53 protein-coding genes, 1 other RNA gene and 1 pseudogene (2 of these 55 only partly in view) are annotated in these 56596 nt (G+C 65.7%); 16 read left to right on the top strand and 39 right to left on the bottom strand.

Annotation, left to right across the window (positions count from 1 at the left end; genetic code table 11):
- On the top strand, positions 1–342 hold the end of the coding sequence (locus tag AC3B6A_RS05545; protein WP_488401292.1) for an SDR family oxidoreductase. The gene continues 417 nt to the left of window position 1, outside the view; only the last 342 of its 759 coding nucleotides appear in the window; its start codon lies off the left edge, out of view; it ends in the stop codon at positions 340–342.
- Positions 343–512: 170 nt separating this feature from the next.
- Here the strand turns inward: AC3B6A_RS05545 and AC3B6A_RS05540 are convergent, their stop codons facing one another.
- Positions 513–1514 carry a DUF481 domain-containing protein gene (locus AC3B6A_RS05540; protein WP_488401291.1) on the bottom strand — a complete coding sequence of 334 codons (1002 nt, stop codon included), beginning with the start codon at positions 1512–1514 and terminating at the stop codon, positions 513–515.
- A 193-nt stretch (positions 1515–1707) separates the two neighbouring features.
- On the opposite strand from AC3B6A_RS05540, the gene AC3B6A_RS05535 reads away from it, so the two are divergent.
- Positions 1708–2082: an MGMT family protein gene (locus AC3B6A_RS05535; RefSeq protein WP_488401290.1), complete on the top strand. Its 375-nt coding sequence runs from the start codon at positions 1708–1710 to the stop codon at positions 2080–2082.
- Between the two features lie 41 nt (positions 2083–2123).
- Positions 2124–3929: an AmpG family muropeptide MFS transporter gene (locus AC3B6A_RS05530; RefSeq protein ID WP_488401289.1), complete on the top strand. Its 1806-nt coding sequence runs from the start codon at positions 2124–2126 to the stop codon at positions 3927–3929.
- Between the two features lie 54 nt (positions 3930–3983).
- Here the strand turns inward: AC3B6A_RS05530 and AC3B6A_RS05525 are convergent, their stop codons facing one another.
- Both AC3B6A_RS05525 and AC3B6A_RS05520 read right to left on the bottom strand, forming a co-directional pair.
- Complete coding sequence (locus AC3B6A_RS05525) at positions 3984–4826, bottom strand: mechanosensitive ion channel family protein (RefSeq protein ID WP_488401288.1); 843 nt, start codon at positions 4824–4826, stop codon at positions 3984–3986.
- A 152-nt stretch (positions 4827–4978) separates the two neighbouring features.
- A complete protein-coding gene (locus tag AC3B6A_RS05520; protein WP_488401287.1) occupies positions 4979–5458 on the bottom strand; it encodes a YajQ family cyclic di-GMP-binding protein in 480 nt (159 codons plus the stop codon).
- A 77-nt stretch (positions 5459–5535) separates the two neighbouring features.
- Between AC3B6A_RS05520 and AC3B6A_RS05515 the strand changes: the two are divergent.
- The 4 genes and pseudogenes from AC3B6A_RS05515 to AC3B6A_RS05500 all read left to right on the top strand — a co-directional run bounded on the left by AC3B6A_RS05515 (position 5536) and on the right by AC3B6A_RS05500 (position 10241).
- Positions 5536–6604 (top strand): annotated as a pseudogene (locus tag AC3B6A_RS05515) (response regulator).
- A 39-nt stretch (positions 6605–6643) separates the two neighbouring features.
- Complete coding sequence (locus tag AC3B6A_RS05510) at positions 6644–7555, top strand: putative 2-dehydropantoate 2-reductase (RefSeq protein ID WP_488401286.1); 912 nt, start codon at positions 6644–6646, stop codon at positions 7553–7555.
- 58 nt (positions 7556–7613) lie between these two features.
- Positions 7614–9665, top strand: a complete 2052-nt coding sequence (locus tag AC3B6A_RS05505; protein ID WP_488403523.1) for a sensor histidine kinase — start codon at positions 7614–7616, stop codon at positions 9663–9665.
- Positions 9666–9668: 3 nt separating this feature from the next.
- Entirely contained in the window at positions 9669–10241 is a 573-nt protein-coding gene (locus tag AC3B6A_RS05500; RefSeq protein ID WP_488401285.1) for a cob(I)yrinic acid a,c-diamide adenosyltransferase, read from the top strand.
- A 404-nt stretch (positions 10242–10645) separates the two neighbouring features.
- On the opposite strand, the gene AC3B6A_RS05495 is transcribed toward AC3B6A_RS05500, so the two are convergent.
- From AC3B6A_RS05495 to secA, 4 genes are all read right to left on the bottom strand, one after another.
- On the bottom strand, positions 10646–11596 hold the full coding sequence (locus tag AC3B6A_RS05495; RefSeq protein WP_488401284.1) for a Nudix family hydrolase: 951 nt from the start codon (positions 11594–11596) through the stop codon (positions 10646–10648).
- Positions 11597–11667: 71 nt separating this feature from the next.
- Entirely contained in the window at positions 11668–12297 is a 630-nt protein-coding gene (locus AC3B6A_RS05490) for a glutathione S-transferase family protein (RefSeq protein WP_488401283.1), read from the bottom strand.
- Positions 12298–12444: 147 nt separating this feature from the next.
- Positions 12445–13662 (bottom strand): bifunctional glutamate N-acetyltransferase/amino-acid acetyltransferase ArgJ, encoded by a 1218-nt coding sequence (argJ, locus tag AC3B6A_RS05485; protein WP_488401282.1) that lies wholly within the window; start codon positions 13660–13662, stop codon positions 12445–12447.
- Positions 13663–13755: 93 nt separating this feature from the next.
- On the bottom strand, positions 13756–16512 hold the full coding sequence (gene secA, locus AC3B6A_RS05480) for a preprotein translocase subunit SecA (protein WP_488401281.1): 2757 nt from the start codon (positions 16510–16512) through the stop codon (positions 13756–13758).
- Positions 16513–16802: 290 nt separating this feature from the next.
- Between secA and AC3B6A_RS05475 the strand changes: the two genes are divergently transcribed.
- Positions 16803–17258: a DUF721 domain-containing protein gene (locus AC3B6A_RS05475; RefSeq protein ID WP_488401280.1), complete on the top strand. Its 456-nt coding sequence runs from the start codon at positions 16803–16805 to the stop codon at positions 17256–17258.
- A 69-nt stretch (positions 17259–17327) separates the two neighbouring features.
- Here AC3B6A_RS05475 and lpxC read toward each other — a convergent pair whose 3' ends face one another.
- The 18 genes from lpxC to rsmI form a co-directional block, all read right to left on the bottom strand.
- A complete protein-coding gene (gene lpxC / locus AC3B6A_RS05470) occupies positions 17328–18239 on the bottom strand; it encodes a UDP-3-O-acyl-N-acetylglucosamine deacetylase (protein ID WP_488401279.1) in 912 nt (303 codons plus the stop codon).
- Between the two features lie 112 nt (positions 18240–18351).
- Positions 18352–19536, bottom strand: a complete 1185-nt coding sequence (gene ftsZ / locus AC3B6A_RS05465; protein ID WP_488401278.1) for a cell division protein FtsZ — start codon at positions 19534–19536, stop codon at positions 18352–18354.
- Between the two features lie 53 nt (positions 19537–19589).
- The gene (ftsA, locus tag AC3B6A_RS05460) at positions 19590–20837 is read right to left on the bottom strand and encodes a cell division protein FtsA (RefSeq protein ID WP_488401277.1); all 1248 of its coding nucleotides are present in this window, start codon (positions 20835–20837) and stop codon (positions 19590–19592) included.
- A 21-nt stretch (positions 20838–20858) separates the two neighbouring features.
- Positions 20859–21722 carry a cell division protein FtsQ/DivIB gene (locus AC3B6A_RS05455; RefSeq protein ID WP_488401276.1) on the bottom strand — a complete coding sequence of 288 codons (864 nt, stop codon included), beginning with the start codon at positions 21720–21722 and terminating at the stop codon, positions 20859–20861.
- Positions 21723–21725: 3 nt separating this feature from the next.
- Positions 21726–22673 (bottom strand): D-alanine--D-alanine ligase, encoded by a 948-nt coding sequence (locus AC3B6A_RS05450; protein WP_488401275.1) that lies wholly within the window; start codon positions 22671–22673, stop codon positions 21726–21728.
- Positions 22670–24127, bottom strand: a complete 1458-nt coding sequence (gene murC, locus AC3B6A_RS05445; protein WP_488401274.1) for a UDP-N-acetylmuramate--L-alanine ligase — start codon at positions 24125–24127, stop codon at positions 22670–22672. The genes AC3B6A_RS05450 and murC overlap by 4 nt, the downstream gene beginning before the upstream one ends.
- A complete protein-coding gene (gene murG, locus AC3B6A_RS05440) occupies positions 24120–25193 on the bottom strand; it encodes an undecaprenyldiphospho-muramoylpentapeptide beta-N-acetylglucosaminyltransferase (RefSeq protein WP_488401273.1) in 1074 nt (357 codons plus the stop codon). Before murG ends, murC begins: the two co-directional genes overlap by 8 nt.
- Entirely contained in the window at positions 25183–26382 is a 1200-nt protein-coding gene (ftsW, locus tag AC3B6A_RS05435; RefSeq protein WP_488401272.1) for a putative lipid II flippase FtsW, read from the bottom strand. Before ftsW ends, murG begins: the two co-directional genes overlap by 11 nt.
- Entirely contained in the window at positions 26382–27728 is a 1347-nt protein-coding gene (murD, locus tag AC3B6A_RS05430) for a UDP-N-acetylmuramoyl-L-alanine--D-glutamate ligase (protein WP_488401271.1), read from the bottom strand. Before murD ends, ftsW begins: the two co-directional genes overlap by 1 nt.
- Before the next feature lie 13 nt (positions 27729–27741).
- The gene (gene mraY / locus AC3B6A_RS05425; protein WP_488401270.1) at positions 27742–28824 is read right to left on the bottom strand and encodes a phospho-N-acetylmuramoyl-pentapeptide-transferase; all 1083 of its coding nucleotides are present in this window, start codon (positions 28822–28824) and stop codon (positions 27742–27744) included.
- Positions 28825–30189 (bottom strand): UDP-N-acetylmuramoyl-tripeptide--D-alanyl-D-alanine ligase, encoded by a 1365-nt coding sequence (locus tag AC3B6A_RS05420; protein ID WP_488401269.1) that lies wholly within the window; start codon positions 30187–30189, stop codon positions 28825–28827.
- Positions 30182–31645, bottom strand: a complete 1464-nt coding sequence (locus tag AC3B6A_RS05415; protein WP_488401268.1) for a UDP-N-acetylmuramoyl-L-alanyl-D-glutamate--2,6-diaminopimelate ligase — start codon at positions 31643–31645, stop codon at positions 30182–30184. Before AC3B6A_RS05415 ends, AC3B6A_RS05420 begins: the two co-directional genes overlap by 8 nt.
- A complete protein-coding gene (locus AC3B6A_RS05410; RefSeq protein ID WP_488401267.1) occupies positions 31645–33393 on the bottom strand; it encodes a peptidoglycan D,D-transpeptidase FtsI family protein in 1749 nt (582 codons plus the stop codon). The genes AC3B6A_RS05415 and AC3B6A_RS05410 overlap by 1 nt, the downstream gene beginning before the upstream one ends.
- On the bottom strand, positions 33390–33683 hold the full coding sequence (gene ftsL, locus AC3B6A_RS05405; RefSeq protein WP_488401266.1) for a cell division protein FtsL: 294 nt from the start codon (positions 33681–33683) through the stop codon (positions 33390–33392). The genes AC3B6A_RS05410 and ftsL overlap by 4 nt, the downstream gene beginning before the upstream one ends.
- Positions 33680–34621, bottom strand: coding sequence for a 16S rRNA (cytosine(1402)-N(4))-methyltransferase RsmH (rsmH, locus tag AC3B6A_RS05400; RefSeq protein WP_488401265.1), 942 nt, complete (start codon positions 34619–34621; stop codon positions 33680–33682). Before rsmH ends, ftsL begins: the two co-directional genes overlap by 4 nt.
- A gap of 8 nt (positions 34622–34629) precedes the next feature.
- Entirely contained in the window at positions 34630–35085 is a 456-nt protein-coding gene (gene mraZ / locus AC3B6A_RS05395; protein WP_371233446.1) for a division/cell wall cluster transcriptional repressor MraZ, read from the bottom strand.
- Between the two features lie 308 nt (positions 35086–35393).
- Positions 35394–35750: RNase P RNA component class A (rnpB, locus tag AC3B6A_RS05390), an RNA gene on the bottom strand.
- A gap of 40 nt (positions 35751–35790) precedes the next feature.
- A complete protein-coding gene (gene rsmI, locus AC3B6A_RS05385; protein ID WP_488401264.1) occupies positions 35791–36639 on the bottom strand; it encodes a 16S rRNA (cytidine(1402)-2'-O)-methyltransferase in 849 nt (282 codons plus the stop codon).
- 127 nt (positions 36640–36766) lie between these two features.
- On the opposite strand from rsmI, the gene AC3B6A_RS05380 reads away from it, so the two are divergent.
- From AC3B6A_RS05380 to AC3B6A_RS05365, 4 genes are read left to right on the top strand one after another with little or no spacing between them, the layout of a single operon-like run.
- Positions 36767–38581, top strand: coding sequence for a penicillin-binding protein activator (locus AC3B6A_RS05380; RefSeq protein WP_488401263.1), 1815 nt, complete (start codon positions 36767–36769; stop codon positions 38579–38581).
- Positions 38581–38955, top strand: coding sequence for a YraN family protein (locus AC3B6A_RS05375; protein WP_488403521.1), 375 nt, complete (start codon positions 38581–38583; stop codon positions 38953–38955). The genes AC3B6A_RS05380 and AC3B6A_RS05375 overlap by 1 nt, the downstream gene beginning before the upstream one ends.
- 28 nt (positions 38956–38983) lie before the next feature.
- The gene (locus AC3B6A_RS05370) at positions 38984–39577 is read left to right on the top strand and encodes a phosphoheptose isomerase (protein ID WP_017518113.1); all 594 of its coding nucleotides are present in this window, start codon (positions 38984–38986) and stop codon (positions 39575–39577) included.
- On the top strand, positions 39574–40152 hold the full coding sequence (locus tag AC3B6A_RS05365) for a BON domain-containing protein (RefSeq protein ID WP_488401262.1): 579 nt from the start codon (positions 39574–39576) through the stop codon (positions 40150–40152). The genes AC3B6A_RS05370 and AC3B6A_RS05365 overlap by 4 nt, the downstream gene beginning before the upstream one ends.
- 49 nt (positions 40153–40201) lie before the next feature.
- On the opposite strand, the gene AC3B6A_RS05360 is transcribed toward AC3B6A_RS05365, so the two are convergent.
- The 7 genes from AC3B6A_RS05360 to rplM form a co-directional block, all read right to left on the bottom strand.
- A complete protein-coding gene (locus AC3B6A_RS05360) occupies positions 40202–40606 on the bottom strand; it encodes a ClpXP protease specificity-enhancing factor (RefSeq protein WP_488401261.1) in 405 nt (134 codons plus the stop codon).
- A gap of 11 nt (positions 40607–40617) precedes the next feature.
- Positions 40618–41235, bottom strand: a complete 618-nt coding sequence (locus AC3B6A_RS05355) for a glutathione S-transferase N-terminal domain-containing protein (protein ID WP_488401260.1) — start codon at positions 41233–41235, stop codon at positions 40618–40620.
- A 78-nt stretch (positions 41236–41313) separates the two neighbouring features.
- The gene (locus AC3B6A_RS05350; RefSeq protein WP_488401259.1) at positions 41314–42093 is read right to left on the bottom strand and encodes a cytochrome c1; all 780 of its coding nucleotides are present in this window, start codon (positions 42091–42093) and stop codon (positions 41314–41316) included.
- Positions 42093–43304, bottom strand: coding sequence for a cytochrome b (locus AC3B6A_RS05345; RefSeq protein WP_488401258.1), 1212 nt, complete (start codon positions 43302–43304; stop codon positions 42093–42095). The genes AC3B6A_RS05350 and AC3B6A_RS05345 overlap by 1 nt, the downstream gene beginning before the upstream one ends.
- The gene (gene petA, locus AC3B6A_RS05340) at positions 43304–43894 is read right to left on the bottom strand and encodes a ubiquinol-cytochrome c reductase iron-sulfur subunit (RefSeq protein WP_488401257.1); all 591 of its coding nucleotides are present in this window, start codon (positions 43892–43894) and stop codon (positions 43304–43306) included. Before petA ends, AC3B6A_RS05345 begins: the two co-directional genes overlap by 1 nt.
- Before the next feature lie 248 nt (positions 43895–44142).
- Entirely contained in the window at positions 44143–44535 is a 393-nt protein-coding gene (rpsI, locus tag AC3B6A_RS05335; protein ID WP_017518120.1) for a 30S ribosomal protein S9, read from the bottom strand.
- A gap of 14 nt (positions 44536–44549) precedes the next feature.
- Positions 44550–44978 carry a 50S ribosomal protein L13 gene (gene rplM, locus AC3B6A_RS05330; protein ID WP_090265635.1) on the bottom strand — a complete coding sequence of 143 codons (429 nt, stop codon included), beginning with the start codon at positions 44976–44978 and terminating at the stop codon, positions 44550–44552.
- A 246-nt stretch (positions 44979–45224) separates the two neighbouring features.
- Between rplM and AC3B6A_RS05325 the strand changes: the two genes are divergently transcribed.
- Entirely contained in the window at positions 45225–46262 is a 1038-nt protein-coding gene (locus AC3B6A_RS05325) for an NADP(H)-dependent aldo-keto reductase (RefSeq protein ID WP_488401256.1), read from the top strand.
- Positions 46263–46366: 104 nt separating this feature from the next.
- On the opposite strand, the gene AC3B6A_RS05320 is transcribed toward AC3B6A_RS05325, so the two are convergent.
- Positions 46367–47512: an acyl-CoA dehydrogenase family protein gene (locus AC3B6A_RS05320; RefSeq protein ID WP_488401255.1), complete on the bottom strand. Its 1146-nt coding sequence runs from the start codon at positions 47510–47512 to the stop codon at positions 46367–46369.
- Between the two features lie 253 nt (positions 47513–47765).
- On the opposite strand from AC3B6A_RS05320, the gene AC3B6A_RS05315 reads away from it, so the two are divergent.
- Both AC3B6A_RS05315 and AC3B6A_RS05310 read left to right on the top strand, forming a co-directional pair.
- Complete coding sequence (locus AC3B6A_RS05315) at positions 47766–48665, top strand: GlxA family transcriptional regulator (RefSeq protein WP_488403520.1); 900 nt, start codon at positions 47766–47768, stop codon at positions 48663–48665.
- 104 nt (positions 48666–48769) lie between these two features.
- Positions 48770–49723, top strand: coding sequence for a hypothetical protein (locus tag AC3B6A_RS05310; RefSeq protein ID WP_488401254.1), 954 nt, complete (start codon positions 48770–48772; stop codon positions 49721–49723).
- A gap of 177 nt (positions 49724–49900) precedes the next feature.
- Here AC3B6A_RS05310 and zapE read toward each other — a convergent pair whose 3' ends face one another.
- From zapE to AC3B6A_RS05295, 3 genes are all read right to left on the bottom strand, one after another.
- A complete protein-coding gene (gene zapE, locus AC3B6A_RS05305) occupies positions 49901–50995 on the bottom strand; it encodes a cell division protein ZapE (RefSeq protein WP_488401253.1) in 1095 nt (364 codons plus the stop codon).
- Between the two features lie 95 nt (positions 50996–51090).
- Positions 51091–52434, bottom strand: a complete 1344-nt coding sequence (locus AC3B6A_RS05300; protein ID WP_488401252.1) for a tryptophan--tRNA ligase — start codon at positions 52432–52434, stop codon at positions 51091–51093.
- Positions 52435–52494: 60 nt separating this feature from the next.
- A complete protein-coding gene (locus AC3B6A_RS05295; RefSeq protein WP_488401251.1) occupies positions 52495–53121 on the bottom strand; it encodes an alpha/beta hydrolase in 627 nt (208 codons plus the stop codon).
- Positions 53122–53260: 139 nt separating this feature from the next.
- Here AC3B6A_RS05295 and AC3B6A_RS05290 point away from each other — a divergent pair, with 139 nt between their 5' ends.
- Entirely contained in the window at positions 53261–53701 is a 441-nt protein-coding gene (locus AC3B6A_RS05290; protein WP_488401250.1) for a Z-ring associated ZapG family protein, read from the top strand.
- 91 nt (positions 53702–53792) lie between these two features.
- On the opposite strand, the gene AC3B6A_RS05285 is transcribed toward AC3B6A_RS05290, so the two are convergent.
- The 3 genes from AC3B6A_RS05285 to AC3B6A_RS05275 form a co-directional block, all read right to left on the bottom strand.
- Entirely contained in the window at positions 53793–54188 is a 396-nt protein-coding gene (locus AC3B6A_RS05285) for an REP-associated tyrosine transposase (RefSeq protein WP_488401249.1), read from the bottom strand.
- Between the two features lie 236 nt (positions 54189–54424).
- The gene (gene cysN / locus AC3B6A_RS05280; RefSeq protein ID WP_488401248.1) at positions 54425–56326 is read right to left on the bottom strand and encodes a sulfate adenylyltransferase subunit CysN; all 1902 of its coding nucleotides are present in this window, start codon (positions 56324–56326) and stop codon (positions 54425–54427) included.
- Positions 56327–56379: 53 nt separating this feature from the next.
- Positions 56380–56596, bottom strand: partial view of a four helix bundle protein gene (locus tag AC3B6A_RS05275; RefSeq protein ID WP_488401247.1) — the 3' portion only. 125 nt of this gene lie beyond the right edge of the window; 217 of the gene's 342 nt are visible here — the last part of the coding sequence; the start codon falls outside the window, past its right edge; the stop codon is at positions 56380–56382.

The following is a 56596-nucleotide window of genomic DNA, read 5'->3' as shown; positions in this document are numbered from 1 at the left end:
AAGAACGAAGGCGCGATCGTCAATATCTCCTCCATCTCCCGCGCCGGCAACATGGGCCAGGCCAACTACTCCGCGGCCAAGGCCGGCGTCGCCGCCGACACCGTGGTGTGGGCGAAGGAACTGGCGCGCTATGGCATCCGCGTGGCGGGCGTGGCGCCCGGCTTCATCGAGACCGACATGGTCGCCAGCATGAAGCCCGAGGCCCTGGAGAAGATGACCTCCGGCATTCCGCTCAAGCGCCTGGGCAAGCCGCTGGAAATCGCCCACTCGGTGGCCTACATCCTCGAGAACGACTACTACACCGGCCGCGTGCTGGAGCTGGACGGCGGCCTGCGTCTGTAATCCGCCCGCCCATGAAAAAGCCCCGCCATGCGCGGGGCTTTTTCATTTGGTTCCCGTGGGAGCGGAGCTTCTCCGCGAAATCCCGGCGAAGCCGGGACAGTTGTTGTGGCCGGCCTTGCGGCCGGATCGCGGATAAGATCCGCTCCTACGACAGCGCCATCACGCCAGCGCTACCAGCCGACACCAAGGCCCAGGGTATAGCGGCGCTCGTTGACGTCACCGTCGTGGCCACTGAGCTTGTCCCACTCCGCTTTCATGCTCAGCGACGCCCAGGAGGTCAGCTTGTAGCGCAGGCCCGCCTCGCTCTCCAGCTCGTAGTCGACGTTGGACTCCAGCGGCTTGCTGACCTCGCCATTGGTGAACAGCTCGAACTGCTTGGCCAGCAGGTAGCGGTTGTAGTCCCACTTCACGCTGCTGGAGTAGAAGTGGTCCTTCTCGTGATCGGCGAATTCGTAGTCGTTGCGATTGATCAGGGTGGCCAGGGAGAAGGCGCCCAGTTCGTTGTCCCAGAACTGGTAGCCGGGGCCGGTACCGATGGTGCGCTTCTTGCTCAGGTCCTCGACCCAGTCGCGCTTGTACTGCGCCTGCCCCTGCCAGAACCAGTGCTCGTCGAGGAATCGGTCCAGCGCGTATTCACCCGAGTAGTTGTTGGTGCTGACCGAATCGTCCTTCTTCTCGCGGTTGTACTCGCCCTGCAGGTTGTGCCGCCAGCGGCCGTGGCGGGCGTTGGTCCTGAAATCGACATCGTAGTCCTCGACATCGTTCTCGCTCTGCTTGTGGTCGAGGGAGAAGTCGACGTTGCCGGACCACACCCAGTCCTCGACGATCGGCCTGGGCGGCATCATCTGCTCGATGCTGGCCACGTCCACCGTGCGCGGCGAACCGTTGACCAGGGTGACCTTGCCCGGCTCAGCCGCCCTGAGGCCCTTGGAGTGCTCGCCGGTTTCCTCGTCGTACTTCACCAGCAGGTTCTGCTCGGTCTCGATGGTGGCGATCTGGTCGCCCTTCAGGGCGATCTCCCCGCCATAGGCGGTGCTCAGCAGCAGTCTGCCGCCGTCGTAGAGCTTGATGGTGCCGGTGAGGCGGTCGCCGTTCTTCAGCCAGACGGTGTCGGCAACGGCGGAGAGTGAACAACTGGCAAGGGCAACGAACAGCAGGTTTCTGGACAACATGGCTCAGGATGAACGGCTCTATGGGCAAAAAGCCGGGCATTATTCAGATACCCGACGCATGAGCAAGGACTGACCGGCCCCTGTCCGGGGAGTTCACCACCCCCTGACGGATGGAGCATCGATCCAGCGACGATTTGCCCGCCGCCGACATCCCGATATGCTGCTCGCGTAAGCCGCGAAACGTGACCACGCCATGCCCAAGCGCAAGACCCAGTCCCCCGCCCCTCCCGCCGATCTCGGGCTGGAAAGCCTGCAGGTGCGCCGCGAGGCGATCTTCCTGGTGCTCGCCCAGGTGCCCGAGGGCTGCGTCGTCAGCTACGGCGAGCTGGCCCGGCTGGCCGGCCTGGGCCGCGCGGCCCGCCTGGTCGGGCGCATCCTCGGGCAGCTGCCGGCCGACACCCGCCTACCCTGGCACCGGGTGATCGCCGCCGGCGGACGCATCAGCCTGCCGCAAGGCAGCCCCTCGGGAACCGAGCAGCGCGCACGATTGCGCGCCGAGGGTGTCAGAATCCATAACGATCGGGTGGACATACGTCGGCACGGCTGGCCTAGCGGCGAGCAGTCCTAGTAGAGTTCGCGTAATTTTCGACCTGCTGGAAAACAACCCCCATGAAAGAGCATTCCTGGCGAGAGGCATGGATTGCCTACAAGTCTCCCGCCAGCCTCGCGCTTTTGCTGCTGGGATTCGCCGCCGGCCTGCCGTACATGCTGGTGCTCTCCACCCTCTCGGTGTGGTTGCGTGAAGCGGGGGTCGCTCGGGAAACCATCGGTTTCGCCAGCTGGATCGGGCTGGTCTACGCCTTCAAATGGGTGTGGTCGCCGATGCTCGACCAGTGGCGCCTGCCCATCATCGGCCGGCTCGGCCGCCGCCGCTCCTGGCTGGTGTTCTGCCAGGGCCTGATCGCCCTGGGCCTGCTCGGCATGGCCCTGTGCAACCCGCAATCGCACCTGAACTGGCTGATCGCCCTGGCGATGCTGGTGGCGTTCGGCTCCGCCACCCAGGACATCGCCATCGATGCCTATCGCCTGGAGATCGCCGAGAACACCCGCCAGGCCGCCCTCGCCGCCTGCTACATGACCGGCTACCGGGTCGCCGTGCTGACGGCCACCGCCGGCGTGCTGTTCCTCGCCGAGTGGGCCGGCTCCAGCGTCCTGCACTACAGCCAGGACGCCTGGGGCATGACCTACGCGGTATGCGCGCTGCTGATCCTGCCCGGCCTGGTCACCACCCTGCTGATGAGCGAACCGACGGTGAACGTGCAGCCGCAGGCCGGCAGCTCGGCGTTCGCCTTCAACCACCAGCTGCTCTCGGTGCTGCAGTTGCTGGTGCTGCTGATCTCCGTGCCGGCGATGCTCACCGCGCTGACCAACCAGGCCTGGCCGCGCGCCGCGCTCTACGCCATCTTCATCGGCATCTGCATGACGCCCCACGGCCGCCGGCAGATCCGCCCGGTGCGCGAGCTGCTGTCGAAGGTGCGCCGTCCGCTGCTGCTCGCCGTGCACGGCAAGGGCCTGCCGCAGTTCGACTTCGTCCACCAGACGGTGTCGGTGATGGTGCTGATCATCCTGCTGGTGACCAGCACCGCGTTCTACGCCATGGCCAACGCCGGCAAGTGGTGGCTGGCCTCGCTGTACCTGCTGATCGCCCTGAGCTGCATTTCGGCGCCGGGCCGCCTGCTGATGGCGCCGGTGCTCACGCCGATCACCGAGTTCGTCCGCCGCTACCGCTGGCAGGCGCTGCTGCTGCTCGGCCTGATCTCCACCTACCGGATGTCGGACACCGTCATGGGCACCATGGCCAGCGTGTTCTACATCGACATGGGCTTCACCAAGGACACCATCGCCACCGTCAGCAAGCTGTTCGGCGTGGTCATGACGCTGCTCGGCGCGGCCGCCGGCGGCGTGCTGATCGCCCGCTTCAGCATCCTGCCGATCCTCTTCGTCGGCGGCGCGGCGTCGGCGGCGACCAACCTCCTGTTCGCCATGCTGGCGCAGATGGGCATCATCGACGACCCGCAGCTGGTGAGCCAGAACGTCTTCAGCCTGCTGAAGATGCTCGAACCCCACGTCACCATGCTGGTGCTGACCATCATGCTCGACAACTTCAGCGGCGGCCTGGCGACCTCCGCCTTCGTCGCCTACCTGTCGAGCCTGACCAACCTGAAGTTCTCCGCCACCCAGTACGCCATGCTCAGTTCCACCATGCTGCTGCTGCCGCGCTTCATCGGCGGCTATTCCGGCGCCATGGTCGAGGGCATGGGCTACGAGCGGTTCTTCTTCTTCACCGCCCTGCTGGGCGTGCCGACCCTGCTGCTGATCGGCTGGCTCTGGCTGCGCGACCGCGGCGACATGCCCAACGGCGAGCCGGAGGAGCGCTCCAAACCCCAGGCGCATCCCAGCGCGGAACGTCACTGAGCGCCATGAAAAAGGCCGGCGAATGCCGGCCTTTTTCATGGAACGCTGGACGCCTCAGCCGACCTCGACCATCTCGCCCTTCACCACCTTCACCAGGCGGTGCGGAAGGGGGATGCCGATGCCCTGCTTGCCCAGCGCATCACGCGCGCTCTCGTTGAACAGGAACATCACGTCCCAGTAGTCGGCGTTCTTCACCCACACGCGCAGGGACAGGGTGATGGCGCTCTCGCCCAGGCCGCTGACCACCGCCGCCGGCGCCGGATCGCGCAGCACGCGCGGGTCCTTGGCCAGCTCCAGGAGCACCGCCTGGGCGCGCTTGAGGTCCGCCTCGTAATCGACGGTGATGTCGAACACCACCTTGCGCTGCGGCTCGGCGGAGTAGTTGGTGATGGTGCCGTTGGACAGCGCGCCGTTGGGCACGATCACCCGCTTGTTGTCGCCGGTGCGCAGCACGGTATGGAAGATCAGGATGCTGTCGACGGTGCCGGTCACGCCCTGCGCCTCGATGGTGTCGCCCACCTTGAACGGGCGGAACAGCAGGATCAGCACCCCGCCGGCGAAGTTCGACAGGCTGCCCTGCAGCGCCAGGCCGATGGCCAGGCCGGCGGCACCGATGGCGGCGACGAAGCTGGTGGTCTGGATGCCGATCATCGAGGCCACGCTGACCAGCAGCAGGATCTTCAGGATGATGTTCACCAGGCTGCCGACGAAGCCGCGCAGCGTGAGGTCGACGTGGCGGCTGGCGAGCAGGCCGCCAACCCGGGTGGTGAGGGTGTTGATCAGCCACCAGCCGATCAGCAGCGTGAGCAACGCCAGGACGATCTGCCCGCTGTAGGCAAGGACCACTGGCAGCCAGGCCTCGGCCGACTTCACCAGACCGTCGTAATTGATATCCATGGATCGATTCCCCTTTGTTCTGCTGGCCGGCAACGCACCGGCCGATTTCCAAATGCCGGAAACAAAACCGCCATGGCCTGGGCCATGGCGGCTCGAACCGGTACCGCGCCGTTACCTGAGACGGCGCGGCGCGAGTTCAGGTTCCCTTCGCGTCAGTCGCGGAAGTTGTTGAACTGCAGCGGCATGCCCAGCGACTCGCCGCGCAGCAGCGCGATGGCTTCCTGCAGGTCGTCGCGCTTCTTGCCGGTGACGCGCACCTGCTCGCCCTGGATGGCGGCCTGGACCTTGAGCTTCTTGTCCTTGATCAGGGCGACGATCTTCTTCGCCAGATCCTTGTCGATGCCCTCGCGGAAGTTCACTTCCTGCTTGACCACCTTGCCGGACGGGTAGGAATCCTTGATCTCCATGCACTGGCTGTCGATCTTGCGCTTGATCAGGCTGCCGCGAAGGATGTCGAGCATCTGCTCGAGCATGAACTCCGCCTCGGCGGTCAGGGTGACGGACTTGTCCTTGGCCTCGAAACTGCACTTGCCCTTCAGGTCGAAACGGCGGTCCAGTTCCTTGGCGGCGTTGTCCAGGGCGTTGGTCAGTTCGTGTTTGTCCAGTTCGGACACCACGTCGAACGAAGGCATGACATCTCTCCAGATGGAAGGCGCGACCCGGTTCACAGTCGGAGTGGCGCCTGGCTTGACGATAAAAATGCGCGGTCATTATAACTGACAAGCAAGACTGCGCCCGGCCCCGAAAACCAAACCAGAGCCGAGCAGGAGCCGGACCCGCGCCGGCATTTCCCCCCGTTCACGAGTCCTTCCATGCCTACCAACCATCTCAGCATCCTGGTGGTCGACGACGCCAAGTTCTCCAGCGCCATGATCGGCCGCGCGCTGAGCCAGGCCGGCTACCAGAATGTGCGCTTCGCCAGCAGCGCCAGCGAAGCGCTGCAACTGCTGGAGAAGGAACCGGTCAGCATCCTCCTCGCCGACTGGCTGATGCCCGAGATGGACGGCCTGGAGCTGACCACCCGGGTCCGCCAGCTCGACGAGAGCGGCGACCACTACACCTACATCATCCTGCTCACCGGCAAGGAAGGCGACAGCGCCCTGGCCGAAGCCTTCGACCGTGGCGTGGATGACTTCGTCAGCAAATCTGCGATGAACGAACAGCTGGTGCCCCGCGTGCTGGCCGCCGACCGCCTGAGCAACACCCTGCTGCGCCTGCTGATGGAAAACCGCCTGCTCACCGAGAACATCACCAGCCTGGAGGAGCGCAACCTGGTGGACAGCGCCACCGGCCTGGGCAACCTGCGATACCTGCGGCAGAAGCTGGCCGACAGCATCCGCCAGGTGGAATCGCGCGGCGGCGCGGTGTGCTACATGCTGATCGGCATTCCGGAGCTGACCGCCCTCGGCCGCCAGCACGGCCCGTCCTTCCACAACGAACTGCTGCACGGCGTCGCCCGCCGCCTGCAACAGCTGGTGCGCCCGCTCGACGTGCTGACGCGCCTGGACGACCAGCACTTCGCCCTGATCACCCTGCTCGAAGACCTGCAGGAGTGCTCGCCGAGCAGCTTCCGCCGCCTGCACGACGGCCTCAACCTCAAGGCCTTCAAGACCAGCGAAGGCTTCATCACCCTCAAGGCCGGCATCAGCCTGCTGGGCCTGGACGCCAAGGCGTTGCCGGTGGACGTCGAGCAATTGATGCAGCAGGCCCGCGCGCTGCTGCCCGACGCCTACGCCAGCGGACGAATCAACGCCAGCCGCCTGACCGGGCTGCGCTAGACTTCGCGGTAAGCCCTCGACGTTCGCGAAGTCCTTCCCATGACCTGGTACATCCTCGGCGCCGGCAGCCTCGGTTGCCTGTGGGCCGCCCGCCTGTCCCGCGCCGGCCTGCCGGTGCGCCTGCTGCTGCGCGACCGCCAGCGCCTCAACGCCTACCGCGCCCTGGGTGGCGTCACCCTGGTGGAAGACGGCCGCGAAAGCCTCTACCCGATCCCGGCGGAAACCGCCGCCCAGGGCGGGCCGATCCAGCGCCTGCTGCTCGCCTGCAAGGCCTACGACGCCGAACCGGCCGCCGCCAGCATCGCGGCCCGACTGGCCCCCGGCGCCGAGCTGATCCTGCTGCAGAACGGCCTGGGCAGCCAGCAGGCGGTCGCCGCCCACCTGCCCCGCGCCCGCTGCCTGTACGCCTCCAGCACCGAAGGCGCATTCCGCGCGGCGGACTACCGGGTGGTGTTCGCCGGCCGCGGCGAAACCTGGATCGGCGACGAACACGACGGCCCCGCCCCGGACTGGCTGGCGGAGCTGCGCGACGCGGGAATCCCCGTGCAGTGGAGCGAGGTCATCCTCGAACGCCTGTGGCGCAAGCTGGCGCTGAACTGCGCGATCAACCCGCTCAGCGTCCTGCACCAGTGCCGCAATGGCGAGCTGGCGGCCCACCCGGCGGAAGTCGCCGGACTCTGCGATGAGCTGGGGCACCTGCTGCACGCCGTCGGCTTCGACAGCGCCGCCCGGGAACTGCAGGGCGACGTCGAGCGGGTGATCGCCGCCACCGCGGCGAACTTCTCCTCCATGTACCAGGACGTCGCCAGCGGCCGGCGCAGCGAAATCGCCTACCTGCTCGGCCACGCCTGCCGCGAGGGCGACCGCCTGCGCCTGGCCCTGCCGCGCCTGCGGGCGCTGCATGAACGGCTGCGCGAGCATCTGCGCGCACGCGGATTGCCCGACACCTGATGGCGGGCTACCCTGCCCGCCTCCCTGTTTCCCTGCGGTTCCGCCCATGCCTTCACCCCTGAACCTGCGCAAGCGCCTGGAAGATCTGCCCGTCGGCCAGAAGGTCCTCGCCGCCCTGCTGGTTCTGCTGGCCACCGTCATGCTGGTGGCCAACCTGGCCTTCATCAGCGCGGCCTACTGGATTTCCCAGGACAGCGTGGCGCCCCAGGCGCTGCAGACCATCGGCCGGCTGATCGCCAACCCCGCGCTCAGCGAACCGGCGCTGGCCTCCCCGACCCAGGCCCAGGTTCTGCTCCAGCAGCTCGACGACTACCAGCCGCTGCGCGCCGCCGCGCTCTACGACGGCGACGGCGAGCGCATCGCCCAGACGCCCGCCGACGGCCCCGTCGCCCTGCCCGAGCGGCTGGACGGCGTGGAGCGCTGGCGACAGCACGAATACCGCCCCAACGCCCTGTTCGAACTGCCCCAGCCCGGGCACAACAGCGGCTACCTGCTGCTGGTGGCCAGCAGCGAGCTGCCCGGCGCCTTCTACACCGGCACCCTCACCGCCAGCCTGGTGATCCTCGCGGTCAGCGTGCTGCTCTGGCTGCTCATCGCCCAGCAGATCCGCCGCCTGATCACCCGGCCGATCCACAGCCTGGAGGAGCTTTCCCGCCAGGTCACCCGCGAGGAGAACTACGCCCTGCGCGCCGAGCGCGGCAACGCCGACGAGATCGGCCGCCTGGCCGACGCCTTCAACACCATGCTGACCCGCATCGAGGCGCGCGAGCAGCAGCTCAAGCGCGCCCGCGACGACGCCCAGGAGGCGGTGGAGCAGGCGCAGTCGCTGGCCGAGGAAACCCGCCGCTCGAACCGCAAGCTGGAGCTGGAAGTCCAGGTGCGCAGCAAGATCGAGAAGAAGCTCACCGGCTTCCAGCACTACCTCAACAGCATCATCGACTCCATGCCCTCGGCGCTGATCGCGGTGGACGAGCAGCTCTACGTCACCCAGTGGAACCAGGAGGCAAGCCGCCTCTCCGGCACCAGCCTGGACGACGCGGTGAACCAGCCGGTGTTCCTCGCCTTCCCTTCGCTCAAGCCGTTCCTGCCGCAACTCACCCGCGCCGCCGAGCAGCACAAGGTGGAGCGCGTCGAGCGGGTCACCTGGGCCCTCACCGACGCCCCGCGCCATTACGCGCTGACCTTCTACCCGCTGATGGGCGGCACCGGCCGCGGCGCGGTGATCCGCATCGACGACATCACCGAGCGCCTGGGGCTGGAAGAGCTGATGGTGCAGTCGGAGAAGATGCTCTCCGTCGGCGGCCTGGCCGCCGGCATGGCCCACGAGATCAACAACCCGCTGGGGGCCATCCTGCACAACGTGCAGAACATCCGCCGGCGCCTGTCGCCGGAGCTGCCGAAGAACCAGGAGGTCGCCGGGGAAGTCGGCGTGCACCTGGAAGACCTCAACCACTACCTGGAAGCGCGGGAGATTCCCAAGCTGATGGACGGCATCCAGTACGCCGGTTCCCGGGCGGCGAAGATCGTCAGCCACATGCTCTCCTTCAGCCGCCGCAGCCACCGCCAGATGACCGCCTGCGAGCTGCCGGCGCTGCTGGAGCAGGCCGTGGAGATCGCCGGCAACGATTTCGACCTCACCGGCGGCTTCGACTTCAAGTCGCTGCAGATCGTCCACGAGTTCGACCCCCACCTGGGGCCGGTGCCGGTGATCGCCAACGAGGTGGAGCAGGTGCTGCTCAACCTGCTGAAGAACGCCGCCCAGGCCATCCACCAGCGTGACGACGAGGAAGAAGGCGAACTCGGCCGCATCATCCTGCGCACCCGGCTGAACCGGCCGTGGGCGGAAATCCAGGTGGAAGACAACGGCTGCGGCATGCCGGAGAAGGTGCGCAAGCGCATCTTCGAGCCGTTCTTCACCACCAAGGAAGTCGGCCAGGGCACCGGGCTGGGCCTGTCGGTGTCGTATTTCATCATCACCAACAACCACAAGGGGCAGATGGAGGTGCAGTCCGAACTGGGCCAGGGCACCTGCTTCACCCTGCGGCTGCCCCTGGGCGCCGAAGTCACTTCCCCCACGCCCCTGCTGGCGGGCGACGATACGGAGCATTGAGTCATGGGCAACCGGCTATCGAAGATCTACACCCGCACCGGCGACAGCGGCGAAACCGGCCTGGCCGACGGCCGCCGGGTACCCAAGCACCACCCGCGGGTGGAGGCCATGGGCGCCGTGGATGAACTGAACTGCCACCTCGGCCTGCTGCTCGCGGGGCTGCATGAGGCCCGCAGCAGCGCCCTGGAAGAGGCGATCATGGTGCTGGCGCCGATCCAGCACCGCCTGTTCGACCTCGGTGGCGAGCTGGCGATGCCGGAATACCGGGCGCTGAACGATGCCGAAGTGGAGCGGCTGGAGCAGGTCATCGACCGCTGGAACGAAGAGCTCGGGCCGCTGAAGAACTTCATCCTGCCCGGCGGTTCGCGCCTGGTGGCGCTGGCCCACCTGTGCCGCGCCCAGGCGCGCAACGCCGAGCGGCGCTGCCAGCAACTCAATGCCGAGGAGCCGCTGGACGGCACGGTAATGCGCTACCTGAACCGTCTGTCTGACCTGCTGTTCGTCGCCGCGCGCTTCATCGCCCGGCGCCAGAGCGTGGACGAGATTCTCTGGCAGGCTGCCGAGAAGCCTGCCTGATCGACTGTTCCTACAAGAAAACGGCGGCGCAGGCGGTTGGCGTAGGAGCGGACCTTGTCCGCGAAATCCGTCGCGGCGGAATTCTCGCCGCCAGGCAATCCTCCGTGCGTCGCGCCCGCTCAGTCCATGGCGCTCATCCTCAGCGCCGGAGTGGCGGCAAGACTTCGCGGACAAGGTCCGCTCCTACAGAACGCACCGCGTAGGATGGTGTGGAGCGAAGCGATACCCATCATGGACCTGGCAGCCGCCGGTGATGGGTATCGCAAGCTCCACCCATCCTGCGAAGAAAAATCGCCGGCGGTTCCTGAGCTGAAGGCACCGCCAGCGCTTATGCCGAGCCACGACAGAGGCCGGCCAAGGCCAAGCGGTGGATAACCTCGAAGGCCATCCACCCTACGCCAGCCTCAACCGTCGGCCTTCGGCCAGAACGCGCGGATCCCCGCCACGCCCTGCGCCCCGGCCTGCCAGGCGCGCTCGACGTCCTGCGGGCCGACGCCACCGAGCAGGAACACCGGCTGGTTGAAGCCCTCGATCAGCTCGGCCGCGGCCTCCCAGCCCAGCGCCGGCTCGCCCGGATGGCTCTGCGTCGGCTGCACCGGCGACAGGGTGACGAAGTCCACGCCCATGCGGGTCGCCAGTTCCAATTCCTCGGCGCTGTGACAGGACGCCGCCAGCAGGCGCTCGCGGGGGAACGGGCGGCCGTTGGGCGCGTACTTGCGCAGTTGCTCGGACGTCAGGTGCCAGCCGGCCGCCGGGAAGTCCCCCAGCCACTCCAGCGGACCCTTGAGCATCAGCTGCGCCTTGCCGGCGCAGAGGCCCTGGATATCCACCGCGAGGTCGCGGTACTCGGGGCTGTACATGTTCGGCGCGCGCAGCTGGATCAGGCGGATGCCGCCGGCGACGGCGGCGCGCACGCCCTGCACCAGCTGCGGAATCTCCAGGCCGTCCGGGGTGATCAGGTAGCGGTCCGGCAGGCGCGCGGCATGCACGATGGGCGCGTTGGCCGCCGGGAACTCGTAGTCCGGCAGGTCGCGCGAGGCGACCCAGGCCAGCGGCTGGCCTTCGGCGCCATGGGGCGTGCCGGTGAAAGCGGAGACTTCCCAGACATCCAGCAGCACATGCTTGTCGCTGTAGTCGTGCTGCACGCGGATCAGCGGACGCGCCTGCTCGACCTCGATGCCCAGTTCTTCCTTCAGTTCGCGGGCCAGGGCGACCTGCACCGCTTCGCCCTCTTCCACCTTGCCACCGGGAAACTCCCAGAGACCGCCCTGGTGCTTGTCGTCCGGACGGCGGGCGATCAGTACCCGGCCATCGAGTCCGCGAATCACGGCGGCGGCGACATGTACTCGTTTCACAGTGCTACTCCTCAATCCGATTCAGGCAGGGCCCGCGCAAAGGAGGATTCTACCGTCATTGGACTGCCGCTTCAGGCGCGTTCGACCATCGCCGCCTCCAGCCAGGGACGGAAGGCCGGCCAGGCGTAGATCGCATCGACGTAGTTCTGCGCCTCGATGGGCAGGGTCACGCAGTAGCTGCGCAGACGTGTGGCGACGGGGGCGTAGAAGGCGTCGGCAATGCTGGCGTGGCCGAACAGGAAGGGGCCGTCCTGGCCGAACTGCTGGCGGCACAGCGCCCAGAGTTCGACGACGCGGGCGATATCCGCCGCCACCGCTTCCGGCACCTGCGCCAGCGGCTGGTTGCGCTGGATATCCATCGGCATGTGCGAGCGCAGCGCCATGAAGCCGCTGTGCATCTCCGCGCAGACCGAGCGCGCCAGGGCGCGGGCGGCTTCGCCACGGGGCCAGAGATGGGCCTCGGGGAAGCGCTCGGCGAGGTATTCGGCAATCGCCAGGGAGTCCCAGATCACCCCGTGCTCGCACTTGAGCGCCGGCACCTTGCCGCTGGGCGAGTGCTCACGGATACGCCGGATGACGTCCTGCCCACCGAGGGGAATGAGGACCTCCTGGAACTCGGCGCCGGTAAGTTGCATGGCCAGCCAGCCGCGCAGGGACCACGAGGAAAGATTCTTGCTGCCGATGATCAGGGTGAGGGACATGGACGCGATGCTCTTGAAGGTCAGTCAGAAAACCTTAAAGCGCTCCAGCCATGAAAACAAATTCCCGATTTTCATCCTTCGATGAAAATCGGGAATCCGAATGGAGCACGGCGTCAACGCGGGGTCGGCGCCGGAGCTACGCAACGATCAGGTGCGGTATTCCGCGTTGATCTTCACGTACTCGTGGGACAGGTCGGTGGTCCAGATGGTCTCGCTGCAGGTGCCACGGCCGAGGTCGATGCGGATGGTGATCTCCTCCTGGGCCATCACCCTGGCGCCCTGGTCCTCGCTGTAGCTGGCGGCGCGGCAGCCGCGGCTGGCGATGCAGACCTCGTCCAGGTACACGTCGATCAGGCTCACGTCCAGGTTCGGCACGCCGGCGCGGCCGACGGCGGCGAGGATGCGGCCCCAGTTGGGGTCGGAAGCGAACAGCGCGGTCTTGATCAGCGGCGAGTGGGACACGGCGTAGCCGACGTCCAGGCACTCCTGGTGATTCGCGCCGCCGTTCACCTGCACGGTGACGAACTTGGTGGCGCCTTCGCCGTCACGGACGATGGCCTGGGCCAGCTCCATGGAGATTTCCAGCACCGCCTGCTTCAGCGCGGCGAACAGCGCGCCGCTGGCGGCGGTGACTTCCGGCAGCGCGGCCTGGCCGGTGGCGACCAGCATGCAGCAGTCGTTGGTGGAGGTGTCGCCATCGATGGTGATGCGGTTGAAGGACTTGTTCGCCGCGTCGCGCAGCAGGTCCTGCAGCACGCCCTGGGCGACCTTGGCGTCGGTGGCGATGTAGCCGAGCATGGTGGCCATGTTCGGCTTGATCATGCCGGCGCCCTTGCCGATGCCGGTGACGGTGACGGTCACACCGTCGTGCTGGAACTGGCGGCTGGCGCCCTTGGGCAGGGTGTCGGTGGTCATGATGCCGGTGGCGGCATCGGCCCAGTTGTCCACGGACAGGTTGGCCAGCGCGGCGGGCAGCGCGGCTTCGATCTTCTCGACCGGCAGCGGCTCGCCGATCACGCCGGTGGAGTACGGCAGCACGGCGTCTTCCGGCACCCCGGCCAGCTCGGCCAGCTTGGCGCAGGCGCGGGCGGCGGCGGCCAGGCCCGGCTCACCGGTGCCGGCGTTGGCGTTGCCGGTGTTGGTCAGCAGGTAGCGCACCGGACCGAGGAAGCGCTTGCGCGCCAGGGTCACCGGGGCGGCGCAGAAGGCGTTGGTGGTGAACACGCCTGCCACGCGGGAGCCTTCGGCGCATCGCATCACCACGATGTCCTTGCGGCCGGGTCGCTTGATGCCGGCGGAAGCGATGCCGAGTTCGAAACCGGGGACCGGGTGCAGGGTGGACATGGGGCCGAGACCAACAGCCATGTGACGCGCTCCTATCGAAACAGTGGATCAGGTGAGAAAAACGCCGCGAGCGGCTGGGCCGGTCGCGGCGTTGGTATCAGGGTCGGGAGGACTTTAGTCCACCTGACCGTGGCAGTGCTTGTACTTCTTGCCGGAGCCGCAGGGGCACGGCTCGTTGCGGCCGATCTTCGGCTCGTTGCGCACGGGCTCCATCGGTACCACGTTGGCCGGGGCCTGCGGCAGCTCGCCGTCTTCATCCTGCTCGCCGGTAGCCATCTCCACGGACGGCGCGGCGGCATGCTGGAACTGCATGCGCTTGGCCATTTCCTCGGCTTCGCGGCGCAGACGGGCCTCTTCCTCGGCCGGGTCCTCGCGGCGGACCTGGACGAAGGACAGCACGCGGATGGTGTCGCGCTTGACGGAGTCCAGCAGTTCCTGGAACAGGTTGAAGGACTCGCGCTTGTATTCCTGCTTCGGGTTCTTCTGCGCGTAGCCGCGCAGGTGGATGCCGTGGCGCAGGTGATCCATGGTGGACAGGTGGTCCTTCCACAGGTCGTCCAGCACGCGCAGCAGCATCTGCTTCTCGAAGGTGCGCAGGGCTTCGGCGCCGGCGAGGTCTTCCTTCTCGTTGTAGGCGGCCACCAGCTCGGTGAGGATCTTCTCGCGCAGGGTCTCTTCGTAGAGCTTTTCGTCTTCGTCCAGCCACTGCTGCACCGGCAGCTTCAGGGCGAAGTCGCTGTACAGCGAAGCTTCCAGGCCGGCGATGTCCCACTGCTCGGGCAGCGACTGCGGCGGGATGTGCTGGCTGATGGTGTTGTTCAGGGTTTCCTCGCGGAACTCGACGATGGTGTCGCCGATGTTGTCGGCCGCCAGCAGGCTGTTGCGCATGTGGTAGATCACCTTGCGCTGCTCGTTGGCGACGTCGTCGAACTCCAGCAGTTGCTTGCGGATGTCGAAGTTGCGGCCTTCGACCTTGCGCTGGGCCTTTTCGATGGCGTTGGTCACCATGCGGTGCTCGATCGCCTCGCCCGGCTGCATGCCCAGGGCCTTCATGAAGTTCTTCACCCGGTCGGAGGCGAAGATGCGCATCAGGTGGTCTTCAAGAGACAGGTAGAAGCGGCTGGAACCCGGGTCGCCCTGGCGGCCGGCACGGCCGCGCAACTGGTTGTCGATACGGCGGGATTCGTGGCGCTCGGAAGCGATCACGTGCAGGCCGCCGGCCTCGATGACCTGCTGATGGCGCTTCTGCCAGTCGCCCTTGATCTGCGCGACCTGCTCGTCGGTGGGGGTCTCCAGCGCGGCGACTTCCACTTCCCAGTTGCCGCCCAGCAGGATGTCGGTACCCCGGCCGGCCATGTTGGTGGCGATGGTCACCGAGCCCGGACGACCGGCCTGGGCGATGATCTCGGCTTCCTTCTCGTGGTACTTGGCGTTCAGCACCTTGTGCTCGATGCCGGCCTTCTGCAGCAGTTGCGAGACGTATTCGGAGGTTTCGACCGAAGCGGTACCGACCAGGATCGGACGGCCCAGCGCCTGGCACTGCTGTACGTCGGTGATGATGGCGGCGTACTTCTCGTCCTGGGTCAGGTAGACCAGGTCGTTGAAGTCCTTACGGGCGACCGGGCGGTGGGTCGGGATCACCACCACGTCCAGGCCATAGGTCTGGCGGAATTCGAAGGCCTCGGTGTCGGCGGTACCGGTCATGCCCGCCAGCTTGGCGTAGAGGCGGAAGTAGTTCTGGAAGGTGGTCGAGGCCAGGGTCTGGCTCTCGGCCTGGATCGGCAGGTTTTCCTTGGCCTCGATGGCCTGGTGCAGGCCTTCGGAGAGGCGGCGGCCCGGCATGGTGCGGCCGGTGTGCTCGTCGATCAGCAGGACCTGGTCGCCCTGGACGATGTACTCGACGTTCCGGTTGAACAGGGTGTGGGCGCGCAGCGCGGCGTAGACGTGGGTCAGCAGGCTGAGGTTGTGCGCCGAGTAGAGGCTCTCGCCCTCGGCCAGCAGACCGTTCTGGGTCAGCAGGTCCTCGACGTATGCATGGCCCTGTTCGTTGAGTTCGACCTGGCGGGTCTTCTCGTCGATGCTGTAGTGGCCCGGCTGGGTCACCTGGCCTTCGACTTCCTCGATGTGACGCGTCAGGCGCGGGATCAGCTTGTTGATCCGGATGTACAGCTCGGAACTGTCTTCGGCCTGGCCGGAGATGATCAGCGGGGTGCGCGCTTCGTCGATGAGGATGGAGTCCACTTCGTCGACCACGGCGAAGTTCAGCTCGCGCTGGAACTTGTCTTCCAGGCTGAACGCCATGTTGTCGCGCAGGTAGTCGAAGCCGAATTCGTTGTTGGTGCCGTAGGTGATGTCGGAGGCGTAAGCCGCGCGCTTCTCTTCCGGCGGCTGGAACGGGCTGACGATACCGACGGTCAGGCCGAGGAATTCATACAGCGGACGCATCCAGTTGGCGTCGCGGCGGGCCAGGTAGTCGTTCACGGTGACCACGTGCACGCCTTTGCCAGCCAGGGCGTTGAGGTAGACCGCCAGGGTACCCACGAGGGTCTTGCCCTCACCGGTACGCATCTCGGCGATCTTGCCTTCGTGCAGGGTCATGCCGCCGATCAGCTGGACGTCGAAGTGACGCATGCCCATCACGCGCTTGCCGGCCTCACGGGCGACGGCGAAGGCTTCGGGGAGGATCTGGTCGAGGGTCTCGCCCTTGGCCAGGCGCGCCTTGAACTCCTCGGTCTTGGCCTTCAGTTGCTCATCGGAAAGCGCCACCATCTGGGGCTCGAGCGCATTGATGGCCTGGACCTGCTTGACCATGCGCTTCACTTCACGCTCGTTCTTGCTTCCAAAGAGTTTTTTCAACAAAGGCGCAAACATATCGACTGGGTCATCCGAACTGGAGAATTGGAGGGCTGCCCGACTGGCTGGCCGCGGCGCGGAACGGCAACGAAGCGGGCATTCTACCCGGAAACGTCCATGAAAAAAGTGCCGAAATTATCCTTGGGAGCTTCGCACTCCGCGCGGCTCCGGGCAATGCATGAGCGGACAACATTCGATCCGTGCGGGTGATATGGTGACGCGGGCGGGCAACTTCAAGGCCCGGCGGCGGCATCTGGCCAGGGCCGCATCTGTTACCATCCCTTTTCATTCACCCCCGGTTCTCCTCCATGGCATTCCGCCCCCTGCCCGCCCAGGCGATGACCAAGCTGCTGCGCGAAGCCAAGCCGCTGCAGTCGCTGTTCGCCGAGGCACAGCGCCTGTCGCGCCTGCAGGAACTGCTCGACGCCCAATTACAGCCCGCCGCCCGCCCTTACTGCCGCATCGCCTCATGGCGCGACGGCAGCCTGCTGCTGATCGTCACCGACGGCCACTGGGCCACCCGCCTGCGCTACCAACAGAACCGCCTGCTGCGCCAGCTCGCCGCTCACCAGGAGTTCACCGGCCTGGCCCGCATCCTGTTCAAGGTGCAGCCGCGCACCCAGGCGCAAGAGCCGGTGAATACCAACCAGTTGACCCAGTCCGCTTCGGCCACCTTGCAGGAAGCTGCCGAGGGCATCAGCAACCCGCAGCTCAAGGCCGCGCTGGAGCGCCTCGCCAGCCGTAGCCGCAAGCCGAAGGAATAAAAGGCTGGAAATAAAAAAAGGCCACCCGAGGGTGGCCTTTGAAGGCATTACTGAAGGAAGGAGGTTCCTTTATACGGCCGCGGCGGGTCGCATATAGGAGATCGGCGCGGTCTTGGCGTCGTCGAAGGTCACCACTTCCCAAGCGTCCTTGTCTGCGATGAGGGTCCGCAGCAGACGGTTGTTCAGGGCGTGACCGGACTTGTAGCCGATGAACTCGCCGATGAGACTGTTACCCAACAGGTACAGGTCTCCGATGGCGTCCAGGATCTTGTGCTTGACGAACTCGTCCTCATAACGAAGGCCATCTTCGTTGAGCACACGATACTCGTCGACCACGATGGCGTTCTCCACACTGCCACCGAGCGCCAGGTTCTGCGAACGCAGCATCTCGATGTCGCGCATGAACCCGAAGGTACGGGCGCGGCTGACTTCCTTGACGAAGGAAGTGCTGGAGAAGTCCACAACGGCCTTCTGGGTGCGACCACGGAAAACCGGGTGATCGAAGTCGATCTCGAAGCTCACCTTGAAGCCGTCGAAGGGAACGAAGGTGGCGCGCTTGTCGCCCTCTTCAACCGTCACTTCGCGCTTGATGCGGATGAACTTCTTCGCCGCTTCCTGCTCTTGCAGGCCGGCGGACTGGATCAGGAATACGAAGGGACCTGCGCTGCCGTCCATGATCGGCACTTCCGATGCGGACAGCTCGACATAGGCGTTGTCGATACCCAGGCCGGCCATGGCCGATAGCAGATGCTCCACGGTATCCACCTTGACGTCACCCTTGACCAGGGTGGTCGACATGGTGGTTTCACCCACGTTCGAGGCTCGAGCGGGGATTTCCACAACCGGGTCGAGATCGGCCCGGCAGAACACGATACCGGTATCGACTGGAGCCGGCTTCAGGGTCAGGTAAACCTTTTCCCCGGAGTGCAGGCCTACGCCGGTCGCCCGGATGATGTTCTTCAAGGTGCGTTGTCTGATCATGGCTTTGGCCGCTTTCGCGCAAGTTGCGAACTGTTTTCAACAATGGGCGGCGATGATAGCAGAACCGCCCTTTGCTGAACACCAATCACATTGATACTCCTGATAAATCGACTCAATCGGCCTGACGACGCAGGAAGGCCGGGATGTCCAGGTAGTCCAGATCGTCCTGCGGATTCAGCTTGGCCGCAGTGGCAGCGCCGCCGTGGGACTGGTTGCGCATGACGGTCGGACGGTCCAGGTCGCGGTAGTTCACCGACTGCTGCTCGCGCTGGACCGGAGCCTGGGAGCTGACGGACTGGGTCTGCACGGTGTTGTCGACGACCTTGACCGGCTTCTCCAGGCGCGCACCCAGACCGGTGGCGACCACGGTGACGTGCAGTTCGTCGCGCATGTCCGGATCGATCACGGTGCCCACCTTGACGGTGGCGTGCTCGGAAGCGAACTGCTCGATGATGTTGCCCACGTCGGAGTATTCGCCCAGGGACAGGTCCGGACCGGCGGTGATGTTCACCAGGATGCCGCGGGCGCCCTGCAGGTTAACGTCTTCGAGCAGCGGGTTGCGGATCGCCGCCTCGGTGGCCTCGCGGGCGCGGTTCGGGCCGCTGGCGCAGCCGGTGCCCATCATGGCCATGCCCATCTCGCTCATCACGGTCTTCACGTCGGCGAAGTCGACGTTGATCATGCCCGGACGCTTGATGATGTCGGAGATACCGCGAACGGCACCGGCCAGCACGTCGTCGGCCTTGGCGAAGGCGGCCAGCAGGCTGGCGTCCTTGCCCAGGATGGTCAGCAGCTTCTCGTTGGGGATGGTGATCAGCGAGTCGACGCTTTCAGCCAGCGAGCGGATGCCCTCGTCGGCGATCTGCATGCGCTTGCGGCCCTCGAACGGGAACGGACGGGTCACCACCGCAACGGTGAGGATGCCCATCTCCTTGGCCACTTCGGCGATGATCGGCGCAGCACCGGTACCGGTACCGCCACCCATGCCGGTGGTGATGAAGACCATGTCGGCGCCTTCGAGCACCTCGGCGATACGCTCGCGGTCCTCGATGGCGGCCTGACGGCCGACTTCCGGGTTGGCGCCGGCGCCCAGGCCCTTGGTCACGCCCGGGCCGAGCTGCAGCACGGTGCGCGCGGCGATGTTCTTCAGCGCCTGCGCATCGGTGTTGGCGCAAATGAATTCGACGCCATCAACGTTGTTCTTGGCCATGTGGTTCACGGCGTTGCCGCCGCCGCCACCTACGCCAATGACTTTGATGACTGCTGTAGTTGGGACGTTATCTACCAGTTCAAACATTTCCCCTCTCCTTCCTTTCTAGTTGTGTCGCCTACGTTTACCGCGGTGGTAAATCAGAAATTGCCCTGGACCCAGCGTTTGAGCCGTTCCAGTACCGGTGTCTTGGGTTCGTCACTGCTGAAGCTGCCGCCGGACATGGAGATGCCGTCGGACTGCTTCTGCAGCCCGTACATGAGCAGCCCCACGCCCGTGGAGTAGATTGGATTGCGCACGACGTCGGTCAGTCCCTTGACGCTGTGCGGTACGCCCAGGCGCACCGGCATGTGAAAGATCTCTTCGGCCAGCTCGACCGCGCCTTCCATCTTGGAAGTGCCGCCGGTCAGGACGATCCCTGCCGGGATCAGGTCCTCGTAGCCACTGCGACGCAGCTCGGCCTGCACCAGCGTGAAGAGCTCGTCGTAACGCGGCTCGACAACTTCGGCAAGCGCCTGGCGCGACAGTTCCCGTGGCGGCCGGTCGCCGACGCTGGGCACCTTGATGGTTTCGCCCGCACCGGCCAGCTTGGCTAGCGCGCAAGCATATCGAATCTTGATCTCTTCGGCATATTGCGTCGGGGTGCGCAGCGCCATGGCGATGTCGTTGGTGACCTGATCGCCGGCGATCGGGATCACCGCGGTATGGCGGATGGCGCCTTCGGTGAAGATGGCGATGTCGGTGGTGCCGCCGCCGATGTCCACCAGGCACACGCCCAGTTCCTTCTCGTCCTCGGTGATCACCGAGTAGGCCGAAGCCAGCTGCTCGAGGATGATGTCGTCGACTTCCAGGCCGCAGCGGCGCACGCACTTCTCGATGTTCTGCGCGGCGTTCACCGCGCAGGTCACCACGTGCACCTTGGCTTCCAGGCGTACGCCGGACATGCCCAGCGGCTCGCGCACGCCTTCCTGGTTGTCGATCACGTAGTCCTGCGCCAGGGTGTGCAGCACACGCTGGTCGGCCGGGATGGCCACGGCCTGGGCCGCGTCCAGCACGCGCTCGATGTCCGCGCCGCTGACTTCGCGGTCACGGATCGCCACGATGCCGTGGGAATTCAGGCTGCGGATATGGTTGCCGGCGATGCCGACGAAGGCCGAGTGGATACGGCAGCCCGCCATCTGCTGGGCCTCGTCGATGGCACGCTGGATCGACTGGACGGTGGACTCGATGTTCACCACCACGCCCTTCTTCAGGCCGCGCGACGGGTGCGTCCCGATGCCGACGATTTCCAGCTTGCCATCGGCCGCCACCTCGCCCACCAGCGCCACCACCTTGGAGGTGCCGATGTCCAGGCCGACGACCATTTTGCCGCTCTGCACGCTTGCCATGTTTATCGAAGTCTCCTCAACTCACTGCACGGCGGCGGTCTGTGCCACCGTCGTTTCCGGCACCGGATCACGCCACGCCACGGCCAGGCCGTTGGGGTAGCGCATGTCGATGCGGGCAATTTTCGAAATCTGATCTTTCAGCGCCTTGTCGTAGATGGTCACGAACCGGCGAATCTGTTCTACCGCGTGATCGCGGCCCAGCATGATCTCCACGCCCTGCGCGGTGCCCAGGGTCCAGGCGCCGCGCGAACTCATGTCCAGGCTGGAAATGGTGAAGCCCAGCGGACGGAGCATCTGGCTGAGAATCTGGTACTGCTGCATTACCTGTTGCTGCGCACGCTGCGGGCCGGACAGGCGCGGCAGGTGCTCGTAGTTGGCCACTTCGCGCGGGGCGAAGGCCTGGCCCTGGTTGTTCAGCAGCGCCTCGTCGCCCCAGCGGGCGATCGGCAGTTGCTCGTCCAGGCGCACCACCACCTGGTCGGGCCACACGCGACGGACTTCGGCGTGGGCGATCCAGGGCATCTGCTCCAGCTCCTGGCGCATGCCGGCCAGGTCGATGGTGAAGAAGCTGGCCGAGACGTAGGGGCTGATCCGCTGCTGCACCGCCTGCTGGCTGATGTAGCTCAGATCGCCTTCCACGCTGACCTTGGCGATCGGCCGGTCGGCATAGGGCAACACGTACTGCGCCCCTTGATAGGCGCCGACGCCGAGCACACCCAGCACCAGCGGCCACAGCAGCACCTTGAGGAAGCCGAAGCTCGGCCTGGGCATGCGCGCGCTCAAAGGCTCCTTGGCCACCAGGCGGCTGGCGCCGCGCGGCACCGGCTTGCGCGCGGGTACGCGGCCGATTCCGGGTTGCTGGTGACGAAGATGCGCGCCGTTCATCACTTACCCCCTTGCCTCGACGCTGTCGGCGAGGATGGCCAGCACCAGTTGCTGGAAATCCAGGCCGGCCGCGCGCGCGGCCATGGGCACCAGGCTGTGGTCGGTCATGCCCGGTGCGGTGTTCACTTCCAGCAGCCAGAAGCGCCCCTGGGCGTCCTGCATCACGTCGGCCCGGCCCCAGCCCTGGATGCCGAGGGCATCGCAGGCGCGCGCGGTCAGGTCCTTGAGTTCCTTTTCCTTGGCGGCGTCGAGGCCGCAGGGAATCTGGTACTGGGTATCGCTGGCGAGGTACTTGGCGTCGTAGTCGTAGAAGGTGTGCGGGGTGCCCAGGCGAATGGGCGGCAGCACCTGGCCACGCAGGACCGCGATGGTGAACTCGGGCCCGCTGATCCACTGCTCGACGAGCACCTGCGGGTCGTACTGGGCGGCGCTCTGCCAGGCGGCGATGAGTTCATCCACCCCGTTCACCTTGGCCATGCCGATGCTGGAACCTTCATGGGCCGGTTTGACGATCAGCGGGAAGCCCAGTTCCGCAGCGGCGGCACGGCAATCGGCCTCGCTGCTGAGCACGGCGTAGTTCGGCGTCGGCAGGCCCAGGCTCAGCCACACGCGCTTGGTGCGCAGCTTGTCCATGGCCAGCGCGGAGGCCAGCACGCCGCTGCCGGTGTAGGGAATGCCGGCGACTTCCAGCAGGCCCTGCATGCTGCCGTCTTCGCCGCCACGGCCGTGGAGGATGATGAAGGCGCGGTCGATCTTCTCGCTGATCAGCCGCTGCAGCAGGTCATCGCCCACGTCGATGCCGAAGGCATCCACGCCGGCGCCCTGCAGCGCCTGCAGGACCATTCCGCCGGATTTCAGCGACACCTCGCGCTCGGCGCTCTTGCCGCCGTAGAGCACGGCGACGCGACCGAAGGCGCGGGGATCGAGCCGGGATTTGAGCGCGTCAGTCATTGCGGCTTCCTCTGGGTGTCCGCCTTGGCGGCGGCACCGAACATCGGGTTCTTGATCAGTTGCGGCGCCAGTCCGCCGATATCGCCGGCGCCCTGGCAGAGCAGGATGTCGCCGGGGCGCAGCAGCGGCTGCAGCAGCGCGGCGAGATCGCCGCCGCGCTCCAGGTAGATCGGGTCGAGCTGGCCACGCTGGCGGATGCTGTGGCACAGGTGGCGGCTGTCCGCGCCGGGAATCGGCTCCTCGCCGGCCGGGTAGACCTCCATCAGCATCAGCACGTTGGCCTCGCCCAGCACCTGCACGAAGTCGTCGTACAGGTCGCGGGTGCGGGTGTAGCGGTGCGGCTGGTAGACCATCACCAGGCGGCGCTCCGGCCAGCCGCCGCGCACGGCCTTGATCACCGCCGCGACTTCACGCGGGTGGTGGCCGTAGTCGTCGACCAGCATCACGCTGCCGCCTTCCACCTGCAGGTCGCCATAGACCTGGAAGCGTCGGCCCACGCCCTGGAAGCCGGACAGGCCCTGGACGATGGCTTCGTCGGAGATGCCTTCGTCGGTGGCGATGACGATGGTCGCCAGGGAATTCAGCACGTTGTGCAGGCCGGGCATGTTCACCGAGACGTCCAGCGGTTCGCACTCGGGGCGCAGCACGGTGAAGTGGGTGCGCATGCCTTCCTGGCGGATGTTGATGGCGCGGACGTCGGCGTCCTCGCTCAGGCCGTAGGTCACGGTCGGACGGGCGATCTGCGGGAGGATCTCGCGAACTACCGGGTCGTCCACGCAGACCACGGCCAGGCCGTAGAACGGCAGGTTGTGCAGGAAGTCGACGAAGGTACGCTTGAGCTTGTTGAAGTCGCCGCCGTAGGTGCTCATGTGGTCGGCGTCGATGTTGGTGACCACCGAGACCATCGGCTGCAGGTGCAGGAAGCTGGCGTCGCTCTCGTCGGCCTCGGCCACCAGGTAGCGGCTGGTGCCCAGCTGCGCGTTGGTGCCGGCGGCGTTCAGGCGGCCGCCGATGACGAAGGTCGGGTCCAGGCCGCCGGCGGCGAATACCGAGGCGATCAGGCTGGTGGTGGTGGTCTTGCCGTGGGTGCCGGCAACGGCGATGCCGTGGCGGTAGCGCATCAGCTCGGCGAGCATCTCGGCACGCGGCACCACCGGCACGCGGCGATCCAGCGCGGCAGCGACTTCCGGGTTGGCCTTGTTCACCGCGCTGGAAACCACCAGCACGTCGGCGCCATCGGCGTTTTCCGCACGGTGGCCGATGAAGATCCGCGCGCCGAAGCTCTCCAGGCGCTCGGTCACCGGCGAGGCCTTGAGGTCGGAACCGGAGACTTCGTAGCCGAGGTTCAGCAGCACTTCCGCGATGCCGCACATGCCCACGCCGCCGATGCCGACGAAGTGGATACGGCGGATGCGCCGCATGGTCCGGGTAACGCCGGTGGGCTCTTTAACCACGGGCCACCTCCAGGCAGGCATCGACCACCGTGCGGGTAGCCTCGGGCTTGGCCAGGCTGCGGGCGCGAGCGGCCATGCGGGTCAGGGAATCGGGATGCATCAATACCTCGGACAACTGCGCGGCCAGATCGGCGGCGCTGGTAGATTTCTGCGGCAGCAGGTGGGCGGCGCCCTCCCGCACCAGGAATTCGGCGTTCTTGGTCTGGTGGTCGTCGATCGCGTGGGGCAGCGGCACCAGGAAGGACGGCAGGCCGGCGGCGGTCAGCTCGCTGACGGTCAGCGCGCCGGCGCGGCAGATCACCAGATCGGCCCAGGCGTAGGCGGCGGCCATGTCGGCGATGAACGGAGCGACGTCGGCTTCGACCCCGGCGGTGCGATAACGCTCCGCGGTGACCTGGTCGTGCTGACGACCGGCCTGATGGCGAATCGCCGGACGCTGCTCGGCGGGAATCTGCGCCAGCGCTTCGGGGATCAGCTTGTTCAACGGCTCGGCGCCCAGGCTGCCGCCCAGCACCAGCAGGTTGACCCGGCGGCCCGCCAGCGGCGCGCGGGCATCCTCGCCCAGGAACAGCTCGGCGCGCACCGGGTTGCCGGTGGTCAGGCGCTTGGCGCTGGCGTCGAAGGTGTCCGGGAAGGCTTCGCAGATGCGCCCGGCCAGCGGCGCGAGGCTGCGGTTGGCGGTGCCGGCGACGGCGTTCTGCTCGTGGATCACCAGCGGCACGCCGGACAGCCGGGCAGCCAGGCCGCCCGGGCCGGTGACGTAGCCGCCCAGGCCGAGCACGCAGACCGGCTTGAGCCGGCGAACCACGCCAACGGCCTGGAACAGCGACTTGAGCAGATCGAACGGCGCGCGCAGCAGCGACTTCAGGCCCTTGCCGCGCAGGCCGCTGACGTTGATCAGGTGCAGCGGCAGGCCGGCCTTGGGTACCAGGTCGTTCTCGATGCCGCGCGGAGTGCCGAGCCAGTGCACGCTGTAGCCGCGCGCCTGGAACTCGCGGGCGCAGGCCAGCGCCGGGAACACGTGTCCGCCGGTACCGCCGGCCATGATCAGGACGTTACCTTTCATCGGCAAAGTCCTCTTCGGTGAATTCATATTCCTCGCTGCCCATCACGGTGCGACGTTCCCATTCGATGCGCAGCAGCATCCCCAGGCAGGCGCAGCAGATCACCAGCGAGCTGCCGCCGTAGCTGAGGAACGGCAGGGTCAGGCCCTTGGTCGGCAGCAGGCCGACGTTCACCCCGACGTTGATCAGGAACTGGCCGATCCACAGGAAGGCCAGGCCATAGGCCACGTAGGCGGAGAAATACTGCTTGGCCTGCTCGGCCCAGATGCCGATGTACAGCGCGCGCAGGGTGACGAAGACGAACAGGCCGACGGTGGCCATGGCGCCGACGATGCCCAGTTCCTCGGCGAGCACGGCGAACACGAAGTCGGTGTGCGCCTCGGGCAGGTAGAACTGCTTCTGGATGCTGTTGCCCAGGCCCATGCCGGTCCAGCCGCCGCGGCCGAAGGCGATCAGCGCCTGGCTGAGCTGGTAGCCGGCGCCGAACTGATCGGCCCAGGGATCGGTGAAGTTGGTCAGGCGCGCCATCCGGTAGGGTTGCGTCTGGATCAGCAGCACCACCGCGCCCACCGCCAGCGCGACCATCAGGCCGAAGCGGAACAGCCCCACGCCACCGAGGAACAGCATGGCGGCGGCGGCGCCCATCATCACCACGGTGGCGCCGAAGTCCGGCTCGCGCAGCAGCAGGCCGGCCATCGGCAGCAGCACCACGAAGGGCTTGAAGAAACCGATCCAGCTTTCGCGCACCTCTTCCTGGCGGCGCACCAGATAGCCGGCCATGAAGATCACCACGAAGACCTTGGCGATCTCCGAGGGCTGGATGTTGAACAGGCCGAAGCCGATCCAGCGCATCGAGCCGTTCACCTCGCGGCCGATGCCGGGGGTCACCACCAGCACCAGCAGCCCGAAGGCGATGACCAGCAGCTTCCAGCCCCAGCGTTGCCAGGTTTCCATCGGCACCATCATGGTCAGGCCGCAGGCGACGAAACCGATGGCCAGATAGATCAGGTGGCGGACCGAGAAATACAACGGGTTGCCGGACTGCGCCGCCGCCACCTCGGAGGACGCCGAGGTGACCATCACCAGACCGAGGCCGAGCAGCGCCAGGCAACCCGCCAGCAGCGGGAAGTCCAGATCGATGCCGTGGCGGCTGATCAGCGGGGACGGATAGGGGCGCAGGAAGGAGAACATCAGGCGAGCTCCTCCACGGCCTTGGCGAACAGGCGTCCGCGCTCTTCGTAGTTCTTGAACATGTCCAGGCTCGCGCAGGCCGGCGACAGCAGCACGGCGTCACCCGGCAGGGCCAGCTCGGCGGCGTGCTCGACGGCTTCGTCGAGGGTGTTCACGCGGACCTTGGGCACGGCATTGCCGATGGCCGCGCCGACCAGTTCGGCATCGCGGCCCAGCAGCACCACCGCACGGCAATGCTGCGCCACGGGAGTGCGCAGGTCATGGAAGTCGGCGCCCTTGCCGTCGCCACCGGCGATCAGCACCAGCTTGCCGTCGATGTCGGCACCCAGGCCCTCGATGGCCGCCAGGGCGGCGCCGACGTTGGTGGCCTTGGAGTCGTCGTAGTAGTTCACGCCGTTGCGCTCGCGCACCCACTGGCAACGGTGGTCCAGGCCGGCGAACTCGCGCAGGGTCTGCAGCATGGGCTCGAACGGCAGGCCGATGGCGTGGCCGAGCGCCAGCGCGGCCAGGGCGTTGGACTGGTTGTGGGCGCCACGGATCTTCAGCTCGCGGGCCGGCATCAGCTTGTCGAACTGGAAGGCCAGCCACTTCTCACCGTCTTCTTCGATCAGGCCGAAGGCCTTGAAGTCCGGCTTGTCGGTGCCGAAGGTCCAGCACGGCACGCTGTCGGCGATCAGCGGGCGGCTCAGCGCGTCGGCGCGGTTCAGCACGACCTGCCTGGCGCCGCGGAAGATGCGGTGCTTGGCCAGGTGGTAGTCGGCCATGCCGTCGTAGCGGTCCATGTGGTCTTCGCTGACGTTCAGGCAGGTGGCGACCTCGGCGCCCAGGCGCTCGCAGGTTTCCAGCTGGAAGCTGGACAGCTCCACCACGTACAGCTCGACGTCGTCGGCCAGCAGGTCCAGCGCCGGGGTGCCGAGGTTGCCGCCGACGGCGACGCGCTTGCCGGCCGCCCTGGCCATCTCGCCGACCAGGGTGGTGACGGTGCTCTTGGCGTTGGAACCGGTGATGGCGACGATCGGCGCCTTGGCATTGCGGGCGAACAGGTCGACGTCACCGGACATGCGCACGCCACGGGCGGCGGCTTCCACCAGCGCCGGGACGCGCAGCGACAGGCCCGGGCTGACGTAGAGTTCCTGCGCGCGGCAGAGGAAATCGGCATCGAGCTCGCCGCAGCGCACCTCGACCTGCGGATACTGCTCGCGCAGGGTCGCCAGTTCCGGCGGATTCGCCCGCGTATCGGCCACGGCGAACGGCACGCCCCGGCGCGCCAGGTAGCGCACCAGGGACATGCCGCTCTTGCCGAGGCCGACAACGATGCGGAATTGGTCGGAAGCGATCAGGCTCATGCTCGATCAGTCCTCAACGCAGTTTCAACGTGGCCAGGCCGATCAGCACGAGAATCACCGTGATGATCCAGAAACGCACGATCACGCGCGGCTCCGGCCAGCCCTTGAGTTCGAAGTGGTGGTGGATCGGCGCCATGCGGAACACCCGCTTGCCGGTCAGCTTGAAGGAGGCGACCTGGATCACCACCGACAGGGTTTCCATGACGAACACGCCGCCCATGATGAACAGCACGATCTCCTGGCGGACGATCACCGCGATGGTGCCCAGCGCGGCGCCGAGGGCCAGCGCGCCGACGTCGCCCATGAAGACCTGCGCCGGGTAGGTGTTGAACCAGAGGAAGCCCAGGCCCGCGCCGACGATGGCGGCGCAGAAGATGATCAGCTCGCCCGCCCCGGAAACGCTGGGGATCAGCAGGTATTCGGCGAATTTGATGTTGCCCGACAGGTAGCAGAAGATGCCCAGCGCGCCGGCGACCATCACGGTGGGCATGATGGCCAGGCCGTCGAGGCCGTCGGTGAGGTTCACCGCGTTGCTGGAGCCGACGATCACGAAGTAGGTCAGCACCACGAAGAAGATGCCCAGCGGGATCTCGATGTTCTTCAGCAGCGGCACGATCAGGGTGGTCTCGATCGGGGTCTCGGCGGTCATATAGAGGAAGATTGCGGCGCCCAGGCCGAACACCGACTGCCAGAAATACTTCCAGCGGCTCGGCAGGCCGCGGGAGTTCTTCTCGATCACCTTGCGGTAGTCATCGACCCAGCCGATGGCGCCGAACAGCAGGGTCACGGCGAGCACGACCCAGACGTAGCGGTTCGACCAGTCGGCCCACAGCAGGGTGCTGATGGCGATGGCGGTGAGGATCAGCGCACCGCCCATGGTCGGGGTGCCCTTCTTCGACAGGTGCGACTGCGGCCCGTCGTTGCGCACGGCCTGGCCGATCTGGCGGATCTGCAGGGTGCGGATCATCCACGGGCCCAGCCACAGGGACAGGACGAGTGCGGTCAGCACGCTCAGGATGCCGCGCAGGGTCAGGTACTGGAAGACGCCGAAGCCCTTGTGGAACTGTTGCAGGTACTCGGCGAGCAGCAGCAGCATTTAGTGACTCTCCTCGGAGGAACCGCACAACGCCGCGACGACCTTGTCCATCGCCGCGCTGCGGGAACCCTTGATCAGAATGGTGGTTGTCGATGCTTCGTCGGCCAGGGCACGGATCAGGCTGGCCTGATCGGCGAAGTGCCGGCCCGCGGAACCGAACGCCTGCACGGCGTGGCTCATCAGCGGCCCGACGGCATAGAGCGCGGTGACCTTGCCAATGGCATAGGTCCCCACTTCGCGGTGGGAAGACTCCGCCCAGGCACCCAGCTCGCCCATGTCCCCGAGGACCAGGACGGTCCGGCCGGAAAAGCCGGCGAGTATATCAATCGCCGCGCAGATTGAGGCCGGGTTGGCGTTGTAGCTGTCGTCGATCACCCGCATGCCGTTCGTCGCCAGTTGGGCTACCGCGCGACCTTTGACCGGCTGCAGGCTCTGCAGGCCGGAAACGATCCCGACCAGCGGCACGTCGAGGGCATGGGCGGCGGCGGCGGCGGCCAGGGCGTTGGTCACGTTGTGCTCACCCAGCAGGTTCAGCTGGATGCGCGCCTCGCCCGCCGGGCCGCGCAGGGTGAAGCCGGGGCAACCACGGGCGTCACGCTGCACGTCGCCGGCGCGGAAGTCGGCGCGTTCGTCGCGCAGGCCGAAGCTTGCGACGCGGCGGTCGCCGGCACGGCTCTTCCAGGTGTCGAACGCCGGGTCGTCGCGGTTGAGGACGGCCACGCCATCGGCGGCCAGGCCTTCGAGGATCTCGCCCTTGGCCAGGACGATCTTGTCCTGCCCGCCGAACTCGCCCACGTGGGCGGTGCCGGCGTTGGTGATGATGGCGACGTGCGGGCGGGTCAGGCCGACGGTGTAGGCAATCTCGCCGATGCGCGAGGCGCCCAGCTCGATGACCGCGCTCTGCTGCTGCGGCGCCAGCTGCAGCAGGGTCAGCGGCGCGCCGAGGTCGTTGTTCAGGTTGCCGCGGGTAGCCAGGACGTCGCCCTGGGTGCGCAGGATGCTGGCGAGCATTTCCTTCACGGTGGTCTTGCCGCTGGAGCCGGTGACGGCGGCGACGCGGCCGGTAAAGGCATTGCGGTTCAGCGCACCCAGTTGCCCCAGCGCCACGCGGGTATCGCGCACCACCAACTGCGGCAGCGGCGCACCGGCGACTTCGCGCTCCACCAGGGCGGCAACCGCGCCCTTGGCGGCTACGTCGGCCAGGTAATCGTGGCCGTCGAAGCGCGGGCCGGTCAGGGCGATGAACAGCTGGCCCGGCACGATGGCGCGGCTGTCGGTGCTCACGCCGTCGAAGGTGGCGTCGGCGCCGACCACACGGCCGTTGAGCGCACCAGCGACGTCGTTGAGCGACAGGGGCTTAAGCACGTTTCACCTCCCAGGCAGCCAGCGCCTTGGCGGCTTGGTCAAGATCGGAGAACGGATGGCGAACGCCGTCGATCTCCTGGTAATCCTCATGTCCCTTGCCAGCCAGCAGCACCACATCGTCGGCGCCGGCGGAAGCGATCAGGCGGGCGATCGCCGCGCCACGGCCAGGAACGAACTCGACAGCCTCGGGGCTGGCGAAGCCGGCACGGATATCGGCGATGATCGCCTCGCTCTTCTCGGTGCGCGGGTTGTCGTCGGTGACCAGCACATGGTCGGCGTGCTGTTCGGCGATCCGCGCCATGATCGGGCGCTTGCCGCTGTCCCGGTCGCCACCGCAGCCGAACAGGCAGAGCAGACGGCCATGCACGTGCGGGCGCAGGGCCAGCAGGACTTTTTCCAGGGCATCCGGGGTGTGGGCGTAATCCACCACCACCAGTGGCTTCTCGCCGCCGCCCAGACGCTGCATGCGGCCAATCGGACCTTCCAGTTGCGGCAACACGGCCAGCACGTCGCCCAGCGGGTAATCCAGGCCGAGCAGCGCGCCGACCACGGCCAGCAGGTTGCTCAGGTTGAACTTGCCCAGCAGCGAGCTGCGCAGCAGGCCTTCGCCCTGCGGCGTGACGATCTGCGCCTGCACGCCGGCGTCGCTGAACGTGGCTTCGCGGCAATAGAGGTAGGCCGCCGGGTCGATCAGGCTGTAGCCCATCAGGCGGGATTCATGGGACTCGGCAGCGAGCAGGCGGCCGAAGTCGTCGTCCAGGTTGACCACCCGGCAACGCAGCCCCGGCCAGGCGAGCAGCCGGGCCTTGGCGGCGCCGTAGGCTTCCATCGAACCGTGGTAGTCGAGATGGTCGCGCGACAGGTTGGTGAACACCGCCACGTCGAAGCCCAGCGCGGCGACACGGCCCTGCTCCAGCCCGTGGGAGGACACCTCCATGGCCACCGCCTTGGCACCGGCCTGCTTCAGGCGCGCCAGGGTCGCCTGCACGGCGAGCGGATCGGGAGTGGTATGGCGGCCGCTTTCCAGCGCGCCGTAGAAACCGGTGCCGAGGGTGCCGACGATGCCGCAGCGCTCGCCCAGCAGGTCCAGCGCCTGGGCCAGCAGCTGGCTGACGCTGGTCTTGCCGTTGGTGCCGGTCACGCCGACCAGCTCCACGCCACGGCTGGGCTCGCCGTAGAAACGGCCGGCGATGGCGGACAGCTGGGCAGTCAGGCCCCTGATGGCAATCATCGGCACATCGCTGGGCGGCAGGTCGGCGGCGCCTTCGGCTTCATAGGCGACGGCCGCGGCACCCTGGCTCAGGGCGGCGGCGATATGCGCGCGACCATCCTGGCGGCCACCCGGCACGGCGAGGAACAGGTCGCCCGGCTTGACGGCACGGCTGTCCAGGGTCAGTTCGCGGATCAGTTCGCTGCTTTCGGCCTGCGGCAGCAGTTGATTGAGGCTCATCGGCATCAGCCACGCCCTCCTTTATCGGGCGCAGCATCGGCTTGCTGCTGCGGAGTCGCCGGCGGCAGATTGTCCGGCGGCACGTTCATCAGGCGCAGCGTGCCGGACATCACCTTGCTGAACACCGGCGCGGAGACCAGGCCACCGAAGTAGCCGGCCTTGCTGGGTTCATCGATGACCACTACGGCAACATAGCGCGGATTGCTCATCGGCGCGAAGCCGGCGAACAGGGAGCGGTAAGAGTTCTCGGCGTAACCTTTGGTGCCGACCTGGGCCTTGCGCGCGGTACCGGACTTGCCAGCCACGTGATAGCCCGGCACCTGAGCGCGGTACACGCCGTTGGGCGCTTCGATGACCTGCTGCAGCATGCCCTGCATGGTCTTGGCGACCGGCTCGGGGATGACCTGGGTGGCATCGGCCGGACGATCGGCGCGGACCATGGTCAGCGGTACGCTGCGGCCGTTGTTGGCCAGCGCCGCGTAGGCATGGGCCAACTGGATGGTGGTGACCGACAGGCCGTAACCGTAGGACAGTGTGGCGGTTTCCGCCTTGCGCCATTCCCGGTAGTTCGGCAGGTTGCCGACGCGCTCGCCGGGGAAGCCCAGGCCGGTGTCCTGGCCAAGGCCGACCTTCTGCATCAGGCTGTAAATGGCTTCGCCGCCGATATCGAAGGCGACCTTGCTCATGCCGACGTTGCTGGAGCGGATCAGGATGCCGGTCAGGTCCAGCACAGGGCCTTCGGTGCGGGACACGTCGCGAATGGTGTAGCGGCCGATCTGCAGGGTGCCGGGGTAGACCTCGACCTTGTCGGAGGGCTTCCAGCGGCCGGTTTCCAGCGCCGCGCTCATGGAGAACGGTTTCATGGTCGAACCCGGCTCGAACACGTCGATCATGGCGCGGTTGCGCATCATCGCCGGCTGCAGGTTGCGACGGTTGTTCGGGTTGTAGGTCGGCTGGTTGGCCATGGCCAGCACTTCGCCGGTCTTCACGTCGAGGATCACCAGGCTGCCGGCCTTGGCGCCGTTCTCCACCAGCGCGTTGCGCAGCTCGCGGTTGGCCAGGTACTGCAGGCGCAGGTCGATGGACAGCGCGAGGGTCTTGCCGGCCTTGGCGTTGCGGGTGACCTGCACGTCGCGGATCAGGTGGCCACGGCGGTCCTTGAGCACCTGGCGCTTGCCCGCCACACCGGCCAGCCAGCTGTCGAAGGCCAGTTCCACGCCCTCGCGGCCGCGATCATCGACGTCGGTGAAGCCCACCACCTGGGCGGCTACTTCACCGGCGGGATAGAAGCGACGGAACTCCTCGACCGAATACACGCCGGGAATCCGATGGGCCTTCACCTGGGCCATCACGGCCTCGCCCTGCTCCGGGGTCAGGCCACGGACGAGATAGATGAATTCCTTGTCGGCATTCTGCTCCAGGCGCTCGGCCAGGGAAGCCTGCGTCTGCCCCAGCGCATCGGCCAGGAAGCCCCACTTGTCGCGCTCGAGCACCAGTTCCTTGGGGTTGGCCCAGAGGGTGGCGACCGGCGTACTGACGGCCAGCGGCTCGCCATTGCGGTCGGTGATCAGGCCACGGTGCGCGGGAATGGAGATATGGCGCACGCTGCGCGCGTCGCCCTGGCCCTTGAGGAAGTCATGGTCGATCACGTGCAGGTCGACGATGCGCCAGGCGATGGCCGCCACCATCGCCATCAGCAGGGCGATGACGACGCGGAAGCGCCAGGGGTAGCGGGCTCCGGCGAGATTCTTCATGGCACCACCATGATGACTTCGGTCGGATCGGGCACACGCATCTTCAGCTGCTCGGTCGCCAGGGCTTCGATACGGCTGTGCGCGGTCCAGGTGCTCTGCTCCAGGATCAGCCGGCCGTACTCGGCCTGCGCCTTGTCGCGCACGTTGAGTTCGGAATACAGCGAGTTGAGCAACTGGCGGTTCCAGTACGCGCTGTAGGACACGGAGATCGCCGACAGCAGCACGCCGATGAACAGCAGCAGCATGAAGAAGCTGCCGGTCGGCAAACGCTTGGCGAAGAGGCGGCTCATCTGAGCTTCTCCGCAATGCGCATGACCGCGCTGCGTGAGCGCGGATTGGCCTTCAGCTCGGCCTCGGAGGCATAGACCGGCTTGCCGATCAGCTTCAGGCGCGGCTCGAAGACCTTGGCGCGGATCGGCAGGTCGCGCGGCAGGTTGTCCGCCTCGCCCTTGGCATGCTTGCGCATGAACTGCTTGACGATGCGGTCTTCCAGCGAGTGGAAGCTGATCACCACCAGGCGCCCGCCCACGGCCAGACCTTCCAGCGCGGCATCGAGGCCACGCTCGAGATCGCCCAGCTCGTTGTTGATGAAGATGCGCAGGCCCTGGAAGGCGCGGGTCGCCGGGTTCTTGCCCTTCTCCCAGGCCGGGTTGGCCTCGGTGATCACGGCAGCCAGGTCGGCGGTGCGCTCGAACGGTTTCTCCGCACGGCGCTGCACGATGGCGCGCGCCATGCGCTTGGCGAAGCGCTCTTCGCCGTAGTCCTTGAACACACGGGCGATCTCGTCCTCGGCGGCGCTGGCGATCCACTGCGCGGCGCTGACGCCCTGGTCCGGGTTCATCCGCATGTCCAGCGGGCCGTCATTGAGGAAGCTGAAACCGCGCTGCGGGTCGTCCAGCTGCGGCGAAGACACGCCCAGGTCCAGCAGCACGCCGTTCACGCCGCCCTGCAGGCCGCGCGCGGCGAACTCCTCGGCCATCTCGGCAAAGGACCTTTGCACAATGACGAAGCGGCCGTCTTCGGCCGCCAGTGCTTTTCCCGTTGCGATGGCTTGGGGGTCCTTGTCGAACCCGAGCAGTTGACCGCCCGGGCCGAGCCTCCCGAGCAAGGCCCGGCTGTGCCCTCCCCTGCCGAAGGTACCGTCCACATAGCGCCCGTCGTCGCGGGGGGCCAGCGCTTCGACAGCCTCCTCGAGCAGAACGGTGATGTGTTGGTAGGTGCTATTCACAGGCAGGCTCACAGAATAAGGTCGCGCAATTCGTCCGGCAGGCCGCCGGGTTCTTTGATGGCTGCGAGGTCGGCCTCGGCAACCGCATTCCACTTGTCTTCGTCCCAGAGCTGGAACTTGTTCAGCTGGCCGACCAGCATCGCCCGCTTGTCCAGGCCGGCGTATTCGCGAAGCCGCGGCGGCACCAGGAAACGTCCGGCGCCATCCAGCTCCAGGTCCACGGCGTTACCAATCAGCAAACGCTGCAGGCGCCGCGTTTCTTCACGCAGCGACGGCAGCTCGCGCAGCTTGGCTTCGATGAGTTCCCATTCGGGGAGGGGGTATACAGTCAGGCAGGTGTCGACGGCATCGATGGTGACGATGAGCTGGCCATTGCAACGCGAAACGAGCTCGTCACGATACCGGCTCGGCATCGCGAGGCGCCCTTTAGCGTCGAGACTGATGGCGTTGGCTCCGCGAAACACGTCAGCGCTTCCCCTGTGGTTGGCTATCCATGCCTGTTGATCCCACTTTTACCCACTTCATACCACTTCCGCACACTATAGAAATCCGCACTCCCCACCGTCAAGGCGAGCCAGAGGGGAAAAATCCTTACAGGACCGAGATTTAGCGTGCTTCTGGAGGGTTTCGCAGGGAAGTTTGACGCGCCAGGAAAGCGAAAAGCCCAGCGTTTTCAAAACGCTGGGCTTTCATACTTAAAGTGATTTCTTAACTTTGCGACTTCTTCCAATCAGCGACAAATGGTCGTGGTGGGAAGAAGTGGGGGAAAAGAGGAGAGAGTCGGTCTGTAAGCCGGGTTCTGTCGAGGACAGCCATTCCTCTGGGACATCCATCACTGAATGCCTCAAGCGACCTACCCGAATCCAACGCGGGCCGCGCCAATGGATTCCTATTTGGTCTTGCTCCGAGTGGGGTTTACCTAGCCACGCACTGTTGCCAGCCGTGCGGTGCGCTCTTACCGCACCTTTTCACCCTTACCGGCGCTGTTGCGCTTAGGCGGTTATTTTCTGTGGCACTTTCCGTAGGCTCGCGCCTCCCAGGCGTTACCTGGCACTCTGCCCTATGGAGCCCGGACTTTCCTCCACCACGTGATGGAACATCACGCAGCAGCGACTGTCCAACCAACTCTCCGTCCGCAAGATTAGCGGCTGGCGGCGCTCAGGACAAGCTCAGGCCTTGCCCTGGCGCTCCAGCGCGATCTGATAGAGCTGGTTCTTCCGCCCCCCGGTAATCTCCGCCGCCAGCGCTGCCGCGCGTTTCACCGGCAGTTCGGCCAGCAACAGATCGAGCACCCGCAGCGTTTGCGCATCCACGGCCTCATCGCCCTCCGGCGCCGGCTTGCCCGCCACCAGCAGCACGCACTCGCCCCGTTGCTGGTTGCTGTCGGCAGCGACGAACGCGCGCAACTCCCCCAGCGGCAGCCCCTTCAGCGTCTCGAAGGTCTTGGTCAGCTCCCGCGCGAGCACCGCCGGGCGCTCATTGCCGAAAATCGCCGCCATGTCCTCGACGCATTCCAGCAGGCGATGCGGCGCCTCATAGAAGATCAGCGTACGCGGCTCTTCCAGCAGCGCCTCCAGCCGGCCACGCCGCCCAGCCGCCTTGGCGGGCAGGAAGCCCTCGAAGACGAAGCGGTCCGATGGCAACCCGGCGGCGGACAACGCGGCGATCAACGCGCAGGCGCCCGGCACCGGAACCACCTGAACGCCCGCCGCGCGAGCCTGGCGCACCAGGTGATAGCCCGGATCGGAGATCAGCGGCGTGCCCGCATCGGAGATCAGCGCGACGTCCTCGCCGGCCTGCAGCTTCGCCAGGAAACGCCCGCCCTGCTCGCGCTCGTTGTGCTCGTGGCAGGCGGCCAGCGGCGTTTCGATGCCGAAATGCTGCAGCAGGCGGACGGAGTGACGGGTGTCTTCGGCGGCGATCAGCGAAACATCACGCAGCACCTTGAGCGCCCGGGCGCTGATGTCATCCAGATTGCCGATGGGGGTAGCCACCACATAGAGAGTGCCGAAGGTCACGCGGAAGAACCTCGCCAGGAGTGTCGGAAAAGACGCATTGTATCCCGTTTCCGTCAGCCGCCATCGCGCCACCTCCGCCGCTTCGGTACAATCGGCAGTTCTTTGAATGCGTCACGAGAAGCCCGATATGATCGCTCGCCTGCGTCCGCTTTCCGCTCTGTTCCTTGCCGGCATGCTCGCCGCCTGCGCCTCTTCCCCGTCGTCCAACCTCGGCGAACTGCCGCGCACCCCGGACGCCAGCATCGAACAGCTGCTACAGCAGGCCTCCACCGCCCAGCCCGATGAAGCCGCCGTGCTGCGTCTTTCCGCCGCCGACCTCGCGTACAAGCAGAAGGACTTCGGGCGCTCCTCGCAGATCCTCGAGCAAACGCCGATGGACAGCCTGAAACCGGCCCAGCAGGTCTTCGCCAGCACGCTCAAGGCCCAACTGGAAATGGCCCGCGACAAGCCCAAGGCCGCCCTGAAGGCGTTCGACAATCCGAACTTCCAGCGCCTGGGCGAAATGCCGGTGGAGCTGCAGGCCCGCGCCGGCCTGGTCAAGGCCCAGGCCCTGGCTGCCGACGGCCAGGCGCTGAGCGCCGCCCGCGAGCGCGTGTTCATCGACCCGCTGCTCAACGCCGAAGCCAGCAAGAGCAACCATGAAGCCATCTGGGGCCTGGTCTCCAGCCTGCCGGCCGAACAGCTGCAGGCCAGCGGCAACGAAGGCGATCTGAACGGCTGGCTGGAGCTGGCGCGCATCACCAAGACCTCGGCGACGCTGAAGGAACAGCAGTCCAAGATCGACAACTGGATCGCCCAGAACCCCGAGCACCCGGCCGCCAAGCAGCTGCCGGACGCCCTGACCAAGCTGAAGTCCCTGGCCGCCCAGCCGCTGAACACCATCGCCCTGCTGCTGCCGCAGCAAGGCCAGCTGGCGTCGGTCTCCCGCGCGCTGCAGGACGGTTTCCTGGCTGCGCACTACCAGGCCCAGCAAAGCGGCCAGGCACAACCGGCGATCAAGCTCTACGACAGCACCCAGGTTCGTTCGCTGGACGAGTTCTACCGCCAGGCCCAGGCCGACGGCGTCCAGCTGGTCGTAGGCCCGCTGGAGAAGAACCTGGTCAAGCAGCTGAGCAGCCAACCGCAGCTGCCGATCACCACCCTGGCGCTGAACTACAGCGACGGCAGCCAGGAAGGCCCGGCCCAGCTGTTCCAGTTCGGCCTGTCCGCCGAGGATGAAGCCCGCGAGGTCGCCAACCGCGCCTGGAACGATGGCATGCGCCGCGCCGTGGCCCTGGTGCCCCGCGGCGAATGGGGCGACCGCGTGCTGGCCTCCTTCAGCCGCAACTGGCAGGCCGCCGGCGGCACCCTGATCGCCGCCGAGCACGTCGACCAGCCGGTGGAGCTGGCCCGCCAGATCGCCGACCTGCTGCAACTGCGCCAGAGCGAAACCCGCGCCAAGCGCCTGCAGGGCGTGCTCGACAGCAATGTCGACACCCAGCCGTCGCGCCGCCAGGACATCGACTTCATCTTCCTCGCCGCCACCCCGCAGCAGGCCCGCCAGATCAAGCCGACCCTGGCGTTCCAGTACGCCGGCGACCTGCCGGTCTACTCCACCTCCAATCTCTACAGCGGGGTGAACAACCCGGCCCAGGACCAGGACCTGAACGGCATCCGCTTCTGCGAAACGCCGTGGCTGCTGGAGTCGAACAACCCGCTGCGCCAGCAGGTCGCCGCCCAGTGGCCGCAGGCCAACGGCAGCCTCGGCCGCCTCTACGCCATGGGCGCCGACGCCTACCAGCTGGCACCACGCCTGCCGGAGCTCAAGGCCGTGCCGAGCATGCAGCTGGATGGCCTGACCGGCACCCTGAGCATCAGCGCCAACCAGCGCGTCGAGCGCCGACTGCCCTGGGCGGAGTTCCGCAACGGCCAGGTCCAGCCGCTGGAGAACAGCGGTATTTGATCGGCAACAGCCCCTCCCAGAAGGCCGGGCGCGAGGCGGAAGCCAGCGCCCGCGCCCACCTCGAACAGCATGGACTGCGCCTTGTGGCGCAGAACTGGTCGTGCCGCCGCGGCGAGCTCGATCTGGTCATGCTGGACGGCGATACAGTAGTATTCGTCGAAGTTCGCTCCCGCCGGCACGATGCCTGGGGAGGAGCGCTGGAAAGCGTGGACTCGCGCAAACGCCAGCGCCTGGTCGCCACCGCCGAACACTTCCTGCAACAGAACACCTGCTGGAGCAGACACCCCTGCCGGTTCGACATCGTCGCCATCGACCATCGCGCCCCAGGCTCCGCAGGGCACTTGAACTGGATTCCCAACGCCTTTGACACCTGATCAGACGCCCGACGAAAGGTCACCCCTGATGGACATGCAATCCCGTATCCGCCAGCTCTTCCATGCCAGCATCGAGACCAAGCAGCAGGCCACCGAGGTGCTCATCCCGCATATCGAGCAGGCCAGCATGGTGATGGTCAATGCCCTGCTGAACGAGGGCAAGATTCTCTCCTGCGGCAACGGCGGCTCCGCCGGCGACGCCCAGCACTTCTCCTCCGAACTGCTGAACCGCTTCGAGCGCGAGCGTCCGAGCCTGCCGGCGGTCGCCCTGACCACCGACAGCTCCACCATCACCTCGATCGCCAACGACTACAGCTACAACGAAGTCTTCTCCAAGCAGATCCGCGCCCTGGGCCAGCCGGGCGACGTACTGCTGGCGATCTCCACCAGCGGCAACTCGGCGAACGTCATTCAGGCGATCCAGGCCGCACACGATCGCGAAATGGTTGTCGTAGCCCTGACCGGCCGCGACGGCGGCAACATGGCATCGCTGCTGCTGCCCGAAGACGTGGAAATCCGCGTCCCGGCCAAGGTCACCGCGCGCATCCAGGAAGTCCACCTGCTGGTCATCCATTGCCTGTGCGACCTTATCGACCGTCAACTGTTCGGGAGTGAAGAATGACCCGTACCCCTCTGATTGCGGCCATGCTGGCCGTGACCATGGCCCTGGGTGGCTGCACCAGTTTCGTCAGCGCCACCCGCGACAAGCCGATCGACGATGACAAGGGCACCCGCACCCTTGGCAGCAAGATCGACGACTCGCTGATCGAGACCAAGGTGGCGGTGAACATCGCCAAGGCCGATCCCGACCTCGACCGCAATTCCCACGTTGTGGTGATCAGCTACAACGGCGTGGTGCTGCTGGCCGGCCAGACCCCGCGCGCCGACCTGAAGAGCAAGGCCGAGCAGGCCGCCAGGGAAGTGCAGAAGGTCAAGACCGTGCACAACGAGCTGCAGATCCTGCAGCCCTCCTCCCTCGCCGCCCGCAGCAACGACACCTGGCTGACCACCAAGATCAAGAGCCAGATGCTGACTGACGCCAACGTTCCATCCACCCGCATCAAGGTCCTGACCGAGAATGGCATCGTCTACATGCTGGGTCTGGTGACCCATCGCGAAGGCGACCTGGCCACCCAGGTGGTACAGGGTGTGGATGGCGTGCAGAAGATCGTCCGACTGTTCGAGTACATCAACTGAACGACGAAACGCAGGCATGAAAAAGGCGACCCTCGGGTCGCCTTTTTTGTTACTTCACCACCTTGAGGCTGGGCCGGCCACTGGGGCGAGGCGGCTCGTCGGACGGGCCATCGTCCGGCAGATCCTCGTCGTCGGTCGGCACCGGCGGCTCCAGGTCGAAGACCATGCCCTGTCCGTTCTCCCGCGCGTAGACGGCCATCACGGCCTGGGACGGAATGTACAGGCTCTGGGCAACGCCACCGAAACGACCTTCGAAGCTGACCGCCTCGTTATCCATCTGCAGGTGGCGCACCGCGCTGGGCGAGACATTGAGCACGATCTGGCCATCGCTGGCATAGCCCGGCGGCACCCGCACGCCCGGATACTCGGAATTCACCAGGATATGCGGGGTGCAGCCGTTGTCGACGATCCACTCATAGAGGGCTCGCACGAGGTAGGGACGACTGGAGTTCATCATCGGGCTCCTTAGCGCATATCACGTTCGATAGAGGACAGGCTGGCACGGAAAGTTTCCCGCGCAAACTGCCGCTCCATGTAGTCCAGCAGCGGCTTGGCCTGGCGCGGCAACTCGATGCCCAGAACCGGCAGCCGCCAGAGGATCGGCAACAGGCAGCAGTCCACCAGACTCAATTCTTCACTGAGGAAGAACGGCTTGTCGGCGAACAGCGGCGATACACCCGTCAGGCTCTCACGCAATTCCTTTCTCGCCAAGGCACGCTCGGCGTCCTTCTGCCGCGAGTCGAGAATGCGATCGACCAGGGCGCACCAGTCGCGCTGGATACGGTGTATCAGCAGCCGGCTGTTGGCGCGGGCTACCGGGTAGACCGGGAGCAGCGGCGGGTGTGGATAACGTTCATCGAGGTATTCCATGACCACTGTCGACTCGTAGAGCGTGAGGTCACGATCCACCAGGGTCGGCAGGCTGCCATAGGGATTCACTTCCGCCAGCCTGGCCGGGATGTTGCCAGCCGGCACGTCGATGATATCGGCGACGACGCTCTTCTCGGCCAGCACCAGGCGCACGCGATGGCTGTAATGGCAGGAAGGGTCGGAGAAACAGGTGAGCTTATTGAATGCGGCCATGCCGCGCGCCTCCTCGCGGTGGGAGGTAGAAAGACGCGCGCGCCCCGTAGGGCGCGCGCTTGTTACAGCTGGCAGTGCTTAGTGCACGTCCTTCCAGTATTCACGCTTGAGCAGATAGGCGAACACGAAGAAGAAGGCCAGGAACAGCAGGACGTAGACGCCGACGCGTTGGGACTCCAGCTTGTTCGGATCAGCCGAGTAAGCCAGGAAGGTCACCAGGTTCTTCACCTTTTCGTCGAACTGGGCTTCGTTCAGCTGGCCGGTCTTGGGTACGACGGTCAGTTGATCGCAGGCCTCGTGGGTCAGCGGAGTACCGGTCAGGGGATCGAACTGCTTCTTGCCATGCTCGACGACCTGGACCTGCTTGCAGCCGATGACCTGACGGCCCTGGACGCTGGCCAGCACGTTCGGCATGCCGACGTTCGGGAAGATCGTGTTGTTCACGCCCCACGGACGCTTGGGATCTTCGTAGAACGAACGCAGGTAGGTGTACAGCCAGTCGGTGCCACGCACGCGGGCCACCAGGGTCAGATCCGGCGGAGCAGCACCGAACCAAACCTTGGCATCAGCCGGCTTCATGCCGATGTCCATGTGATCGCCGATCTTCGCACCGGTGAACACCAGGTGACTCATCATCAGCTCTTCCGGAATACCCAGATCCCTGCCGACGCGCTCGTAACGCTGGAACTTGGCGCTGTGGCAGCCCATGCAGTAGTTGGCGAAGGTACGTGCGCCATCCTGCATGGCAGCCTTGTCGGTCAGGTCGATCTCGACATGATCGAGCTCGGGACCAGCCTCGTTAGCGAATGCGAATACCGGCAGGAAAGCCAGAATCAATGCTGCGAATTGCTTTTTCATCAGCCAGTCACCCTTTCCGGAACCGGTTTGGTTTTCTCCATCCGGGTGTAGAACGGCATCAGGATGAAGAAGGCGAAATACAGAATGGTGCACAGGCGGGACAGCGTGGTGCCCAGCGGCGACGGAGCCTGGGCGCCGAAGTAGCCGAGAATCACGAAGGACACCGCGAAGATCACCAGCCAGATCTTGCTCAGCCAGCCCTTGTAGCGGATCGAGCGAACCGGGCTACGGTCCAGCCACGGCAGCACGAACAGCACGGCGATGGCAGCGCCCATGGCAACCACACCCATCAGCTTGTCCGGAACGGCGCGCAGGATGGCGTAGAACGGAGTGAAGTACCACACCGGAGCAATGTGCGGCGGAGTCTTGAACTGGTTCGCCATCTCGAAGTTGGGCTTCTCGAGGAAGTAGCCGCCCATTTCCGGGAAGAAGAAGATCACGGTGCAGAAGATGAACAGGAAGACCACGACACCGACGATGTCCTTGACGGTGTAGTACGGGTGGAAGGGAATGCCGTCCAGCGGTACGCCGTTCTCGTCCTTCTTCTTCTTGATGTCCACGCCGTCCGGGTTGTTCGAGCCGACTTCGTGCAGCGCCAGGATGTGCAGCACGACCAGGCCGAGCAGGACGATCGGCAGGGCGATCACGTGCAGGGCGAAGAAGCGGTTCAGGGTGATGCCGGAAATCAGGAAGTCACCGCGGATCCACTGGGCCAGATCCTCGCCGACGACCGGGATGGCGCCGAACAGCGAGATGATTACCTGGGCGCCCCAGTAGGACATCTGGCCCCAGGGCAGCAGGTAGCCCATGAAGGCCTCGGCCATCAGGGCGAGATAGATCAGCATGCCGAAGATCCACACCAGCTCGCGCGGCTTCTGGTAGGAGCCGTAGAGCAGGCCGCGGAACATGTGCAGGTAGACCACGATGAAGAACGCCGATGCACCGGTGGAGTGCATGTAGCGGATGATCCACCCGTAATCCACATCTCGCATGATGTACTCGACGGAAGCGAAGGCCTCTTCCGCCGACGGGGTGAAGCTCATGGTCAGCCAGATACCGGTGAGGATCTGGTTGACCAGGACCAGCAGTGCCAGCGAACCGAAGAAGTACCAGAAGTTGAAGTTCTTCGGGGCGTAGTACTTGCTCAGATGGTCTTCCCACATCTTGGTCGCGGGGAAGCGGGCATCGACCCAAGCCATGAACTTGTTCATCAGGCTTTCTCCTGGTCCACACCGATGGTCAACTCATCACCATCGAGCGTATAAGGCGGAATCGGCAGGTTCAGCGGAGCGGGTTGCCCCTTGTAAACGCGGCCGGCGAGGTCGTAGTGGGAGCCGTGGCAGGGGCAGAAGTAACCACCCTTCCAGTCCGGACCGAGGTCCGCGGGAGCGACCTCCGGACGGAAAGTCGGCGAGCAGCCCAGGTGGGTGCAGATGCCGACGATCACCGCCAGTTCCGGCTTGATCGAGCGCAGCTTGGGATCGACGTAAGTCGGCTGCTCCGATGCCTTCGACTCAGGGTCGGCCAGTTGCCCTTCGAGGGCCGGCAGCGAGTCCAGCATTTCCTTGGTGCGATGCACCAGGAACACCGGCTTGCCGCGCCATTCGGCGACGACCTGCTGGCCTGGTTCGATCTTCCCCACATTGACCTTCACCGGCGCGCCGGCAGCCTTCGCCTTGGCACTGGGGAACCATGACCCCACGAACGGGACCGCAGCTCCGACCGCTCCTGCCGCACCAACCACCGAAGTGGCCGCGACAAGGAAGCGACGCCGGCCTGCATTCACGCCGTCATTACTCATTCAGTCGTCTCCCATCAGCTTCAAGCCTGTTCAGTTCAGGCTTTTAAGTAAAAATTCGAGCCGCGCAAAAAATTCGCCAAATGGTAAAGAAAACCCCCTGTGCTGACAAGGTAATAGCCTGATACGAAATTGGGGAAACCCTTGCGGGACGGGGCTTGCGCGGATGCGACACCTTGCCGCACGAACAAATTACAGACATAAAAAAACGCCCAGTCCAAAGGATCTGGGCGTTTTTTCGAAGCGTCGTATTAACGCTTGGAGTACTGCGGACGCTTACGCGCTTTACGCAGACCGACTTTCTTACGTTCAACTTCGCGAGCGTCGCGAGTGACGTAGCCGGCTTTACGCAGCGGGCTGCGCAGAGTCTCGTCGTACTCGATCAGAGCGCGGGTGATACCGTGACGGATCGCACCGGCCTGGCCGCTTACACCACCGCCAACGACGGTAACGTAGATATCGAACTTCTCGGTGTTCTCGGTCAGCTCGAGGGGCTGACGGACAACCATGCGAGCGGTCTCACGACCGAAGAACTGCTCGATGCTGCGGTTGTTGATGGAGATCTTGCCAGTACCCGGACGCAGGAAGACGCGAGCGGTAGCGGTCTTACGACGGCCAGTGCCGTAATTTTGAGTCGCCGACATAATGAGCTATCCCGTTAAATCTTCAGTTCTTGAGGCTGCTGAGCGGTGTGCGGGTGGTTGGCACCCTTGTACACTTTCAGCTTGCGGTACATGTCGCGGCCCAGCGGGTTCTTCGGCAGCATGCCTTTGACGGCAGTCTCGATGACGCGCTCAGGAGCCTTGGCGATCAGCTTCTCGAAGTTGATCGACTTGATACCGCCCGGGAAGCCCGAGTGATGGTAGTACATCTTGTCGGTGGCTTTCGCGCCGGTGACACGAACCTGCTCGGCGTTGATGACGACGATGTAGTCGCCGGTGTCAACGTGCGGGGTGTATTCCGGCTTGTGCTTGCCACGCAGGCGGCGAGCGATCTCGGTAGCCAGACGACCCAGGGTCAGGCCAGCAGCGTCGACGACGAACCAGTCGCGCTTAACAGTTTCTGGTTTCGCGGTAAAAGTTTTCATTCGTTATAGCCTCAGGGGCCGCCTGAAAAATAAGACGGCGAATCTTACTGGACAGTGGTTGCCTTGACAAGTCAAGGACAGCCGGAAACAGACACGAATTGGGGCTCGGGTCAGTGTGCGTCCGTAACGACTAGATGTATCGATCGGCAGGCTTGGCATCCCCCACCGATGAAAGGCTGCGGAATTATGCAGATTCCGGCAGAATTTTCAACCGCATCACGCACTTGTTTTCATGAGGAGACCTGCATGGAGTACCGCCCGTTCGGCCGCACCGGACTGAAAGTCAGCGCACTCTGCCTCGGCACCATGACCTGGGGCGAGCAGAACACCGAGACAGAAGCCTTCGCCCAGATCGAGCGGGCCAAGGCCGCCGGTCTGAATTTCATCGATACCGCCGAAATGTATCCGGTTCCGCCACGCGCAGAGACCTACACCCGCACCGAGCAGATCATCGGCAACTGGTTCCGCCAGCGCGGCGACCGCGCCGACTGGGTCCTCGCCAGCAAGATCGCCGGCCCCGGCAATGCCATCAGCCATATCCGCGACGGCCAGCCGAAATTCGACCGCAAGAACATCGTTGCGGCGCTGGACGGCAGCCTCAAGCGCCTGCAGACCGACTGGATTGACCTCTACCAGTTGCACTGGCCCGAACGCAGCACCAACTTCTTCGGCCAGCTCGGCTACCAGCACAAGGAAGAGAGCTTCACCCCACTGGAAGACACCCTGGAGGTGCTCGACGAGCAGGTCCGCGCCGGCAAGATCCGCCACATCGGCCTGTCCAACGAGACGCCCTGGGGCACCCTGCGCTTCCTGCAGATCGCCCAGGAGCGCGGCTGGCCGCGCGCGGTATCGATCCAGAACCCCTACAACCTGCTCAACCGCAGTTTCGAAGTGGGCCTCGCGGAGATCGCCATCCGCGAACAGATCGGCCTGCTGGCCTATTCGCCGATGGCTTTCGGCATGCTCTCGGGCAAGTACTTCGGCGGCGCACGTCCGGCCAATGCGCGGATCACCCTGTTCAGCCGCTTCACCCGCTACACCAACCCGCAAAGCGAGCGCGCCAGCGACCGCTACGTGACCCTGGCCCGCGAGCATGGTCTGGACCCGGCGCAGATGGCCCTGGCCTTCGTCACCCGCCAGCCGTTCGTCACCAGCAACATCATCGGTGCCACCAATCTCGAGCAACTGGACGCCAACCTCGCCAGCTTCGAGCTGAAGTTGTCCGACGAGGTACTGGCCGGCATCGAGGCGATCCACAAGGACCAGCCGAACCCGGCGCCATAAGGTTCCCGGGCTCTTGCAGGAGCGGGCTTGCTTGCGAAGCGTCTGACGCCTTGGGCGCCAACGAAATGTTCGCGAGCAAGCTCGCTCCTACAAAAAGCGCCCGGTTACAGCGAGCGGGCGATGATCTCCTTCATGATCTCGTTGGTGCCGGCGTAGATGCGCTGCACCCGCGCATCGGCCCAGGCTCGGGCCACCGGGTACTCCCACATGTAGCCGTAGCCGCCGTGCAGTTGCACGCACTCGTCGAGCACCTTGCACTGCAGGTCGGTGGTCCAGTACTTGGCCATCGCCGCGGTGGGCACGTCCAGCTTGCCCTCCAGGTGCTGTTCCAGGCAGCGGTCGACGAAGACCCGGCCGACCTGGATCTCGGTGGCCATTTCCGCCAGCTTGAAGCGGGTGTTCTGGAAGTCCGACACGGACTTGCCAAAGGCCTTGCGCTCGCGGGTGTAGTCCAGCGTCCACTTCAGCGCCGCCTCGGCCGAGGCCAGCGCGCCCAGGGCCACGGTCAGGCGCTCCTGGGGCAGCTCCTGCATCAGGTAGATGAAGCCCTGCCCTTCCTGGCCCAGCAGGTTTTCCTTGGGAATGCGCACGTCCTGGAAGAACAGCTCGGAGGTGTCCTGGGCCTTCATGCCGACCTTTTCCAGCCGCTTGCCCTTGGAGAAACCCGGCGTGCCCGCCTCCACCAGGAACAGGCTGGTGCCCTTGGCGCCGGCCTTGGGATCGGTCTTGGCGACCACGATCACCAGGTCGGCCAGCCAGCCGTTGGTGATGAAGGTCTTCGAGCCGTTGATCACGTACTCGTCGCCATCCAGCACCGCGGTGGTCTTAACGCCCTGCAGGTCGGAACCGGCGCCCGGCTCGGTCATGGCGATGGCCGAGACCATCTCGCCGGAGACCAGCCTGGGCAGGTAGTGCTGCTTCTGCGCCTCGCTGCCGTAGTGGAGGATGTAGGGCGCGACGATGTCCGAGTGCAGGGAGAAGCCGATGCCGGTCAGGCCCAGGCGGCCGACTTCCTCAATCACCACCGCACTGTAGAGGAAGTCCGCCGCCATGCCGCCGTAGGCCTCGGGCAGGTGCGAGCAGAGCATCCCGGCCTCACCGGCCTTGTTCCACAGCTGGCGGTCGATGTGACCGTCCTTTTCCCACTGGGCGTGGAAGGGCACCGCCTCCTGTTCGAGGAACTTGCGGACGCTGTCGCGGAACAGCTCGTGGTCGGAACTGAACAGGGTTCTAGGAATCATCTGGCGCACCTGCGGATCGGGTTGTTGAAATTGTAGGAAGGCCGACTGTAGGCCAGCGCGAAGCGCTCCGCACTGGACACTTTCGCCAAAAAATAAGACGATCCAGCCGCATCATGACCGCTTTAGCGTCATGCAAAGACATCCATAAGAAGTACAAGAACCGATGCCCAACCCAGCTTCCCGTGTGCTGCGCCGCGTCAGCATCCTCGCCACCCATGGCGTCTTCGGCTCGACCCTGATGCAGGCCAAGGACTTCTTCCACATGGCCGCCCTGCGCCATGGCCGCCAGCAGGGCCTTGGCCTGCAACCCAGCTTCGAGACCCGCATCATCAGCCCCGACGGGCTGCCCGTGATCAGCTTCAGCGGCGACAGCCTGCCGGTGCAGGGCGCGCTGGACGAGCCGGAACTGGTGATCCTCCCCGCCTTCTGGGGCGACTTCGACGAGCTGCTCACCCGCCACCCAGAAGTGCTGCCCTGGTTGCGCGAACGCCATGCCGCCGGTTGCGTGCTCTGCGGCGAGGTCTCCGGGGTGTTCTGGCTGGCCGAGGCGGGACTGCTCGACGGCAAGGAGGCGACCACCTACTGGCGCTTCTTCCGCGAATTCGCCGAGCGCTACCCGAAGGTGCTGCTGAACCAGGAAAAGCACATCGCCGACGCAGACAACATCTACAGCGCCGGCGGCCTGACCTCGGCCTGCGACCTGTACATCTACCTGATCGAACGCTTCTGCGGCGCCGCCGTAGCCCAGGGCGTGGCCCGCGACATCCTCTACGAGGTACAGCGCAGCTATACCCCCGGCCGCCTCGGCTTCGGCGGACAGAAGCTGCACCACGACCCGGCCATCCTGCAGATCCAGCACTGGCTGGAGGAGAACTTCCCGGACAAGTTCCGCTTCGAGGACGTCGCCCGCGAGCACGGCATGAGCATCCGCAACTTCATGCGGCGCTTCCAGGCCGCCACCGGCGACAAGCCGCTGCACTACCTGCAGCGCCTGCGCATCGAAACCGCGCGCAACCTACTGTCGACCACCCGCAAGAGCATCAAGACCATCAGCTACGAGGTCGGCTACGACGACGCCAGCTTCTTCGCCCGGCTGTTCCGCCAGCACACCGGGCTGTCACCGAATCACTACCGCCGCCAGTACGAGCAGAAGGAAGGCTGAAACACGCCATCCCTAGGATGGGTTCACGTACCCGGGGCGCGCCCTATGATCGCCTGACGCCTTCAAGGGCCGCCCTGCCAACAAGAACCCCACGGGATATCGCCATGCGCCGCTTCCTGCTTGCCCTGCTGGCCGTCTTCAGCCTCACCGCTGTGGCGGACGACACCTGGAAACCCTTCCCCTACGACCAGAGCGCCTTCGACTACAGCGGCGACAAGCTGCGCGCCGCCTGGCCGAAGCTGACCCGCGGCTTCGGCAACTACCCCTTCCCCGATGCCGACTGGGTGGCGAGCATGGCCGCCCGGCATCCCGAACTCCTGGAAAACACCGGCAGCGGCTTCAGCGGCACGCCGGAAGACGCCCAGGCCTACGCCGAAAAGCTGCAGGACGTGTGGCGCAAGGTATTCCGCGGCGACTTCGCCCAGGCCAGGAAGGACGGCCTGGCGCTGGGCGTCGGCGGCCAGGTGCCGGCGCTGTTCGCCCAGACCCTCTACGCCCTGTTCCTCGCGCCGAACCTGGACGAGAAGCAGCGCCTGCTGGAGGAAGTGATCAGCTACACCGACGCGGCCGGACCGCTGCTCAACGCCGACCCCATCGCCCAGTTCGGCCGCGCCTACGCCAAGGCGCGCCTGGCCGAGGACCTGCCGGTGCCGGTGGCGCTCAAGCGCGGCTACATCGGCGACATCCCCAAGGAACTGGACGCCCTGCTGGCCAGGCAGCCCGACCAGCCCTTCGCCCTGGCACTCTACGGCGGTTATGAGGCCGGCGTGATCCGCAAGGCCGGCAAGCTGGTGGGCAAGATGACCTACGGGGTCAGCGCGGACCAGATGGAGCAGTACTTCGCCCGCTCCTTCCGCGCCGCCAGCGACCTGCCGATCGGCCACTATGAGTACGCCAACGCGCTGGGCTACGTGTACGGCGGGGACGAGGAACAGAAGGCACTGGAACAGCTGAGGAAGGCCACGGCGATCCAGCCGATCAGCGCCATGGAGGCACTGGAAGTGGCGCATGCGCAGCAACTGCTGAAAAAGGCGCAGCAGGAGATGGCGCAGCGCTGATGGCGGAATGCCCCTGTAGGAGCGGACCTTGTCCACGATCACGGGCGCAGCCCGTTCCTCCAGGGGGATTCGGCGATCAGGGACGCCTGCCGGCGCCATCGCGGACAAGGTCCGCTCCTACGAAGAGCCCAAACGAAAAAGGCTGCCCGAAGGCAGCCTTTTTCGTTCGCCGGACCATCAGGGACGGTGCGGGCGGCTCAGGTATTCGTGGGACTGCATTTCCAGCAGGCGGCTCAGGGTGCGCTGGAATTCGAACTCCAGGCGGCCGCCGACATACAGGTCCTTGAGCTCCACTTCGGCGGAGAGGATCAGCTTGACGTTGCGGTCGTAGAACTCGTCCACCAGGTTGATGAAGCGGCGGGCGATGTCGTCCTTGGCCACGTTCATCTGCTCGACGTTGGAGACCAGCACCGCGTGGAAGATCTTCGCCAGCTCGATGTAGTCGTTCTGGCTGCGCGGACCGTCGCACAGCTCGCGGAACTCGAACCAGGCCACGTCATCGCAGGTCAGGCGCGCGCGGATTTCGCGGTTCTCGATCATCAGCACGTCGTCGCGGGTCGCGCCGGAGCACTCCGGGGTCAGCGCCCTGAAGTCGCGGGCCATGGCCTGCTCGGCCTGCTCGGACAGCGGCCAGTGGTACAGCTCGGCCTGCTCCAGGGCGCGTAGGCGGTAGTCGACGCCGCTGTCGACGTTGACGATCTCGGTGTGCTGCTTGAGCAGGGCGATGGCCGGCAGGAAACGGGCACGCTGCAGGCCGTCCCTGTACAGGCCGTCCGGCACGATGTTGGAGGTTGCCACCAGGCTGACGCCGTTCTTGAACAGCTCCTCCAGCAGGGTCGCGAGGATCATCGCGTCGGTGATGTCGGAGACGAAGAACTCGTCGAAGCAGATCACCCGGGCCTCGTCGGCAAAACGCCTGCCGATGATGGTCAGCGGGTTCTTCTCGCCCTTGAGGGTCTTCATTTCCTCGTGCACGCGCTTCATGAAGCGGTGGAAGTGCGTGCGCATCTTCTGCTTGAAGGGCAGCGCTTCGAAGAAGGTGTCCACCAGGTAGGTCTTGCCGCGGCCGACGCCGCCCCAGAAGTACAGGCCCTTCACCGGCCCCTGGGACTTCTTGCCCAGCAGGCGGCCGAACAGGCCGGACTTGCCCTGGTCAGCGGCGAGAAGGTCGTCGTAGAGGCGTTGCAGATGCTTCACGGCCGTGGCTTGTGCGGCATCGTGGAAGAAGTCGGGACGTTTCAGGTCTTCCTGGTAGCGCTGGAGGGGCGTCATGATCGGTAGCAAGGTAACTAAAACGGGGGCGCACACTTTAGCGGCGCCCCCGTTGCTTGGCAATTGGCCGGTAGTCGGACCGGCCTGCCATGGCCTCACTCCTGGGGAGCGAGCGCCTCGCGCAGACGCTGCATGGCCGCGTCACGTTCCGCATCGGTGAGGAATTCCGGGCTGTAGGCCACGGCATTGCCGTCCAGACGGACGCTGAAGGCGTTCAGCTCGGCGTGCAGGTCCAGTTCCTCGGACTGCAGGCGCTTGCTCACCTGCCCCGCCGCCTTGCCGTCGGCGAAGGCGACGGACAGCAGCAGTTGCTCGCCGGCGGCGTCCAGCAGGCGGAAGCGGAAGCTGCCGTCGTCCTCGCGGAAGCTGACGAAGCGCGCGCTCTTGGCGGCCTTCTTCTTGCCCTCGCTGGCGACCTGCACCTGCTCGCGGAACGAGCGCAGGCCCACCGCCTCGCGCAGTTCGCCGAGGAACGGAGTGGCGATGCGGCGCGCCTTGGCGGCGCCGGCCAGGAGGATGTCCTCCAGGTCGGCCGGGCGGGTGATCAGCGTCTGGTAGCGCTCGCGGGCCTCGCCCAGCTCGTTGTCGAGCAGTTCGAACAGGCGCTGCTTGGCCTCGCCCCAGGCCAGGCCGCCGAGCAGCTCGGCGCGGAACTCGGCCTGCTGTGCGGCCGTGGCGAAGGCCTGGTAGAGGGTGAACAGGTGGGAGTTGTCCGGGTCCTTCGGCTCGCCCGGCGCGCGGGAGTCGGTGACGATGCGCGCCACGGCGTCCTTGAGCTGCCTGGCGCTGCCGAACAGCGGGATGGTGTTGTCGTAGCTCTTGGACATCTTGCGACCGTCCAGGCCCGGCAGGGTCGCCACGTCTTCCTCGATCACCACTTCCGGCAGGGTGAACAGCTCCTTGCCGTTGCCGAACAGGTGGTTGAAGCGCTGGCCGATGTCGCGGGCCATCTCCACGTGCTGGATCTGGTCGCGGCCGACCGGCACCTTGTGCGCGTTGAACATCAGGATGTCCGCGGCCATCAGCACCGGGTAGCTGTACAGGCCCATGGTGACGCCGGCGTCCGGGTCTTCGCCGGCCTCGACGTTCTTGTCCACCGAGGCTTTGTAGGCGTGGGCGCGGTTGAGCAGGCCCTTGGCGCTGACGCAGGTGAGCAGCCAGGTCAGTTCCGGAATCTCGGGAATGTCGGACTGGCGATAGAAGGTCGCCTTGTCGGTATCCAGGCCGCAGGCCAGCCAGGTGGCGGCGATCTCCAGGCGCGAACGCTGGATGCGCGCCGGGTCATCGCACTTGATCAGCGCGTGGTAGTCGGCCAGGAAGTAGAAGGAATCTGCCTGCGGATCGCGGCTGGCGACGATGGCCGGGCGGATGGCGCCGGCGTAGTTGCCCAGGTGCGGAGTACCGGTGGTGGTGATGCCGGTCAGGATACGGGTCGTCATGGGAATCCAGGAATCAACACAATTGAAATGGCGGGCCGGATGTTAGCGCGGCTCGGCGGCCTAGGCGAGCCGGGCCTGAATCAGGTCTTTCAGTTCGATCAGCTTGCCGTGGAAGAAGTGGCTGCACTCGGGGACGCGGATCAGTTCGTGGGGCTTGGCCAGTCCGGCGCTCCAGGCGTACACGCGCTCGGGCGTGACCACTTCGTCGGCCTCCGGCTGGATCACCGTCAGCGGGCAGCGCTCGGGCAGCTCGACGTCGAAACGCTCCACCGGCGGCGCCAGCATGAACAGCTGCGCCAGGGCTGCGCCCTGCTCTTCCAGGCGCTGCGCGGCATTGCCGGCCACGCAGGAGCCGAAGGAGAAGCCCATCAGCGTCAGCGGCAGGCCCTGGTGCCTATCCACCAGCCAGTGCGCGGCGGCCAGTGCGTCGTCGATCTCGCCGCGGCCCTCGGCATAACTGCCCGCGCTCTGACCTACGCCACGAAAATTGAAACGCAGGGTGGCGTATCCTGCATCGCGTGCGGCGCGCTGCAGGGTGGCGACCACCTTGTTCTGCATGGTGCCGGCGAACAGCGGATGCGGATGGCAGATCAGCGCGACGCCCTTGGCGTCCGCTGTATCGAGGTGCAGGGCTTCCAGCTGGCCGTCGGGGCCGTCGAGGAACAGGGGGATTTCGCGGGTGGTCAAACAGCAACTCCGTGACCCCGTGGCGGGTCGTCTCGTCTAGCACAATACCTGCGCCGGCGGCGAAGCATTCGCCACGGTATACAAGCACAGGTGCAAGCCGCTAACGTAAAGCAAAGCCGTCTATAGAGGAAGGATTCGCGTGGAACAGTCCCTCACCACCTGGTTGCTGCCGCTACTCGCCCTGATCGTCGGGGCCGGCATCGGTTTCCTGATCGCCCGCCTGCTCCCCAACGCCGCGCCGAACAAGCTGCAGCGCCAGGTGGACGACATGCAGGACCGTTTCGATAGCTACCAGCGCGAAGTGGTGACCCACTTCAACACCTCCGCCAGCCTGATGAAGAAGCTCACCCAGAGCTATCAGGACGTCCAGGATCACCTGTCCGAAGGCGCCGAGCGCCTGGCCCTGGACGAGCAGACCAAGCAGCGCCTGCTGGCCGCCCTGCAGGCCGACGAATACCCCGAGCGCCGCGAACGCCTGACGCCGCCGGCCAGCAACGAAGCGCCGAAGGACTACGCGCCCAAGACCGGCGACGGCCCGGGTACGCTGGACGAGACTTATGGGCTGAAAGGCAAGTACTGAGTCTGTGTTGCGTAGAAAAGCCCCGCACTCGCGGGGCTTTTTCATGGAGCGCCGAAATGCTTTCGTAGGAGCGGACCTTGTCCGCGAATCCTCACAGCCACACCGCGTCCCAGAAGGGATACTCCCTCACTGTTCTGACCAATCCCGCACGCAACGGATTGGTCACGATGTACCGGGCAACCGCGACTAAATCCTCCTCCCGACGCAATGTCCGATCATGGAATGCCTGCGTCCAAACGATGCCCTGCCATCCAGCCGAACGGCGAACTTCTCGTGCACTGACGGCCTTCATCCGTCCGACTGATTTGGCCAGATCCTCGCCATTGCCCAGTTGAAGTAGCCAGTGGACGTGGTCCGGCATCAACACCCAAGCGAGCAACCTGTTTTGGCCCAGTACGAAGTCTCGGGTAAAAGCCGAACATGCATTGCAGGCGGTATTGAAATCAGTGAATACGCGCGTTCGCTGCGCCGTGGTGGTGGTAACCAAATACACATGACCAGGGATTGACGAACGCCCTTTACGTAGCGCGTGGTGGCCTGGGACTTCCGAGAAAAACGCGGGGTGGGATATAGCCGGACATCCTCGAGTGGGATGGACGGATTTCGCGGACAAGGTCCGCTCCTACGCAAGCAGATGGCTCCGCGCCGGAGATCGGCGTGATCGGTTATCACAAATGAAAAAGCCCCGCATGAGCGGGGCTTTTTCATTTCAGCGCTGGACGATCAGATCGCGCCGCGCTGGCGCAGCAGGTCGAGGACCGCCTTGACGCCCTCTTCCACCGGCTGGGTCTGGGTATCGATCACCAGATCGGCATCCAGCGGCACATCGTAGGGGAAGGACTCGCCCGGGATGTTGTCCAGGCCGGCAGCGTACAGGCCCTGCGGATCACGCTCGCGGCAGATCTGCGGGGACGCCTGGACGTAGACGGTGACCAGGCGTTCGGCGCCGATCAGCGCCCTGGCCTGCTCGCGGCCTTCGGCGCTCGGGGCGACGAAGGCGCACAGGCTGATCAGGCCGGCCTCGTTGAACTGCTTGGCGACGTGGGCGGTGCGCAGCCAGTTCTCGGTGCGGCCGGCGCGGTCGTGCGGCAGTCCCTTGTTCAGGTCGTGGCGCAGGTTCTGGCCATCCAGCACGAAGACCGCGCGGCCCATGTCGAACAGCTTGCGCTCCACGGCGTAGGCCAGGGTGCTCTTGCCGGCGCCGGAGAGGCCGCTGAACAGCACGGTGGCCGGCTGCTGGCCGAAGCGCGCGGCGCGCTCCTCACGGGCGACATGGGCATTCGCGCCATGGTGCGCGACAGTGCCGTGGCCGGCCTGCGGCGCGGCGACGATCATGCCGGCGCCGACGGTGCCGTTGGTCAGCCGGTCGATGACGATGAAGGCACCGGTGGTGCGGTTCTGCGCATAGCCGTCCAGCGCGATGGGCGCATCCAGGCTGACCTTCACGCGGGCGATCTCGTTGAGCCCGAGTTCGCTGGCGGCGGTCTCTTCCAGGGTGTTCACGTCCACCTTGTGGGTGATGCTCGGGATCGAGCCCGGCACGTAGCTGGTGGCGCGCTTGATGTCGTATTTCTTGCCCGGCAGCATCGGCTCTTCGGCCATCCACACCAGCATGGCGTCGAAGCCGTCGGTCACCCGCGGACGGTTGTCGGCATGCACCAGCATGTCGCCGCGGGAGACGTCGATCTCGTCTTCCAGGGTCAGGGTGATGGCCTGGCCGGGACCGGCCTGCTCCAGTTCACCGTCGTAGGTGACGATGGACCTGACCTTGCTGCCCTTGCCCGACGGCAGGGCCACGACCTCGTCGCCCTTGCGCACGACGCCGCTGGCGAGGGTGCCGGCGAAGCCGCGGAAGTTCAGGTTCGGACGGTTGACGTACTGCACCGGGAAGCGCATGTCGTCGAGGTTACGGTCGCCGGCGATCTCCACGGTCTCGAGGATTTCCATCAGCGACTGGCCGCTGTACCAGGGCGAACGCTCGGACTTGTTGACCACGTTGTCGCCCTTCAGAGCCGACATCGGCACGAAGTGCAGCGAGTTGGTCTTCAGGTGGATCTTCTCGGCGAACTGCAGGTAGTCGGCCTTGATCTGCTCGAAGACGCCCTGGTCGAAGTCCTTCAGGTCCATCTTGTTGACGGCGACGACGATGTGCTTGATGCCCAGCAGCGAGGCGATGTAGCTGTGCCGGCGGGTCTGGGTCTGCACGCCGTAGCGGGCGTCGATCAGGATGATGGCCAGGTCGCAGGTGGATGCGCCGGTGGCCATGTTGCGGGTGTACTGCTCATGGCCGGGGGTGTCGGCGATGATGAACTTGCGCTTGGCGGTGCTGAAGTAGCGGTACGCCACGTCGATGGTGATGCCCTGCTCGCGCTCGGCCTGCAGGCCGTCCACCAGCAGCGCCAGGTCGACATCGTCGCCGGTGGTGCCGACTTTCTTCGAGTCGCGGGTGATGGCCTCGAGGTGGTCCTCGTAGATCATCTTGGAGTCGTGCAGCAGGCGCCCGATCAGGGTGCTCTTGCCGTCGTCGACGTTGCCGCAGGTGAGGAAGCGCAGCAGTTCCTTGCGCTCGTGCTGGGCCAGGTAGGCGAGGATGTCCTCGCTGATCAGATCGGATTGGTGACTCATTTCATTCGAGCTCCAAGCTGTAAGCTTCAAGCGGCAAGCTTGTCAGTACACAGCTAGTCAGAAATTTTGCTGATCAGCCCGTGCAGCATGCGCGACAGCTCACGGGTTTCTTTAATCCACTCAGTTGCACGCGATTCCCCGATGTAGCCGATTTCGTAGCCAATCATCGCTTGGGTTCGCAGCTCCCCACAGGAGCCCTTGGCTATCCAGAGAAAACGACATTTCTCCTTGTCGCTTTCTCTCTCCATGCCGTCGGCGATATTGCTTGGA

Source organism: Pseudomonas sp. B12(2026), assembly GCF_057767015.1.
This window is presented reverse-complemented; position numbering and strand designations above follow the sequence as displayed.

Coding starts and splice junctions, on each gene's coding strand:
- ftsW (WP_488401272.1), bottom strand. CDS start 26,382: ATGTTCTCCTTCCTGCGCCCCTATCCGTCCCCGCTGATCAGCCGCCAC.
- AC3B6A_RS05315 (WP_488403520.1), top strand. CDS start 47,766: ATGGCCGCCCTGCGCCATGGCCGCCAGCAGGGCCTTGGCCTGCAACCC.
- AC3B6A_RS05530 (WP_488401289.1), top strand. CDS start 2,124: ATGAAAGAGCATTCCTGGCGAGAGGCATGGATTGCCTACAAGTCTCCC.
- lpxC (WP_488401279.1), bottom strand. CDS start 18,239: ATGATCAGACAACGCACCTTGAAGAACATCATCCGGGCGACCGGCGTA.
- AC3B6A_RS05540 (WP_488401291.1), bottom strand. CDS start 1,514: ATGTTGTCCAGAAACCTGCTGTTCGTTGCCCTTGCCAGTTGTTCACTC.
- AC3B6A_RS05360 (WP_488401261.1), bottom strand. CDS start 40,606: ATGAACTCCAGTCGTCCCTACCTCGTGCGAGCCCTCTATGAGTGGATC.
- ftsA (WP_488401277.1), bottom strand. CDS start 20,837: ATGGCAAGCGTGCAGAGCGGCAAAATGGTCGTCGGCCTGGACATCGGC.
- zapE (WP_488401253.1), bottom strand. CDS start 50,995: ATGACGCCCCTCCAGCGCTACCAGGAAGACCTGAAACGTCCCGACTTC.
- AC3B6A_RS05365 (WP_488401262.1), top strand. CDS start 39,574: ATGACCCGTACCCCTCTGATTGCGGCCATGCTGGCCGTGACCATGGCC.
- ftsZ (WP_488401278.1), bottom strand. CDS start 19,536: ATGTTTGAACTGGTAGATAACGTCCCAACTACAGCAGTCATCAAAGTC.
- petA (WP_488401257.1), bottom strand. CDS start 43,894: ATGAGTAATGACGGCGTGAATGCAGGCCGGCGTCGCTTCCTTGTCGCG.
- rplM (WP_090265635.1), bottom strand. CDS start 44,978: ATGAAAACTTTTACCGCGAAACCAGAAACTGTTAAGCGCGACTGGTTC.
- AC3B6A_RS05490 (WP_488401283.1), bottom strand. CDS start 12,297: ATGTCCCTCACCCTGATCATCGGCAGCAAGAATCTTTCCTCGTGGTCC.
- AC3B6A_RS05475 (WP_488401280.1), top strand. CDS start 16,803: ATGGCATTCCGCCCCCTGCCCGCCCAGGCGATGACCAAGCTGCTGCGC.
- AC3B6A_RS05415 (WP_488401268.1), bottom strand. CDS start 31,645: ATGCCGATGAGCCTCAATCAACTGCTGCCGCAGGCCGAAAGCAGCGAA.
- AC3B6A_RS05510 (WP_488401286.1), top strand. CDS start 6,644: ATGACCTGGTACATCCTCGGCGCCGGCAGCCTCGGTTGCCTGTGGGCC.
- AC3B6A_RS05325 (WP_488401256.1), top strand. CDS start 45,225: ATGGAGTACCGCCCGTTCGGCCGCACCGGACTGAAAGTCAGCGCACTC.
- rpsI (WP_017518120.1), bottom strand. CDS start 44,535: ATGTCGGCGACTCAAAATTACGGCACTGGCCGTCGTAAGACCGCTACC.
- AC3B6A_RS05350 (WP_488401259.1), bottom strand. CDS start 42,093: ATGAAAAAGCAATTCGCAGCATTGATTCTGGCTTTCCTGCCGGTATTC.
- AC3B6A_RS05500 (WP_488401285.1), top strand. CDS start 9,669: ATGGGCAACCGGCTATCGAAGATCTACACCCGCACCGGCGACAGCGGC.
- AC3B6A_RS05370 (WP_017518113.1), top strand. CDS start 38,984: ATGGACATGCAATCCCGTATCCGCCAGCTCTTCCATGCCAGCATCGAG.
- mraY (WP_488401270.1), bottom strand. CDS start 28,824: ATGCTGCTGCTGCTCGCCGAGTACCTGCAACAGTTCCACAAGGGCTTC.
- secA (WP_488401281.1), bottom strand. CDS start 16,512: ATGTTTGCGCCTTTGTTGAAAAAACTCTTTGGAAGCAAGAACGAGCGT.
- ftsL (WP_488401266.1), bottom strand. CDS start 33,683: ATGAGCCGCCTCTTCGCCAAGCGTTTGCCGACCGGCAGCTTCTTCATG.
- AC3B6A_RS05535 (WP_488401290.1), top strand. CDS start 1,708: ATGCCCAAGCGCAAGACCCAGTCCCCCGCCCCTCCCGCCGATCTCGGG.
- AC3B6A_RS05310 (WP_488401254.1), top strand. CDS start 48,770: ATGCGCCGCTTCCTGCTTGCCCTGCTGGCCGTCTTCAGCCTCACCGCT.
- AC3B6A_RS05450 (WP_488401275.1), bottom strand. CDS start 22,673: ATGACTGACGCGCTCAAATCCCGGCTCGATCCCCGCGCCTTCGGTCGC.
- AC3B6A_RS05455 (WP_488401276.1), bottom strand. CDS start 21,722: ATGAACGGCGCGCATCTTCGTCACCAGCAACCCGGAATCGGCCGCGTA.
- AC3B6A_RS05410 (WP_488401267.1), bottom strand. CDS start 33,393: ATGAAGAATCTCGCCGGAGCCCGCTACCCCTGGCGCTTCCGCGTCGTC.
- AC3B6A_RS05300 (WP_488401252.1), bottom strand. CDS start 52,434: ATGACGACCCGTATCCTGACCGGCATCACCACCACCGGTACTCCGCAC.
- cysN (WP_488401248.1), bottom strand. CDS start 56,326: ATGAGTCACCAATCCGATCTGATCAGCGAGGACATCCTCGCCTACCTG.
- AC3B6A_RS05525 (WP_488401288.1), bottom strand. CDS start 4,826: ATGGATATCAATTACGACGGTCTGGTGAAGTCGGCCGAGGCCTGGCTG.
- AC3B6A_RS05345 (WP_488401258.1), bottom strand. CDS start 43,304: ATGAACAAGTTCATGGCTTGGGTCGATGCCCGCTTCCCCGCGACCAAG.
- AC3B6A_RS05355 (WP_488401260.1), bottom strand. CDS start 41,235: ATGGCCGCATTCAATAAGCTCACCTGTTTCTCCGACCCTTCCTGCCAT.
- AC3B6A_RS05520 (WP_488401287.1), bottom strand. CDS start 5,458: ATGCCTTCGTTCGACGTGGTGTCCGAACTGGACAAACACGAACTGACC.
- AC3B6A_RS05380 (WP_488401263.1), top strand. CDS start 36,767: ATGATCGCTCGCCTGCGTCCGCTTTCCGCTCTGTTCCTTGCCGGCATG.
- argJ (WP_488401282.1), bottom strand. CDS start 13,662: ATGGCTGTTGGTCTCGGCCCCATGTCCACCCTGCACCCGGTCCCCGGT.
- murD (WP_488401271.1), bottom strand. CDS start 27,728: ATGAGCCTGATCGCTTCCGACCAATTCCGCATCGTTGTCGGCCTCGGC.
- murG (WP_488401273.1), bottom strand. CDS start 25,193: ATGAAAGGTAACGTCCTGATCATGGCCGGCGGTACCGGCGGACACGTG.